This window comes from Gilliamella sp. W8136, from assembly GCF_016101285.1.
Lineage (GTDB): Bacteria > Pseudomonadota > Gammaproteobacteria > Enterobacterales > Orbaceae > Gilliamella > Gilliamella apicola_N.
On the sequence record NZ_JACFQU010000002.1, the window covers coordinates 115,344 to 173,014 of the forward strand.

Consider the following 57,671-nt stretch of genomic DNA (forward strand, 5'->3'; position numbering starts at 1 on the left):
ATTCTTATTCAAGGCGATAGTTTACAAATAACTAAATTCACTGAGTGGCTTAACCAAGGGGGACCTTCTTCTGCCCGCATCAGCAATCTTAATATTTGTGAATTAGCACCTAAAAACGATTTAACTTCTTTTAATATCCGATATTAGTTTATTTAAATAAGTTAATCTTAGATGATTTTTAATGGTAGTCACCCAGTTTCTCTAAATAATACTTAGATGGTTAATTAATATAAAATATTATTAAATTTGCTTTTAACGTTTACGTAAATAACCTAAAACACGAAAGGCATCTATTTTCCATAATCCATCTTTGTAAACTAGTGGAAACGTAGCTCGACTACTGGCAGTAGGGCCGGGATTTTGCTGAACGATCTCAATATCAGTGTCAGTAACTTTACTGATGATGGCTACATGACCATATCTAGACCAACCTAAAACAATAATATCGTCAACTTGAGGTTTAGTGGGGGAGCCATTATGGAATTGAAGTAAATTCCGTTTAGGATTGAGAGCTCCATCTGGTATCGAATCATCAAAAAAATCTTTAGCATGGCCATAACTGTCAGGCATTTTATGATTAAACCGTTCGTAATAGTAACGTTTAATAAACTCAACACACTGATACTTCAAGCCTAAATTATAACCATCTTTTGCTACATTTCTACCACTAACATGGTTTACTGCACCATTATAATAAACTTTAACACCATTGAATTCATCAACAACCATGCCAATTTTACTTTCATCAACATTTAAATCAGCATAAACAAAATGATAAAAACCAATACCCAATAACATTACTAAAACAATTTTTTTAAAGCTTAATAACATCTGGGGTTCCTTTTACATAGCTTTTTATCTTAAAAAAGAAGAATGTTCTAATCCTTGAATGTGTTATATATTATCATTAAAAGTTATCTGTTTTATAGTAAAAAGAAAATTTATAAGTAAATTATCAATATTTTCAATTATTATTTTGAGATTACTTAACTTCTTTTAATGTCAGATATTAATTTAATAAAAAATAAAGTAAAATAACCAAATTACAGAACTTAAAGATAACGATTTATCCTTGTTATTGATTAAACTTATTCGTGTGATAAAAATATGCTATGAATAAAAAAAATTTAATCTATATCTTACTTATCATTGTGGTGGTTGGTGTTTATTATAATTATCAGAAAGATGATGATTCAGATTCAATGTCAACAATCAGCTTATCGGATACGCCGATATATCAAAGTGATGATATGATAACAAATATTTATGACATATCAGGAGAGATCATCTACAAAATTGAATCAGTTAAAGTAAAACATTATGATGAATCAAATAATACTGAATTTGATTTACCCAATTTGACTATTTATGATCGGGAACATTCCGCTACATGGAATATTCACTCTCAAAAAGCAACGTTAACCAATGATAAATTGATTTATCTTAATCAAAATGTTCAATTAGATAATTTAACTACTGATGCTCAATTAAAGCATGTATTAACGGATAATGCCATTATTGATTTAACGACCCAAAATGTCACCTCTAAAGATCTTGTTACTATTAAAGGGGTTGGTTTTTTTTCAACGGGGCAAGGATTAATTGGAAATTTACGGACAAAAACTGCAAATATACTTGAAAATATAAAAACTTATTACAACACTGAGGCAAAATAAAAAAATGAGATTGCAAAAACGGTTTATTTATCCATTATTTTTTATGTTATCTATTTCATATGGGTGTTTTGCCGATGAGCCAAATACATCAACATCCGAAGAACAACATGATAAAAAGATGTTAGTTAATAATAAACCTATTACTATAGATGCGAATAATCAGCAGATTGATATTGAAAAAAATATCATAACATTTAGTGGTAATGTGCAAATAATTCAAGATGGTTTGACTATTTTAGCCGATAAAGTGATAGTGACTGATATGCAGGATTCCACAAAACAGAAAATTACAGCGTATGGTAATCCAGTCAATTTTAAACAAATTTTACCTCAAAATAATAAAGTTGTGACAGGGCATTCTGAGCAAATTATCTATGATGTTAAACAAAATATTGTCACCTTACGGAACAACGCAGAATTATTTCAGCAGGATAATCACGTGGTTAGTTCAATCATTTCTTATAATGTAAAACAACAGTTGATACTTGCCCAACCCAAAAATGGTCGAGTAAAAAGCACTATTATTCCTAGCCAAGTTAAAGAGATAAATAAATAAAATGTCAATTTTAAAAGCGGAAAATTTAGCCAAAATTTACAAGAAACGTCGTGTGGTTGAAGATGTCAGTTTAACTGTAAACTCAGGTGAAATTGTTGGTTTATTAGGACCTAATGGTGCTGGTAAAACCACCACTTTTTATATGGTTGTTGGTATAGTAACTTTAAATGCGGGTAAAATATTTCTTGATGATCATGATATAAGTATATTGCCTCTACATGAACGAGCCCAAAAGGGTATTGGATATTTACCGCAAGAAGCGTCAATTTTCAGAAAACTCTCGGTTATTGACAATATTATGGCTATTTTAGAAACACGCAATGATATTGATAAAAGGGAAAAAATTGACCGAGCAGAAGAACTTCTTGAAGAATTTCATATCACCCATATACGTGACAGTATCGGACAATCTTTATCAGGTGGTGAAAGACGTAGAGTTGAAATTGCCAGAGCGTTAGCGGCTAATCCTAAATTCATTTTACTTGATGAACCTTTCGCTGGGGTTGATCCTATATCGGTTATTGATATTAAAAATATCATTAAGCATTTACGTGATAGAGGACTTGGTGTATTAATCACGGACCATAATGTGCGCGAAACGTTAGATGTTTGTGAACGTGCTTATATTGTAAATAAAGGACATTTAATTGCTGAAGGTTCACCAAGTGATATCTTAAGTAACGAATATGTTAAACGCGTTTACTTAGGAAATGAATTTAGATTATGATAAGACCCAGTTTACAACTGAAAATTTCTCAACAGTTGTCAATGACACCTCAACTTCAACTAGCCATACGATTGTTGCAGTTGTCAACGTTAGAACTACAGCAAGAAATTCAAACGGCACTTGAAAATAATCCATTACTTGAGATTGCAGATCAATATGATGAAGTAAATATTGAGAAAATTGAGTTAAATGAAAATGTTGACACTCGTGAAGCCTTAGATAGCCGAGAAATTCCAGACGACATCCCACTTGATGCATCATTAGATGATATTTATACGGCAGGTACGCCTTCTGGAACTCATTCTGATTATCGTAATGATGAGTTACCGGTTTACCAAGGTGAAACCCATGAAACATTATATGACTATTTAAAATGGCAACTTGATTTAACCCCTTTTAGCGACATTGATCGTGCCATTGCTGTGTCAATTATTGATGCGATTAATGACAGAGGTTATTTGACTGTTTCATTAGATGAAATCTTGGAAGAACAAGGTAATGATGAGATTGAACTTGAAGAAGTTGAAACTGTTTTAAAACGAATTTGGCATTTTGACCCAATCGGTGTTGGTGCCAGAACGCTGCAAGAGTGTTTATCTATCCAAATCCAATATTTGACACCACCAACATTTGTTAAACAGATTATTGATAATTATCTTGATTTATTAGCGGTTCGCGATTATCGAACATTAAAAAAAATGTTGAATGCAACAGATGAACAACTTAAAGAATCTATCGATTTTATTCAGCATTTACAGCCTTATCCGGGTGATTCGGTTAATACCACTTCCCCAGATTATGTGATTCCAGATGTATTAGTCAGAAAAATGGATAGGCGATGGGTTGTTGATTTAAATAATGACACCATGCCGACTTTACGCATTAATCAGCAATATGCAGCAATGGAAAAAATTGCCAGTCAAAGCGATAGTCAATATATAAAATCACATTTGCAAGATGCCAATTGGTTTATTAAAAGTATTGAAAATCGTAACGAAACCTTGTTGAAAGTTAGCCAATTTATCGTTGAACACCAACAAGAATTTTTTGAGCATGGTGCAGAATATATGAAACCGATGATTTTGTCGGATGTGGCTACAGCGATTGATATGCATGAATCCACGATTTCTCGTGTGACCACTCAAAAATATTTACAGTGTCCAACAGGAATATTTGAACTAAAATTCTTTTTTTCAAGCCATGTTAATACTGAATCTGGGGGCGAAGCATCGTCTACTGCTATTCGTGCTTTAATTAAAAAATATATATCCACAGAAGACAGTAAAAAACCATTGAGCGACAGTAAATTAGTTTCAATGTTAGAAAAACAAGGGATTATTATTGCTCGAAGAACCGTGGCCAAATATCGCGAAAGTTTGTCAATTCCACCATCGAGTCAGCGAAAACAGCTTTGAGCGACAGACTAATTACAAAGCTGTTATCTAACCATTTGAATTGAGAAATCAAACAATTCTGCTGGTTTCAATAATCATCATATCTGTAGTAAATGAGCCGTCAGGTTGCAGTTCAAAATAGTTTTTTGTATCACTAGCAGCTGTTTCTTGATAAGCTCTAATTGCTTCCACTAATTGCGTTGGTGTACGCATGCGTTTAACCCATGTATCAAAAGAGAGTGTTAAACGATGACGAGCAATATTATCGATAGTAAAACCAGCTTCGGTCAAAAATGTTAACCATTCACCTGGCGTATAGTCACGAACATGTGATGTATCACGCAACGCTTCAATGGTTTGTAACCAGATATCTAATACTGGATGTCCGGGGGATACCACATCCATAATTATCAATTTGCCATTTGGTTTAGTGATCCTATGTAGTTCACGTAAACTTTTACCCACATCGTGCCAATGATGTGCGGAATAGCGACTTGCGACAATATCAAAATGACTATCAGCAAAAGGTTGCTGTTCGGCATGACCTTGTACTGTGGTTAGATTATTTAAACCTCGTTCCTTAGCTGTTTGAGAAACGACAGATAACATTTCATCGGATAGATCATAAGCGATAACATGTTTTACATGCTGTGCGGCAATAAAACTAACATGACCTGCACCGCAACCCATATCAAGTAATTGAGCTTCAGGATAGTTAGCAAGCAAGTTAGATAAATATTGTAGATCGGGACCTTGGGCGTGAACTTTACTGGTCAAATAGGCATTAGCTTGTTCACCAAATTGCTGTTTTACATGATCGTGATGTGTTGCCATAGCGATTTCCCATAATTTGGCGCCAAAAGGGCGCCTTAAATAATTAAGCTAAAAAGGTTGGAATTTTGTTTTCAAATGCGCTAATCGCATCTTCATGCTGTAAGGTTAATCCAATATTATCCAAACCATTTAATAAACAGTGACGTTTAAATGCATCAATTTTAAATGAATATTGTTTATCGCCAGCAATCACGACTTCGTTAACCAGATCGATAGTAAATTCGATCCCGTCGTTAGCTTCAACAATTTTAAATAATTCATCAACATCTTCTTCTGATAAATTAACTAATAGTAACTGATTATTAAACGAGTTATTGTAAAAAATATCAGCAAAACTTGAACCAATGATGGTTTTAAAACCATAATCCGCAAGTGCCCATGGCGCATGTTCACGTGATGAACCACAACCAAAATTTTCGCGTGCCAATAAAATACTCGCGCCTTTATAACGTGGTTTGTTCAGTACGAAATCGGGATTTGGTTGCTGACCGGCATCATCTAAAAAGCGCCATTCATGAAATGCATGTTTACCAAAGCCAGTACGGGTTACTTTTTGTAAAAACTGTTTAGGGATAATTGCATCAGTATCAACGTTAGCCGCATCTAAAGGTACGACTAGTCCGGTATGTTTTGTAAATTTAGCCATGACGAGCCTCCTTAAAATGCTTTGCGAATATCAGTAAAATGACCAGTAATAGCTGCCGCTGCTGCCATAGCAGGACTGACTAAATGCGTACGGGCATCACGACCTTGACGTCCTTCAAAATTACGATTACTGGTTGATGCACAGCGGTCGCCCGGTGCTAACTTATCATCATTCATCGCTAAACACATTGAACAGCCCGGTAAACGCCATTCAAAACCAGCTTCAATAAAAATTTTATCTAACCCTTCAGCTTCAGCTTGCTCTCGAACAGGCCCTGATCCAGGAACGACCAATGCTTGCACTCCATCGGCAACTTTACGACCTTTAGCAATTTGAGCCGCAGCACGTAAATCTTCAATACGTGAATTAGTACATGAACCGATGAAGACTTTATTAATTTTTATGTCCGACATTTTAGTTCCAGCTGTTAATCCCATGTAAGCTAAAGCACGTTCTGCTGAATGTTTCTCGATAGGATCAGTAAAATCATTAGGGTTTGGCACTTGAGCATCAATCGAAGTTACCTGACCAGGATTAGTACCCCATGTTACTTGTGGCGCAATATCTTTACCTTCTAACGTTACAATGGTATCAAAATGGGCACCTTCATCTGTTTTTAATGTTTTCCAATAAGCGACTGCTTTGTCAAAGTCTTCACCTTTTGGCGAAAATTGACGATCTTTCAAATATTCAAAGGTAACTTCATCGGGTGCGATAATGCCCGCTTTCGCGCCCATTTCAATTGCCATATTACATAATGTCATACGGCCTTCCATAGATAAGGCTTTTATTGCTTCACCACAAAACTCAACCACATGTCCAGTACCACCAGCACTCGTTGTTTTACCAATAATTGCTAAAATAATATCTTTTGCGGTAATACCATCGGCAACATGCCCTTTAACTTCAATTTTCATGGTTTTGGCACGACCCTGTTTTAGCGTTTGGGTTGCTAATACATGTTCAACTTCCGAAGTACCAATACCAAATGCCAATGCACCAAAAGCCCCGTGTGTAGCTGTATGGGAGTCACCGCATACAATGGTCATTCCTGGTAAAGTCATTCCTTGTTCTGGTCCTACCACATGAACAATACCGCGTAATGGGCTTTGTAAACCATATAATGAAACCCCAAATTCTTTGGCATTTTTATCCAGTTCGGTTAATTGAATTCGAGCCATTTCACTACAAGCACTAAGATCATTACTTTTAGTTGAAGTATTATGATCCATCGTCGCAAAAGTTTTATTAGGTTGACGTACTTTACGATTCATGGCTCGTAAACCATCAAATGCTTGCGGGGAGGTAACTTCATGAACTAAATGACGATCGATATATAAGATAGGCGTCTCATTAGGCGCTTCGTAAACGACATGTGCATCATACAATTTTTGATACAGTGTTTTTGACATTGCTGTTTTCCTTGTTATTTCTTATAACGGGTACTAAAAAATTAACTAACATATATCATTCTCTAACAGTTAAATAATCATCAAAACCTGAAAAGGGATATTAAAGAGTGACAAGCCACCGATACTCGAATATCCCTTAATCGGATTGATCAAAAACTATTAAATAAGTTTACAAATAATATCACCCATTTCATCGGTTGAAATCGATTGCTGTTTTTGGGCAAGATCAATTGTACGATAGCCTTTTTCTAATGCTTGATTAACGGCCGTTTCAATCGCTGTAGCAATATCATCGCGTTTTAAACTGTAACGAACTAACAACGCTAATGACAAAATTTGTGCAGCAGGATTAGCTATATTTTTACCAGCAATATCTGGTGCACTACCGCCAGCAGGTTCGTATAATCCAAAACCTTGCTCATTAAGACTTGCAGATGGTAACATTCCCATAGAACCAGTAATCATTGCGCATTCATCCGATAAAATATCACCAAATAAATTAGAACACAAAATTACATCAAATTGTGAAGGATCTTTTACTAATTGCATGGTGGCGTTGTCAATATACATGTGTTCAAGAGCAACATCAGGATAATTTTTTGCAACTTCTGTCACAACTTCACGCCATAAAATTGAGGTTTGTAGTACATTGGCTTTATCAACAGAAGTCACTTTTTTACGACGTAAACGCGCAGCTTCAAAGCCCATTTTAGCAATACGCTCAATTTCAAAGCGGTGATATACTTCGGTATCATAAGCTTTTTCTTGAGCACCACTGCCTTCACGGCCTTTAGGTAAACCAAAATAGATACCACCTGTTAATTCACGCATACATAAAATATCAAATCCGCGTTCTGCAATATCCGCTCGTAATGGACAAAGATCCTCTAAACCTTGGTATAAACGGGCAGGGCGCATATTAGCAAATAATTTAAAGTGTTTACGTAATGGCAATAAAGCACCACGTTCTGGTTGTTGATCTGGCGGTAGATTAGTCCATTTAGGCCCACCTACAGAACCGAATAAAATTGCATCGGCTTTTTCACAGCCTTCTAACGTATCTTTGGGTAATGGGCAACCATGAATATCAATTGCAGCGCCACCAACATCATATTCACTGGTTGTTATAGCTAAATTATATTTTTTGCGGATGACTTCAAGTACTTTATAGGCTTGTTTCATTACTTCTGGACCAATACCGTCGCCGGGTAGTACTGCAATATGGTAACTTTGTGTCATTTTCTTATTCCTTAACAATTTAATGAATTGATTAACTTTGCTTCTTAAATCACAAGATAATATTAAACAAGATGTAATTTTTGTTTTTCTTGTGCTACCTGATTTGCTCGATAAACATTATTTAAAACATTAATTAATGCTAATGCCGATGCGTGAACAATATCGGTAGCTAATCCTACACCATGGAAATTGCGCCCTTTATATTCTGCAACAATATCAACTTGACCTAAAGCATTTTCGCCTTGCCCTTTGGAAGCGAGTTGATATTTAACAATTGCTATAGGCTCATTAGTGATTCGATTTATTGCTTGATATACCGCATCAACAGGACCATTACCCGTCGCTGCATCGGAAAATTTTTTATCCCCAACGATTAAGCTAACCGAAGCTGTTGAGACAACTGTTGAGCCGGATTGGACATTAAAATAATCCAAAACATAATGCTCTTTGTCATCTTTTAGTTGATTAATAAAGATAAGTGCTTCAAGGTCGTAGTCAAAGACTTGCCCTTTTTTATCGGCAAGTTCTAGAAATGCTGCATAGACTTGATTTAAGTTATAGTCTTTATCATGATAACCAAGTTCTTCTAAACGGTGTTTCACAGCAGCTCTTCCTGAGCGTGAAGTTAGATTCAATTGAATTTGGTTTAATCCAATTGATTCAGGTGTCATGATTTCATAAGTTTCGCGGTTTTTTAATACCCCATCTTGATGAATTCCTGATGAGTGCGCAAAGGCATTACTACCAATAACCGCCTTATTAGACGGTATTGGTGTATTAGTAATTTGGCTTACGATTTGGCTGGTACGATATATTTCTTGATGATTGATATTAGTGTGAACGTTTAAAATATTTTGACGAACTTTAATCGCCATAATCACTTCTTCTAAGGCTGTATTGCCCGCTCGTTCACCTAAACCATTCATCGCGCCTTCAATCTGCCTAGCGCCTTCTTGAATCGCGCTAATCGAGTTAGCCACCGACATGCCCAAGTCATCATGACAATGAACAGAGATAATCGCTTTATCAATGTTCGGGACACGTTCAAATAAGGTACGAATAATGCCACCAAATTGATAAGGGACAGTATAACCGACAGTATCCGGAATATTGATCGTTGTTGCCCCTGCTTGAATTGCTGCTTCAACAATCCGACATAAGTTATCAATTGGGGTACGGCCTGCATCTTCACAAGAAAACTCCACATCATTAGTATAATTACGTGCACGTTTAATACAGTGCACAGCCCTATCAATGACATCTTCAAATGTCATTTTTAATTTGTCTTGCACATGTAAGGTTGAAGTAGCCATAAAAGTATGAATTCGAAATTGATCAGCAACTTTTAAGGCTTCTGCTGCAACGTCAATATCTTTGTCAATACAACGAGATAGTGCACAAACACGACTATCTTTTATTGTTTTTGCGATAGTTTGCACCGATTCAAAATCACCAGGAGATGAAATAGGAAAACCAACTTCCATAATATCAACATGCATTCTTTCTAATGCAAGCGCTATTTGTAATTTTTCTTTAACACTTAAACTGGCCTGTAATGCTTGTTCGCCATCGCGTAATGTTGTATCAAAAATAATGACTTGATCGCTCATTGTTTTATCCTTTGTATATTCTAGCGCTATTGCGATATTTCAAGTTAAGAAAACAAAAAACCCGCACTTTAGCGCGGGTTCTTGTTAATTAGTCGAGTTATTTAATAAATTATCTTTACTCCACACACAAGGTATCCGCGCAATAAGATGCGAGGAGGAGAGTGAGTAAAAGGTAATTTGTTCTAATCATTAAAACTCTCTAACTGGTTAATTTAAATTGGTCAAAATACTATCACTAGTTTTATCAAATAATAGTTTAAATGTCAAGATTAATATTTATAGAGTATTACTTTTAACGTACTAATTATTGGGTAAAAATTTTGTATGCGTTAATAACAGTTGTTCATTATTATTAGCCATGCTAGTTTACCTATTTAATGGATTTTTTATGTAATCCTATACAGAGATATCATTTAAGCAACAATTACACTATAATTGAACAAAATGTGTTCACAATATTAATCAATGTTTATTAAAAATATACTCATTATTTGAGTTAGTTTAATTGTTATCCAATTCATAAATTTGACAAGCGTATCTAATTAATCTAATTTTAAAAATCTTTAAGTTACCTTTCATTAACAATCATTAAGATGGAGTTATGATATGAATATTGTCGAGATTTCCCAAAACCGTTACACAACTAAACATTATGATAAGACTAAAAAAATCCCTAAAGAGAAAATTGAACAATTATTAACGGTTTTACGAAACAGTCCATCATCAGTCAATTCTCAGCCATGGCATTTTTTTGTGATTGATAATGATCCCGTTAAAAATAAAATTTTACCGGCAATTGCTGAGTTTAATCAACCTCGAGTTACAGACTCATCGCACACTATTGTTTTTTGTATTAAATCGCCATTTGATGAAGCGCACTTAGTTAATTTATTAAAACAAGAAGAAAAAGATGGACGTATACCAACCGCAGAATTAAAAGATGCTCAGGACCAAGGTAGACGTTATTTTGTTAATTTAAATAGCTCAACACCTCAATCTCTGCAATGTTGGGAGGGTAAACAAACTTATCTTGCTTTAGGGCAATTGCTTTTTGCAGCAGCTGCTATTGGTATTGATTCAACAGCCGTTGAAGGATTTGATTCTGAAAAAATGGATGAGATTTTAGATTTAAAAGCAAAAGGATTAAAAAGTTTAGTGATTGCGACTCTAGGTTATCGATCTGAAAATGATGGTAATGCGCATCGTCCTAAATCACGTCTACCAAAAGAACAGATTTTTACTTTTTTATAAATAATAAAATAGCGTAATATTTATGATTATCCCGCCCAACAACGGGTGGGATAATTTAAAAAAACGGTACTATTTATTGAAAATAATTGTCAGATTTTAAGAAGATATCTTCAGTCATTTGTTGTTGTTCTGATATAAATTTATCATTATAAAAAAATAACCCTAGACCATACAGATAGAATCATTACAATATACGCCATCAATCATTTAGCAATACAATAGGTTGCTAGTTTTAATTAATTAAACGGATGATGTTTTATGGCACAATATGTCTATACCATGAATCGCGTAGGGAAGATTGTTCCCCCTAAACGCTATATTTTAAAAGATATCTCTTTAAGTTTTTTTCCGGGGGCCAAAATTGGGGTACTCGGTTTAAATGGTGCAGGTAAATCTACATTATTACGCATTATGGCGGGTGTGGATACTGAGATTGAAGGCGAAGCTCGCCCACAACCCGATATTAAAATCGGTTATTTACCTCAAGAACCTAAACTCGATCCTAAGCAAACTGTACGTGAGGCGATTGAACAGGCTGTTGGTGATGCCAAAAAAGCACTCGCTCGACTAGATGAAGTTTATGCTGCTTATGCTGATCCTGATGCCGATTTTGATAAATTAGCCAAAGAACAAGCAGAGCTTGAAGCAATTATTCAATCGCAAGATGCCCACAATTTAGATAACCAATTAGAGCGTGCAGCCGATGCTTTACGTTTACCTGATTGGGATGCAAAAATTGAAAATTTATCAGGTGGTGAGCGTCGTCGTGTCGCTATCTGTCAGTTATTGCTTGAAAAACCAGACATGTTATTAATTGATGAACCAACTAACCATCTGGATGCTGAATCTGTAGCTTGGCTTGAACGTTTTCTACATGATTATGAAGGAACCGTTGTTGCTGTAACTCATGACCGTTACTTCTTAGATAATGTTGCGGGATGGATTTTAGAGCTTGACCGTGGTGAGGGTATTCCTTGGGAAGGTAACTATTCATCTTGGCTTGAACAAAAAGATCAGCGCTTAGCGCAAGAAGCGGCAACCGAATCAGCACGTCGTAAATCGATTGAAAAAGAACTTGAATGGGTAAGACAAAATCCAAAAGGTCGACAAGCGAAGAGTAAAGCCCGTTTAGCTAGATTTGAAGAGTTAAACAGCAACGATTACCAAAAACGTAACGAAACAAACGAACTTTTTATTCCACCTGGGCAACGTTTAGGTGACAAAGTTATCGAAGTAAGCAATTTAAGTAAATCTTATGGTGATCGCGTACTGATTGATAATCTTTCATTCACTATTCCAAAAGGGGCAATTGTGGGGATCATTGGTCCAAATGGTGCCGGTAAATCAACGCTATTTAGAATGTTGTCAGGTAAAGAGCAGCCAGATTCAGGTACTATTACCTTAGGTGATACAGTACAATTAGCGTCGGTTGATCAGTTCCGCGATAGTATGGATGATAAAAAAACCGTTTGGGATGAAATATCCAACGGACAAGATATTATGCGTATCGGTAATTTCGAAATTCCAAGCCGTGCTTATGTTGGTCGCTTTAATTTTAAAGGCGTTGATCAGCAAAAACGTGTTGGAGAACTTTCCGGTGGTGAACGTGGACGAGTACATTTAGCCAAATTATTACAAGTTGGTGGTAATGTGTTATTGCTCGATGAACCGACCAATGACCTAGATGTTGAAACATTACGTGCGCTTGAAAATGCGTTATTAGAGTTTCCGGGCTGTGCCTTAGTGATTTCGCATGACCGTTGGTTCCTTGACCGTATTGCAACGCATATTTTGGATTACCAAGATGAAGGGCATGTTGAGTTCTTTGAAGGTAACTTTACTGAATATGAAGAGTGGAAAAAACGTACTTTAGGTGCAGAAGCTGTCGAACCAAAACGTGCTAAATACAAACGTATTACGAAATAGTTGATATTGTTAATTAAGCTTATCCGCCGATAATGATTCGGCGGAATACTAATAAACAAGAAATAACTAGACACAATCGCTATATCTACAACTGACATTTAAAATAATCATTCTATCCATCCCATTAATTAACAAATCTTTTTAACAATACGGATGCAACAAGTGTTTAAGCAAAATTTTTGGATGCTTTAACAATTTTAGCAAATGTATCAGTTAACAAATGTGGTATAGCACTTACGCCACGGGATTTTGCAGCATCACAAACAGCAATAGCTAAATCGGGTTTAGAACTGCGATGAATCGCTTTTTGAATAATTTTAGGTACGGGCATATCAATATGTTGCACAGTATTATACGCTGCCAATTTATAAACATCACTAAAACCATGTTTAAACAAGAAGTTTTCAATATCGCGCGCAGGCAATATGGTTAAATAATCACTTGGATTTTTGCCTTCAGGACATAGTGATTTTACTGTATCAGCGTATTTTTTACCTGCCATATCTCCATCAGTTATTACATACCAATGAATGCCCATTCGATTAGCGTATTTTATCAACGGTTTTAAACCGCATTGAGCAAATTCAATTAACTGTACTCCTTCCGAACTTAAATGATAACCACTCTGTTCAGCGAGTTCTCGCAGTAACCAAACTTCGGTTTCGCCTTCCACTAATAACCAACAACGGGCAAATATGGCGCTGGCACGTCGATAGAAAATATGAAACAAAATTCGACGACTATCATCAGTTCCAAAAGAACGCGACGTAATGTATTTTGCAATGATTTTATCCGGTAGACGAATCAAGCGATAAATGGTATCTAATGGAAAGAGTGATACTAAATCACTTGAATTAGAGGTGATAATTTTTTGCGTTGGTAGATGTTTGAGTAACCGAAATCCAACCGATAAGATGATAGGGTGGATTTGGCTTTCAGGCTCTTCTAAAATTAAAATGGGTACTGAACTTTGTGAAAGTGCAGTATTACCTTTAGCATTAATAAGCGACCCAAATACTCCTAACAAGGTGGCACGTAAGTAATCATCATCTAAATCATCCAAAATATTATTAATGCGTTCAAGTGAATCCCAATCTTCACTGCGTGGGCTGGTTTTTTTTGCCACTTGTTTATAATGATAGCGATGCTGCTGATCCACAAAGTAATATTCTAAAAGTGCACGAGCAGCTTGCAAACCGCGTTGTAATTCATTTTGGCTTAATTGTGAAGAATGTGTCTTTAACTGATTTGACAGTTGCTCAACAAAATATTGTGACAAGGGTTGATTGGTAATGGGTAAATCATCACTGTTAATTGTATTTTTTAACGCCATTATTGGATTGAGTTCAATTAAATGTGCAATCAACAATTTATGATTTTCAATATTAAAGGGCTCACCGTTTGCATCAACCAACACATGCTCACTAATAATATTATCACCTTGTTTATCGGCGCTAATATGGTAAGTAATGCGGCGCAACTTATCTTGTTCTGAATTAAAGCTAACCGGAATGAGTGAGTGATAAGCTTGCTTATCTAGCTCGTTTAAGGACGATTCACAATAAGTAATTTTGATGCTAATGTGATCTCCATAAACATGATTTTGGTCATGATAAAAGTCAGTATCAACAAATTGATAAAACTTATTGTTGAGGGATAACAATGTCAACGCACTAATTAAACTTGAGCGTCCCCAACGGTTCTCGCCAATTAGTACGCTGGAACTTGCGTTAAATTTCAAAGATAATTGGCTAATACCCCGAAATCCTGTAATATCAATTTGCTCAATAAACATAGTATTTCCTTATGTTAAAGTTGATACTTCTGTGTCCGTTTACTAATTCGTTCTGCTTTTTGTTGTGCGCTGGTGATTAATTTATGCTCATCACGTAAAATTGTTTTAATGGGTTTATTAAAATAAACTTTCAAAAATCGCCAAATATCCCGATTTGTTAAGCCAATTTTAGTTGATGAAAAATAAAGTCCAATCAGATCTTTATCACGCCAACGAGTAGGTACTTTATCGCGAATTTGGGCTCGGTGTAAATCGATTACTGATAATTTAATTTGCTGATGATTTTCAAATAGCGGTATATCAAGCAAAAAATGACACAAATAGCAGTCACGATGATTTACTCCAGCTGCATGCATTTTAGCGGTCATATTGGCTAAATAAATAATCAATGAACGCTTTAAATGATAACTAGGAGGTTGGTTTGGCCATGGCTTAGTAAAATCTTCTAAACTTATGGTAGGGTTAAGATCTTTGGTAATAATAAACGAGTGACGTGTCAGTGGATTTAATCCCTTTCGTCCAAATGCGCGCCCATCCATAGTATTTACGCCAGCTTGCTCTAAACGATGAATCGCATCCCACTCTTGTTTGGCATCTAAAACAGGTAAACGTAGTGAAATTAGATTCTTTACAATCTCTTTAACGGTGGTGCCGCGGTGGATTTTAATAAAATATGATTCATCTTCTAATTGAAAGTTTAACGTTTTACGCTGTTTGACTGCGCGATAGACTTTACCTGAAATTAATTCAACTTCAGTAAACGGATCTTTTTGTTGCCATAACTGCTCAAAAGGTGATTTAAGTATAATTTCATTCATGATGACATCCTAAAATAATGTCTGCTGCACGCTGCGCTAAATGATATAAATCTTCACTATTACCATAGGCAATGGCATTTTTATGCCAACTTAGCCATTGCTCTTTATCGTTAATTAATTTTGCCAATGCTTGATCTAAAGCACTTTGATGATAAGGTTCACTTAACACAATGCCCGCATTCGCTTGGTTAATATGATAAGCATATCCAGAAATACCTGAAACAATAACAGGTACACCCGCCGCTAATGCTTCAATCAGTACCATACCAGCGGCTTCTTGTCTGGCTGGATGAAGTAATAGATCGGCTGAAAATAAAAAATCAGGAATATCATCACGACCCGAAAAAAATCGCACTTGTTTTGTAATATTTAATTCTTCAGCCATTTTTTGATAGGGTTCAGGTTTATCTTGCCCAACAACCAAATAGATGACTTTTTGTTTTGATTCATTAGGTAAAGCAGCAATGGCTTTCAATGACCGATCCACCCCTTTACGTTTAAAATCTGAGCCAATTTGAACTATCACAAAATCATCTTGATTAATTTGATTTTTTTGACGAAATTGTTCACGCTTTATTGGGGAGCAAACACTGTATTTACGATCTAACGCAATTCCCGGTGGTAATAAAAAGAATCGTTCATCTTGAGTATAATAATAATTTTTAAAATCTTGAGTTTGTTGTTTAGTCAACACCATGATTTTAGTCTTTGAACTTTTGTCAAAAACGGCTTGTTCAAAGGCTAAATAGTGTTTGCAACGTTTAGAGTGTTTATAAAAAAAGCCCTTGTGTGCTGCTTTTTCAGCAAAACAAGTATCACCTGCAAAATAGACATCTAATCCCGGCATTTTGTTAAATCCTACAACACAATCAGCTGGATTGGCTTGTAAATGCGCTTGTACCCAATGGTAATAAGCTTGATTACGACTATGGTTAGTTAACCCTTTTTTAGGAACAATAATAATATCAAATCCCGCCGGTTTATCTCCCTGCCAGTCTAATACATAAACACGAATTTGATGCCCACGAGCTTGGCAAGCAGTAGCAACTTGCAAAAAATCACGTTGCAAACCACCAAAAGGGAAAAATTTATAAATACAAAAAGCCAGTTGCATGCAGATTATCTCAAATGATAAAACGTCATTATATACTTGTTGTTAATAAAGGTACAAAAATACGCTGATTCAATAAATATTTTTCACTAAATTCGTATAAATAGTATGTAAAAATCTAAAAATGCCTTAAGTTATCACTTTATGGTTTTATATTTAATCGATAATCGATATAGATAATTAAATTTACTTAAAAAATGAATGTGATACTATGTTCAACTTATTAGTGAAATATGAATGTTTATCACAATAAATTAAAAATTATTAATATGTTGAAATGGATTCGGTAGTAAATGTTGTTTATAAATTTAAGCAATCCTTATTACTCACTTGGATAAAATTTAATTATACAATGATTAGGGAATAACCATCGCATCTGCACGGTTTTTGAACTAAACGTTGAATAAAATGAATCACGAATTAAATCATCGCTTAATTCAATATATTAATAAAACAGATTTGAATCAATTTTTTGATAAAAATATTAAAGTAGTTTTCAATAAAACAATTCCTAATAGTAATAAATTAAATTTTACAGTTGGACTTGTTTTATAAGTCGGTCTTGCTGATAGTGGATTATTTTTTACTTTAGGAAATTATATTTTTTGATGTTTGATTTTTTTCTGAAATAGAAATGTCCAATATCAGCATTTTTTTATGCTCATACCATGAACTAATAAGTAGGATTAAACAAAAGGTAAGTATTTTATTTTTTGTTATCATGTAATTGACGTGTTAATTGTGGGCAGGAGATAACCTTTTTATTTTGCTTTTTAAATAAACCAAACACCTCAAATTCACTAACTTTATTATCTGTTTTTATTACTTTCATAAACTGGTGTGTATAAACTTGATTTTATAATTCAGCAATTGCATCAATATTAACTTCAAATTTTTTGACAGCTTACGCGAAGTAAACCCATATGTACATCAATTCATTGTATCTTAATAGTTTACATCGACATTTGGTTGCTAATTAATGTCAAAATATTCATTAATAAATTAATTAGCGCTTATTTAACTATATCAATGTTATTTCTTTATCGTTTAAATTGGTAAGTATCACCAATCGCACTACCTTGAACACCAAATTGGCGTAAGTTGTTATCGACAGCATTCATGGATTGCCAATGATTTTCGCACCAATCAGGGGCGAGTAAAGTTGGTTTTCTGGCATTGGCTGAAATTCGATGATATAAAATATTAGCGGGAGTTTGTCGAATAATATCACCAGCAATATCCACATACTCCTCTAATGACAATACCGTTAAGCGACCCGCTCGCCATGCTTTTGCCATAATACTGCCTTCAACAATATGCAAAGGATGCAGTTTTAGCCCATCAACACCACTGGTTAACACGCGATCAAGCGTAATTAAACTATCTCGCTTGTTCTCATTTGGTAAACCAATAATTAAATGAGTACATACTTTTATACCAAGTTTACGGGCTTTTTGTACCGTTTGGTGATAATCGTCAAATGTATGCCCACGATTAATATGATGTAATGTTTTATCATTAGCAGTTTGCAAACCAAGTTCTAACCAAACTTCGTAACCTTGATCTTGATAATGAGCAAGTAAATCTAATGCTTCTTTAGGTACACAATCTGGGCGAGTACCAACACAAAGCCCGACAATATCGGCACTGTTGAGCGCTTCTTGATACATCTTTTTAAGAATTTCAACTTCGGCATAAGTGCTGGTATAAGCTTGAAAATAGGCAAGATAACGCTTTGATTTTTTCATTTGATGCGCTTGGGTTGCAAGCTGGTCAGAAATAGATTTGACTTGGATAGATTCATCGATAATTGACGCAACATTACAAAAAGTGCAACCGCCAACACCAAGAGTACCATCACGATTTGGACAACTAAATCCACCATGTAACGTTAATTTATAGATCTTTTCTCCATAACGACGCTGCAAATCGGATCCAAACGTATTAACCACTAAATGTAATTGCATAACAAACCAAAATAAAAATTTTTTTTATTGTACGAAGATAACCAATGAACATCAAGAACTAACAAAACGTTACTTTAACTGTTCACTTTGCTGAAGTATGGTTTTAATACATTAGTTATTATGTCTCTTGATAACGTATTGCTATCCATCAAATAATTGATCAGTTAACTAGATTAATTTTTTATATTTTTATACTGAAACGTAGGCATAACCTGAAACTTTTTAACAAAAATTAGCAAAATCTTGCATAAAAGAAAAATCCCTGTGTGTACAGGGAACATGTCAAGACTCATAATACAAACTATATTGTCATTATGAATCAAAAGGAATCACACTATGAACTTAATTAAACCTTTCCCGACTAGATTAGATAATGTTTAATTGATGAGTTGGATATGAAGATCAATGATCTCATTATGTCCGAAAAATATAAAAAACTTTACAATGACGATAATAATAAATTGAAACAGTATGGATCAACGGTGGGTTCAGCATAAGGTTTAGCTAAATGGATAACGAAAACTCATTAGAATGAAAACTGAAAAAGCTTTAAATTTTATATCAGAAAGGCTTGACACCTTAAAAAATATACTTATGGAAAATAAACAAGCCAACAAGGGGAGGGGAAAACAATGAATAAATTATTTCTAGGTACATTAGCTTTACTATCAAGCAATTTTGCGTTTGCTGAGGATGGACTAGGTGGTACGACAAGCGTTGGTGATGCTTTATGGGATATATTTATGAAAGCACCTACTGGGTTTGTTTTATTTCTTATCATTGCTTATTTCTACAGTAAAATCTCCTCAAAATAATTTACGAGCGATGTGCAAAAATAAACATAGGTTAAATTAATAAGAAAAACCCTCGTTAGAGGGTTTGATTATAAGTGTGTAGCTATTTCTCTAGCCACATCTAACGCTATCTGATCCCACGCATACTCAATAACCGAAGTAACTTTTGCATCTTTTACACCACTATCATTCTGCTTAGTAGAAAATTCTTTAGTCCACCTATTGCCTGATAATTCAAATGTTACAATTAAATATACGCTAGCACTATCAATATTCGTTGCTCCATAAGTGAATTTTGTTTTAGCATCATTGACTATTATTGTTAACTTTCTACCGTCAGAATTTAAATCTGCATACGTGCTAATTGCTTCTTCAATTCTTGATGAAAGACCAATGCCGATCGGAATTCTAGTACGAGTTCCAGCACCAACAAACCCTGATGCCCCTTGTATATCAATTCGTGACGTAAAATCACCAGGAATCCATGTAATATCTAAGCTTTGTTTTTGAGTTAAATGTATCTCTGATTTTATTTGTTTTAATGATTGATAAGACAACCTGTCACTAAATTGATGATGAACACTACAACCAGAGAAAATAAAACCTAAACATGTTAATAATAATAATTTTTTCACACCATCTCCTTGATCTTTATATTTTTTTGCAATGGTATGTTATTTAAAGGATTTTGGCAATAAAAAACCGCCACTAGGGCGGTTTGTAATATTTTTATTTTATCCCTGTGTATACAGGGAACATTATCTCAGCCATTTGCTCAAGCATGCTTTGCGCGGTTTATCCCTGTGTATACAGGGAACATGTTCCGTCGTCGTTCTCCCGAATAGAGGTGGCCGGTTTATCCCTGTGTATACAGGGAACATATACGAGCACTCAGGCTATTATGAAGATTACACGGTTTATCCCTGTGTATACAGGGAACATCGCTTTAGGTACATACATTTTCATAGCAACAACGGTTTATCCCTGTGTATACAGGGAACATTGTGTTAAAAACAGATTTCGCGAACTCTTTAACGGTTTATCCCTGTGTATACAGGGAACATATATAATTACTATATTCATCAATAGTAAAGAACGGTTTATCCCTGTGTATACAGGGAACATACCATGTTCCCTGACCAACGGCCGCCAACAGCCGGTTTATCCCTGTGTATACAGGGAACATATCAAAAACTATATTTATTCTATTTCGTGCCGCGGTTTATCCCTGTGTGTACAGGGAACATATTGCGGATAGAGCACAATACGAATATGACGTCGGTTTATCCCTGTGTGTACAGGGAACATACCAATTATAACATATTGTTTTATAATTAAAATATTGTCTGTCAAATTTCTACCGATTTTTTGGGATATTTTTCATTAAAATCCGAATATATAACACTATGTTTTTATTTGATTAATTAAAACTAATGGAAATTAAAATTAGGTTCTACGGGATTCTACCGATAAATTTATATTTTTCATGCAGTTAAAAAATGGTTAACAATAAAATATAGAATTGCGATTTTTGAATAGCAAAAAATGCTATGTAATATTAACGCCCGCCGATTTATCCCTGTGCATACAGGGAACATGTTTGTCAAAACGGTGAACATATTACGTGGTGCGGTTTATCCCTGTATATACAGGGAATACTCTAATTATAACTTTTTGTTTTATAATTAAAAGTAAGTACATTAAAATTTTTACCAACTTTTTTGGTTTGTTTTTTGAGCAAATTGTTTTGATTTAACGAGTATTTTTATTATTGGCATAATTAATGCTATAAAGTTGATGTTAGCGCATCGACCGTTAACGATAACCTTATTGATTATTATAATAATTTTAATTTAGCTTAAAAATGATAATTATTATTATTTGGTATTGATAATTGTGATCATTAGCAATAAGATATCACCACATTATTACCAAAAGGTTAGAGGTATGCTATGCCTTGGGGTTTACGCAAGACCGTTGCTGTTCTATTTTTATCATTGTTTTCTTTATCATTTTGTTATGCCGATATTACCTTACCGACACCGCAAACGAAAGATGGAATGAGTCTGTTTGAAAGTCTAAAAAAACGCGCATCAACGCCAGGTGGTGGTTTCCCTGCTGGGCAAGTAACGGATGATGAATTATCAACAGTACTTTGGGCTGCTAGTGGATTAAACCGTGGTAAGACAGGGTGGACAGTTCCAATGGTTAAAGGTAAAGCTCCTTATGTGCGCATTTACGTTGCAAGTGAAAAGGGGACTTTTTTATATGAGTGGGATGACCATTATCTGCGTGAAATCAATAAGCAAGATATCCGAGGTGATGTTGGACAGCAAAGCTTTACCAAACGTGCCGCTTATTCATTAATTTTTGTCTCAGATGCGAAAGCATTGACAGATATTAAACCAGACGAAGTCACAAACTTCAGTTATACCGCAGTTGGTGCTATGAGCCAAAACGTATATTTAGCAGCGGCTGCTTTAAAATTAAGTACTCGTTATATCCATTCCATTAAGTCAGAAGCAATAAGCCAAGAATTACAATTGCCAAAAGACGATATACCGTTAGGTATAATTTTGTTAGGAAAGTAAAAGGTAAAGGACGTTATGAAAAAGTTTTTTACGTTAGCTTTATTGCTAATTGCTAGCTTGGTTGCTTTTGCACCCTCATCTTATGCTAATGAAAAACAGTACAAAAGCTGGAACGAAATTATTGATGAAATGGATGTTATCTTAAATGATGCTTATGATATCTATTTCATGAAAGACGCCGAACGAGCCAAAGCCCGAGTCAATAATGCTTATTTCGGTTTTTATGAAAAGCATGGCGTTGAACGTGCAGTAATGTCCTATATTTCTGGAAAGCGCGGAACGGATACCGAGTATCAATTTGCTAAAATTAAGCGATTAATGACCAATGGCGCACCAAATAAAACCGTTCGTGCTGAAATTGATGTGATTTTAAAAATGTTACATGAAGATGCAAACGAATTGGATGGTAAAAAAGAGAGTGGTTTAAGTGTCTTTTTTGCTTCATTCATTATTATTTTCCGTGAAGGTTTGGAAGCTATATTAGTAATTGCCGCTATTTCTGCCTATTTAGTGCGTACCAATAACAAACCAATGTTAAAAGTGGTATATCTCAGCTCAATGGTAGCCATTTTGGCAAGCATTCTTGCAGCTATTGCCTTGCATACTATTGTAGGTTTAAGTGGTGCTAATCAAGAAATTATGGAAGGTAGCGCGATGTTATTGGCGACTGTTGTCCTGTTGTTTGTCAGTAACTGGATGGTTTCCAAAGCTGAAGCCGAAGCTTGGAAAAACTATGTGGAAGGTAAAGTCCAAACCGCAGTCACAACAGGTAGCAGTTTTGCTTTAGGGTTTGCTGCATTTTTAGCTGTATTTAGAGAAGGGGCTGAAACCATTATCTTTTATCAAGCTATGTTAGCGGATGCCAAAGAACATATGGATATGGTGTGGTATGGTCTGGGGGTTGGAACGATCATTTTAACATTTATCTTTCTTGTCATTCGTTTTGGTGCAGTTAGGTTACCACTTAAACCATTCTTTATTTGCACAAGCATGCTCATGTATGTAATGGCGATAGCTTTTGCTGGTGGCGGTGTAAAAGAGTTACAAGAAGCGGATATTATTCCGGTCACACCAGTTGATTTTATACACTCGGTTGAAATTTTAGGCATTTACCCAACCGTCGAAACATTGATACCGCAAGTTATTATGGTTCTTGTTGTAGTACTGTCTGTGATGTACTACAAAAAAGGTAAAAATAATAAAAAAGAGCAATAAATCAAAATCCACCTTGTTAAGCTTTAATGTTTGAATGGCAAAAATGGTGGAAAAGTAACTGGCTATTTTTAATAAATTACATTTTGACAACATAAAAGATGTACTAAAAAACAATAGTGCTGTTACTAACAGGTAATAACAGGTAGTTAATCAAAAGTAGTTTAAAAGAGATCAATAAGATCGTTAAACCACTATTTAAATTGTAAAGGAGTTTTCAATGAAAAAATTAGTTATAGCTGTCGGTGTCTCATCAATACTTGCATTATCTTCATTTGCTCATGCAGCAGCACCAGCCCCAGGCGAACAAAAAGGTTTTGAAGAGTTTCCGATCGGTGACGAAGTGACAGTTGGTCCATTACATATTGGTGCGGTATATTTCCAACCTGTTGATATGGAGCCAGCTGGTATTGGTGGTTTACCAGCATCAAAATCGGATATGCATATTGAAGCGGATATTTCAGCTGCGGAAGGTAATAAATTAGGTTATGGTGTGGGCAGTTTTGTTCCTTATCTAACGGTAAAATATAAAATCCAAAAAGAGGGTAGCAATAAAGCTATCGAAGGTAACTTTATGCCTATGAGTGCCTCTGATGGCCCACATTATGGTAATAACATCAAACTTGAAGGTGCTGGTAAATATAAAGTAACCTTTATTATTGAAAACCCAGAAAAACAAGGTTATTTATTACATGTAGATAAAGAGACGGGTGTTGAAGGTCGTTTCTGGAGTAAACCTATTGAAGTTTCTTGGGATTTTGATTATATCCCTCGTGCATGGTAATTTTTTGCAAAAAAAGCAGTATAATGCTTTTTATAATTAGGATGATTTATGGCGAGTGTTAGGCTCGCCAATCTATATTGTAATAACCAGGCAAAGATTATGCTTCAATATCTTATCAAAATTACCGACAATACTTTTATTCCTGTAATCATGATTGCACTACTGAGTGCAGTAATTGCCAAATCAAATAGCTTCCATCATAAAAAAATTATTTCCGTTGGTTTTCTATTAGGATTTATTGCAGCTTTAATTTATGCCATTTTAAAACGTAACACTGGATTTGCAGTGCGTGAATTTTATGATCTTGGAGTCATTATACCTTGGGTCATTATTGCGTTACCTTTATTAGTTTGCATTTGGATGCAAAAATCTTGGCATAAAACCTTGATTAAGGTTTTATCTATAATGTTATTTGTGCTGGCTAGTGGTTTAATTACGGCACAATGTTTACCGAATTTAATGCTCTATCCGTTCGAATTTGCTGTCGGAATGGAGTCTATTTTTAATAATGAATATTTGTTCAAGTGGGTAGGGTATGGTTTTGCTCTATTAGTTTGCGTCTTAATTGGTTTATTCACGTATCGACTGTGTGGCAGGTTATCCAATAGGTTAGTTACGATAGTCACAACGCTTTCAATCATTATTTTTACCATTCAAAATGGTATTAATATCATGCAAATTTTAATCGTTAGACGGTTCATTGCTTCACAGAAATGGATGATGGAATTGGTGATTTTTATTTTAGGTCATGTCAATTTTTTCACATTTATTTTTATGGCAATCCTACTGCTGTTGACGATAGTGCTCTATATCAAATCAAAAACAACCTCGCTAGTGGGTAGCAATCCAGCTCAAATCCGCAAACTTAAATCGCAATTACTTCGAGACAGAAGAACTTCACTATTTTTGATGGCTGGCGTTGCTATTACGGCTTATACAGTGACACGAGCACGTTATATTTTTGAAAAAGGGGTAGAACTTACGCCAGCCGAGCCGATTGCAGCCAACGCAGACAATCTAATTGTTATCCCTCTTGATAATATCAATGATGGTAATTTGCATCGTTACGGCTACCAAGCAATCGATGGTACTTTAGTTCGTTTTATTGTGATTAAAAAAAGTGAAAATGCCTATGGTGTAGGCTTCGATGCTTGTGATATTTGCGGCGCAAGTGGGTATTACCAACGTGGTAATCAAGTCGTCTGTATTTTGTGTGATGTAGTAATGAACATTGCCACCATTGGTTTTGCTGGAGGTTGTAATCCAGTACCACTTAAATATGAAATTATTGACGGCAATATGGTGATCCGTCCTGCGCATCTTGAAGCCGAAAAAGGTCGTTTTAAATAAAGAGTATCCAAGGAATAGAGTATGTTTCGTCGAATGTTACTAAGCGTCTTAGTACGCCAAAAAAAGAAGCTATTTTTAATCGCGCTTACTGTTGCCTTAGGTGTCTCATTAGCCACTGCCATGTTAAATGTCATGTTTGATGTTGGTGATAAAGTTAATCAAGAATTAAAAGCGTATGGAGCTAATCTAAATATTGTGCCGAAAAGTACTGCGTTAGTAAGTGAAATGTATCAGTTGGATAATAATGATAATCAACAAGCGGTGCAATACATCAAACAAGATGATCTTGTTAAAATTAAGATGATCTTCTGGGCATATAATATTGTCGATTTTGCGCCTTATCTCAATGCCCCAGCCATGTTAAACGATAAACCCATTACAATTGTCGGAACTTGGTTTAATAAACACCTTAAAATTCCGACTGGCGATGAGGTTGATACAGGTATGTTAGCCATGAAATCATGGTGGACAATCGAAGGCGATAAGATGACTGATGATAATCTGCAAGGCGTAATGGTCGGTGAATCAGTTGCGAAACAGTGGAATTTAAAATTAGGTGACCGTATTGAGGTTACTTCTGTTCTAACGAAGCAAAAAATCACGTTAACCGTGCACAATATTTTCCACAGTGGTGGCGCTGAAGATTCACAATTATTTGTATCCCTCCCAATTGCGCAGCAGTTAGCTGATAAAAATGGACTGGTTGAACGTGTTGAAGTAAGTGCATTAACCACCCCTGAAAACGAATTGGCTCGTAAGGCCGCGCAAGATCCTAACAGCTTATCACGCACCGAGTGGGATACATGGTATTGCACTGCTTATATTAGTTCAATCGCTTATCAACTAGAAGAGTTAATGCCAGATGTCCGCGTTAAAGCCATTATGCAAGTGGCGGATTCAGAAGGTTCTATTTTACAAAAAACGCAGTTATTGATGTTATTGTTAACCATTTTATCCTTAATTTGTTCCGCATTAGCTATTTCAAATTTAGTGACCGCAAATGTGATAGAACGCAGTACCGAAATTGGTTTACTTAAAGCACTCGGCGCAACCAATAGTGCTGTTGCCTTGCTCATTTTAACCGAAATCTTAATTATTGCCTTAATGGGCGGTGTTTTGGGTTACTTTATTGGTCTTGGCTTTGCGCAGATTATTGGTCATACCGTATTTGGTTCGTTTGTCGAACCTAAAATGATTATTGTTCCTTTAGTATTAATAATGGTTACCTTAATTACATTTTTAGGTAGCTTACCTGCACTGCGTATTATGATGTTTTTACGCCCTACTGATGTACTGCATGGACGATAAGGGTAAAGGTAAATCTGATGATTAATAAAAATCGACGCTTTATTATTAAAACCATATTGAGTTCACTCATTCGTCGACGTTCTCGCATTATTATTGCACTTTTAGGCGTGGCGATTGGCGCAACGGTATTATTAGGCATGGTTACGCTCTGTTTTGACATTCCAAGACAGATGGGGCAGGAGTTTCGTTCTTATGGAGCGAATTTATTATTAATGCCCGCGAATAATCAGCCAACTATGTCAATGACTGATGTACAAAAAGCAGTAAGTTTACTACCACAAGATAAACTACTTGGTGTCACGCCGTTTCGCTACGGCGCAGTGCGCGTTAATCAGCATCCTTATACCATTGTCGGTACTAACTTTAACCAAGTTACCAAAACCAGTCCTTATTGGCATATTGAAGGCAGTTTGCCACAAAAATCTCATGAAGTGATGATTGGGACCGATATAGCTAACTTTGCCAATTTAAACGTTGGCAGTGAAATATCCATTTCGGGTAAATCTAAACAAGATTCTCGTTTTGATGAAGAGTTAACTATTACCGGTATAGTTAAAACAGGTAGAGCTGAAGATAATTTTATTTTTGTCGATCTGCATGATTTAGAACAATTCTTTGAAGAGAGTGATCAAGCTGAAGTTGTTGAAGTCAGCATCACAGCATCACAAAATGAGTTAAAGGACTATATAGATACCATTAAAAGTCAATCAACCACAATCGAACCCCATTTAATTAAATGGGTGACACAATCGGAAACCTCAGTATTAGGTAAACTGTCATCACTCCTTTATTTAGTGACCCTTGTGGTTTTAGTTCTCACTATGATTTGCGTGGCAACTACCATGATGACGGTTGTAATGGAGCGCCGTAAAGAAATCGGTCTTAAAAAAGCCATTGGAGCCAATAATAAAAGTATTGCTAAAGAGTTTTTAGCCGAGGGATTAGTTCTTGGTATTACTGGAGGGATTATTGGGGTAATTTGTGGACTTATTTTTGCGCAGGTGATCAGTTCTAACGTTTTTGGGCGTTCAATTATTATTGAATTTTATTTGATACCAAGTACCATTTTAATATCAGCAATTGTGACGGTAATTGCCTGTTTAATTCCGGTTAAACGTGCATTAGATGTAGAGCCAGCATTAGTATTGCGTGGCGAATAGGATGTAAAGTATGAATATACTCGAAGTTAATAATGTATCTAAGATTTATGGTTCTCTTCATGCCTTATCAGATGTGAATTTAGTTGTAGAAGAGAGCAAATGGTTATCCATTATGGGACCATCGGGCAGTGGCAAAACGACCTTGATGAATATTATTGGTTGTATGGATAAACCATCTTTAGGTTCAGTCATTTTAGATGGACAAGATATCACCCAATTATCTCTACCCGAATTAACCGAAATCCGCCGTGATAAAATCGGTCTTATCTTTCAACAATTCCATTTAGTGTCTTATCTAACCGCACTCGAAAACGTAATGGTTGCACAATATTATCACAGCATGGTCGATGAAAAAGAAGCCATGCAAGCGCTGGAAAGGGTTGGACTTGCTGCCCGCGCTAAGCACTTGCCAAATCAGTTATCAGGCGGGGAACAGCAACGTGTATGCATTGCCCGCGCCTTAATCAATTATCCAAAATTAATCTTAGCCGATGAACCTACTGGTAATTTAGATGAAAATAATGAAGCAATGGTTATGAATTTACTGCATCAACTGCACGAAGAAGGGAGTACTATTATTGTTGTGACTCATTCACTTGAAGTATCAAAACATGCTCAAACAACCGTTGTACTTGAACATGGCAAGGTTGCCCGAGTAATTAATAATTAATATTTAAGGTTTTAAATTATGCAAAATCGTGTTGTTTCATCACTCATCTATATCATTATTGGCATATTATTTATTTTATTTCCTCTGTATATTTTACCCGTCTGCCCACATGAAACCGTTAACCTATCAACTGCAACAATGCAAGGTCAAGTAGAACATGTGCATACCGGTGTTGGTAAAATTATGAAATGCTTTTGGACAGGCCGAGCTGAAGTTGGCGTGGGCAGTTTGATTATTGCAATTGGCACCTTAATGCTATTTTGTCGTAAAATTTTTCTGCGAATGGGATTAAGTATGGCGATTGCTTGCATTTCATTATTTGCTTTGGCTATTCCGACCATTTTAATTGGCGTATGTGATAATCAAATGATGCGCTGCAATATGGGTGCTAAACCAGCGCTCGTCTTATTGTCATTGTTATTATTTATTATTGCGCTGGTGAATACTTTCTATCTTAATAAAGCGGCCAGAAGAAGCATATTTTAAAGATATACAATCTTTAATAAAAAATAGGATCTAAACATGCAAGAACAACCCATCACCATGGCTAATTTGGCTTGGCAAAACATTCAACGGCGACCATTTCGGAGTTGTTGTTTGATTATCATTGTTATGTTGTTTTCTGCCACACTTTTTGGCGGTAGCGTGATTATGAAAAATCTCAGTTTGGGAATTTCTGGCATGGCTGATCGCCTTGGCGCGGATATTTTAGTTGTCCCATATGGTTACGAAAAAAATCTAGAAGTGGCCTTATTACGGGGTGAACCAAGTAGCTTTTATTTAAAAGTTGATTTGATTGATAAAATCAAAAATATAAAAGGAATACAAGCAATATCACCCCAGCTTTTTATCGCTTCGCTCAGTGCAGGTTGCTGTACTTCAAAACTGCAACTAATTGGTTTTGATCAACAAAGCGATTTTGTGATCAAACCTTGGTTGCAATCGCAACTTACTGAGCCACTTACTGATAACCAAGTTGTAGTTGGATCGAAAATTAGTTCAAATATTGGCGATGAGGTCATGTTTTTCAATCATCCTTTCAAAATAGCAGCCAAAATGGATAGTACGGGGATGGGTTTTGACACTTCGGTATTTATGACTATGCAAGCAGCACACACTTTAATGAAAGAAGCTGAATTAGTGCAAGGCGATGTCGATCATTTTGCGGATTATGCCTCTTCCATTTTTATCAAAGTCGATCCTGATTATCAGCCTAAAGATATTGTTAATCAAATCATGCCCAAATACGCTATCGACTATAAACTGGATTTTGTTATGACTAAAGGTATGTTAAGTAATATTTCCAAATGGTTAAATGGCTTTTCGACCATTGTATATAGTTTATCGGCAATTTTTTGGGTATTAGCAATAGTGATTATTTTTGTCATCTTCTCGTCAAATTTAAATGAGCGTAAGCGCGAAATCAGTTTATTGCGTATCTTAGGGGCTTCACGTCGAGATTTAGTAAAAATGCTGCTGCGTGAATCTTTAATTATTAGTGCATTAGGTGGCTTAATGGGCATTGTATTAGCAGGTGTATTGCTCTATGCGTTTAGCTTATTAATCTGCCAAACCATTGGTTTGCCATGCATTAATCTTTCAGTGATTGATGCGTTATGCTATGCAGTAGTGGTATTGGCATTAACCATAATTATTGGACCATTATCAAGTATCTATTCAGCTTTATCTATGAATAAGTTTGATACTTACAGCACGCTCAGAGAGGGTGAATAATGTTACTGAATGTTCGAAATTTGCGTAAAGATTATCAACGTGGTCAACAAACTTTTGCAGCAGTAAATAATGTCAGTTTCAGTATGCAATCAGGTGATTTTAACTGCATTATGGGTAAATCAGGTAGTGGTAAAACGACGCTTTTGAATATGATTGCGGGTTTATTAACACCAACACAGGGGAAAGTAACCTTTAATGATGTCAATCTATTTGAATTAGATGATCAGCAAGTATCGGCTTTTCGTAATCAGCATATTGGTTATATTCCTCAAGGCAGCAGTTTACTCCCTAATCTTACCGCGATTGATAATATTCGCTTACCTTATTACTTAACTAAGCGCCCAAATAAAAGTAGCTTGGGTTATGCGAAGAGTTTGTTGGAAAAGGCTAAAGTCAGTTATTTGCAAGATGTTTATCCAGCCAATATGTCAGGCGGTGAAATGCGTCGTATTGCCATATTACGTGCATTAATTTGCCAGCCACAAATCATCATTGCAGATGAACCCACCAGTGATCTCGATGAGGAAAGTTCTACTGATATTATGCAACTGCTAAAAGAAATTAACCAACAAGGTACTGCGTTATTGATTGTCACCCATGATAATGATGTAGCAAGTTATAGCCAAAATATCATGAAAATGTCGGCAGGGCGGTTTATTGATTAAATAAGTCAATGCTCACTTACATAATATTAAGTGAATACTGACTTATCCATTTTGCTTCACTGGTTAAAGCAATAAGGGATTACAGCCCATTTCAATCATTATTTTATTAAGCTTTAACAGAGGTAATCCGACTAATGAATTAATATCATCTCCCTCTAACTTATCAAACAACGTTATGCCGAGTTCATCACATTTAAAACTGCCAGCACATTGTAGCGGCATCTCTTTAGCAATATAGGCATCGATTTCAAAACTACTGAGTTGCCGAAAGGTGACTTTGAACGGCTCACAAAGAGTAGTGGATTGACCGGAACGGGTATTAATAACCGTCATCCCTGTGTAAAAATAGAATGTTTTGCCACTACTATTGGCAAGTTGTTTGCGAGCATTTTCAACAGTATGCGGTTTGCAAACGATTTTTCCCTCTAGAACCCCTACCTGATCTGAGCCAATAATTAAACTGTCTGGGTATTTATCGACTAATGATTGCGCTTTCAGATTCGCTAAACGTACCACTAACTGCTCAGCAGACTCACCCGCAAGCGGTGTTTCGTCACAAATAGGCGGAACACATTCAAAAGGGATAGCGAATTTTTCAAGTACTTTTTTACGTGATAGCGATGTTGACGCTAAAATGATTCTCATATTGATTTATCTCTTAAAATCCAAGCGGAAGGATGAGCATTAAATCCGATATGTCCATAATAATCAACCGCACTTGGTGCAGCCAGTAAGGTTATCGAGCAATTTTCATGAGTATTCTTTTTTACTTCTTTAATTAATTGTTTACCAATACCTTGTTTTTGATAATCCTCATCTACAGCGAGATCGGCCAAATAAGTTATATATACAAAATCCGTTAAACAACGCGCTATACCAATTAATTTATCATTATGCCAAGCGGTTATAACTAAGTTAGCATTATCTAACATAGCTTTAAATCGTGTTGAATCGGTAAGGGGTCGGCGTTCACCTAGTGAACAGTGACGATAAAGTGCAATAGCTTGTTCAAGTTCTGGTTTGATATCAGAACGGTAAATAATACTACTCATGGTGATCTCCGTCATGAAATGAGTAAAAAAAGGTTTCATTTTTCTAAATTGGTTTTAGGATATTATAGTAAGCATCAACTAACTTAACTATTAAAAATAAAAAAATAAATCCAAAATGAGTATCATAATAATCAAATGTCATGATTCTTAAACCATATGACTGTTACACCGTATTGTCAAAGATCATTTATCAGGTTTTATTTAGCGAGGGGGTAGTTTTATGTACAACAAAATTTTAGTACCGATTGATGTGCTTGAAGATGAGTTAACCCAAAAAGTCATCCCACATGTCGAATGTTTGGCAAAATTATCAAATGCCGAGGTGATCTTCTTCCATACCTTGCCAGTAGCGTCAGCAATTGTGAATGCTTACTCATTTGGTTTTGATGAATTTAAAGATAAAGCAACTGTACAAACTGAACAGTGGTTACATAAATTAATGGCTTCTATTAATTTACCTCAAGAAAAATTGTCGTTTTCTATTGCGTTTGGTAATCCAAGAGATGAAATTCTTCATATTGCGGAAGAATTAAAACCCGACTTAATTATATTAGGATCACGTCGCCCTAATATTACTACTCACTTACTGGGATCGAATGCGGCAGGTGTAGTCCGTAGCGCGCAAACGTCAGTTCTAGTGGTTCGATAGTTGCGAAATTTATTCTTTAAACTATAACGAGGAGCGAATAACTCCTCGTAAGTAATTTATAATCTGATGCTCTTAGTAAATAACCCAAAAATTCACATCAATAACACCTATTATGAGTTGTATAGGTTATTAATATCAATTTTATTATTAAACTTCGTTCTAGGTTTTTTATATGTCATTAAAATTATAATTCATTGATTTATGACTATTAATATTTGTAACGATAAAATGCAAAGTGGCATTAATTACTCGGTTTGAGTATTAATTAAAAAAAGAGTGATTTTAATAATTATTCCCATGCTTATTTTATTGATTTGAAAGAGTATGACAAAGAAGTGATTCTAAAATTGAAGATTATTTTAATGATAACTCCTGTGTTATTTTAAACGTTCATTTTGTTTTTCATGCAAGTAATAAATCAATAATAATTCCATAAAATTATGTATAAACTTAACTAAATGTCAGTGAGAACAATTGATAAACTAAATATTCGTGTTTATTTTTTTCATATTCAATATTCGTATTCATATAAAACGGTGAGGAGAAAAAATGAAAGTCAAAAGTATAGACCATTTTGTTATCACTACTCAAAATATTGATAAAAGTATTGCATTCTATCAAGATCTCCTTGGTATGAAGCATGTCGAGAAAGATGGACGACATGCTTTTATTTTTGGTCATCAAAAAATTAATATTCACGCTAAAAAAGGCGAATTTCAACCCGCAGCATTACATCCAGAATATGGTAGCCAAGATTTTTGTTTAATTGTTGAAGAAGATGTTGAATCCATTAAAAAGGAAATCGAAAAAAAAGGTTATCCTATTGTAGAGGGTGTGGTAAAACGGCATGGCGCACAGGGAGATATCAATAGTTTATATCTTAGAGACCCAGATGGAAATTTGGTTGAGCTGGCCAATTATCGGAATAATTAAAAAATAAAGATCGGCAAAATAAGTACTAACTGAGTTAGTATAAATTAGTTAAAGTTTAATTATTTTGCCAAATTATAATTGGCTAAACATAAAAAATTGCTTCCGTTGTCGCTCAATAAATTACTTATCATTTATCAGCATCTATTACTCAAAGTAAAATATACTGGCACTAGTTCGTTTATTTTTACGATTAATATTAATTTTTTAATCTTCCGAAAATATTTTAAATTAAAAAAATTCTCCTTAAAAATTCATATATATTTTTTAAGGAGAATTCAGTCAAAATTTTACTTTTGGTTGTGAAATTTTATTTTTGGTGTTGGACAATAAAACAGCAGTGAATTTGCTTATTACGTTTAAAGTCCAAAGATAACGTTTTATTGGTGATATCTTGATAAGTCAATCCAAGGTTTTGCATACCCGTGTTATCCATTTTAAAACCCCGTTTATTATTCGAAAACACAATGATGCCATTTGGTTTTAATAACCGTTTTAAATTTGTCATTATTTTTAAATGATCACGTTGAACATCAAAAGTATCACTCATTCTTTTAGAATTTGAAAATGTAGGTGGATCAATAAAGATTAGATCGAACTGATCATCACTATGTTCTAAATACAATAAACAATCAGCTTGAATTAAGCGATGCTGTCGACCTGTTAATCCATTTTGTTTTAGATTACGATCGGCCCATTGTAAATAAGTGCGTGACATATCAACCGTCGTAGTTGACTTAGCACCACCTAGACCCGCGTAAACCGTTGCACTACCGGTATAAGCAAACAGATTTAGAAAATCCTTACCTGCACTCATTTCACCAATCATCTTGCGCGCTAAACGATGATCTAAAAACAGCCCTGTATCTAAATAATCGGTCACATTTACCCAAAACTGAGTTTTGCGTTTATTAATGGCATACTCATGCACCAAAAAATAATCCTGTTTTTGGCTCAATTTTTGATATTGCTGTTTGCCTTTCTGCTTTTCACGCGTTTTTAAAACTAATTGATCGGCAGTGAGTTCTAGCACTGACATAGTGGCGTTAATAATATCAAATAGCCGTTGACGAGTTTTTTGTGGATCGATATTTTTAGGCGCCGCATATTCCTGTACGACTACTTTATCTTTATAACGATCGATAGCAACATTGTATTCAGGTAAATCGGCGTCATAAAGGCGATAACACTCTAGCTGTTCTTGTGCAGCCCACTTTTCAAGTTTCTGCTTATTTTTTCGTAAGCGATTAGCAAAATCAGCCGCTGGCAATATTGGTGTGCTGACTTGTTCGCTGGATCGTTGCGCAATAGTATAATTTTTTTGTACACAATCTAACGGACCATTCTTCGCTTTAAATTGTCTTTCTGCACGCATTTGTAAACAGTCTAACAATTGAGGTGCACCACTAAATAACGAAAGTCGCCAGCCACCAAAATATTGCTTAATTTGACGACCAAGCGCTGTGTGCAAGGCAACAAGAGCTGGCTCACTTTCTAATCTTTCGCCATAAGGTGGATTACTAATTATTGTACCTGTTACATCATTAGGCAGTGGATTGGTTAACTGTGTTACATCCTGTAATGCAAATGTAATCAAATCGCCTACACCCGCCTGAATGGCATTTTGTTTTGCTCGCTCTAAAACCACGGTATTATTGTCGTAACCGATAAATGGTATATTCGGTTTGCTAATATTGTGTTTAGCGGCAAATAATAGTTCATTCCAAAGTATTGGATTAAAACCTTTCCAAGCAAAGAATCCCCAATGTTTACGTAATAAACCCGGTGGAATTTTAGCGGCAATCATCGCTGCTTCGATTAGCAGTGTTCCCGAACCACACATAGGATCGATTAATGGCGTGTCTATCTGCCAGCCTGAGCGCATAATAATTGCAGCAGCTAAGTTTTCTTTCAATGGCGCTTGCCCAGTTTGCTGACGATAACCACGTTGATGCAAACTATTACCACTTAAATCTAACGAAAGTGTTACACGGTTCTTATTTAAATAAGCATGAATACGAACATCAGGATCTTGCTTAGCCACATTAGGGCGCTCGTTAGTATGACGAGAGAAGTGATCAACAATCGCATCTTTAATTTTGAGAGCGCCATATTGGCTATTACGGATAAAATCGTTTACACCAACAAAATTAATCACAAAGGAGTTATCTACTGCAAAAATATCTGGCCATTTAATATTAAAAACGCACGAATAGAGATCTAAATCACTATAAATATCAAACTCAGCAATTGGCAACAATATACGTGATGCCAGACGCGACCATAATAATGATTGATATAATGTCTTTTCATCCGCATCAAAAAAGACGCCCCCTTGAGCAATTTTACAATCGACCGAACCTAACTCTTCTAACTCTTTTTTCAATAACTCTTCAAGCCCGCGTGACGTGCTGGCAAATAGTGTTTTCATGCATAATCCACTTAACAATAAAATTGAATGCATTATAGCGAGTTATTTTTATTGTGGGAAATAAAGGATAATCCTTTTTAGGTCTTAAGGATTTTTGAGTATAAAAACAATAAATTTTGTAAAAAATATTCAGGAGTCTATACCGTTTGCCGATTGTGTTTTGCTGTAATTTATTTTTAATTCTTATTGTTAACCGCTAATCACTCCTCATGAGTAATTTACAGTTTGATGATCTTGGTAAATAACTCAAATCCATATCAATACGATCTATTTTAAATTGTATTTATTATATAAATTGTATTTATTATCAACATTAATTTCAGAGCATTTATAAATCAGTGTACAAGTCTAATTAACTGATTAATATATTTTAATATGACCATCTAAAAAATAAAAAGCCGAATTAATTACTCAGTTTAATCATTATCTACAATAAATAAAAATTAATAAAAGTTAATAAAAGTTAATAAAAAAATAATTGACTCGTTTAAAAAAAATACTTAATTTATATAACTCAGATTATCGTTAATAAATATCTGTGTTTTTGAAAAAGATCAATTTTGCTGTTACAAATTAAGGATTGAAGTATGAGCACAATGGAGCAGCTCGGCGATAGCTTAACTTCGCTTTCTGGACACTTATCACACAATAACTATTCGTTGTCAGTTGATGGATCCGACGCATTATCAAACATTTCTGTTGTATCAATTAAAGGTCAAGAGCGGTTAAATGAACCTTGGCAATATCAGATAGATTTCACTAGCGAAGATAAGCAAATTTCAATTGCATCCATGCTCAGCCAAGCCGCCTCCTTGACTTTTCATCCTAACCAATCACCGCTACAAGTGACACAAATCAGCTCATTTGATCATGTAGCCAAAACAAGAAAGCTTTACGGGATAATCACAGAATTTAGTTTAGTCTCAATCAGCGAAGATGAAGCACGTTATCGGGTGAAACTTGAACCTAGAATGGCATTACTTGCAAATCACCACCAAAGTGCCATTTTTCAGAATAAGAGTGTCATCGATGTGGTCGATGAAGTGTTGCGAAATCACAATTTTATCGGTATTGATTTTCGTTTTGAGTTAAAAGAAACCTATCCTGTACGAGAATTTATTACGCAATGGCAAGAGAGTGATTTAAATTTTATACAGCGTTTGTTGGCAGATGTGGGTCTTTACTTTTACTTTGAAACGCATCCGGAGCACCATTGTGATGTGATAGTGATAAGTGATTATGAAAAAGGGTATGCTGATGGTGGTAAAGTGACCATAAAGCAACCGAGTGGTCTCAATGACCGTCTTCGCTACAGTGTTTGGGATTTACAATTCAGCAGTAAAACTAAACCAAGTCAGGTCAGTGTTAACGATTATAACTATCGGATGTCCGACAGCAATCTTTACAGCAGTGACAACAGTCAGCCCAAAGATATGACAATGCGAGGCGAAGACTATCGGTATGAAGAGCACCACAAAACCCAAGGTGATATACAGACAGTCGAAAGCGGCAATTGGTATGCGCGTATTCGGCATCAACATTATGTAAGCGAACAATTTATTCTAACGGGACAATGTAATGCTTATGAGCTTATACCGGGACAGTTAGTGATTATAGAGGGTTGCCCGATAGCTGAGATTAAAGACGGTGTGGTGATTGTTGCAACCGAATGTTATGGTGACCGAACCGAATCTTACCAAACTCGCTTTACTGCTATCCCTTATGATGCTCTTAAACCGTATCGACCGGCACCCTTACCTTGGCCACAAGTGAGTGGTACCTTACCAGCCCGAGTGACCAGTAAAGATGATGATACGTACGGTTATATTGATACGCAGGGTCGTTACCGAATTAAATTCAATTTTGATTTAAAAAATTGGCAAAAAGGTGAGGAAAGTTTATGGGTCAGACTGGCAAAACCATATGCCGGTGATACGTATGGTTTTCACTTCCCTTTGATAGATTCAACAGAAGTTGCAATTGCGTTCACCAATGGTAATCCAGACCGCCCGTATATAGCTCATGCCATGCACGACAGCAGTCATCCTGACCATGTTACGACAATCAATAAACACCGTAATGTGATACGCACGCCAGCGAATAATAAATTGCGAATGGACGATAAACGTGGTCAGGAGCATATAAAACTGGCAACAGAATATGGCAAAACCCAACTCAATTTGGGGCATTTGGTGGACAGTGAAAAAACGAAACGAGGAGAAGGTTTCGAACTACGTACCGATGAGTGGGGCGCAATATCAGCAGAAAAAGGAATTTATATTACCACCGAAACTGAATCAAAAGCAAAAGGTAAACAACTGGATATGGAAGGCGCAAAGATCCAGCTTAGTAATGCGCTTTCTATTGTTCAATCATTGCAAAAAGTTGTAGAAAATTCAAATGGTCATTCAGCCGATATCGAAAGTCAAACAGAACTTAAAAATACTCTTACAGAACTTAACGAAAGTGGAATAGTGGGTTATGCTCAACAAGGTATTGGTTTAACAAGTCCGAAAAATATTCAATTATCGACTGGCAAAAATATTTCAATCATTGCCGAGAATAACACAGAGATTAGTGTAATTAAAAAGATTACATTGGCGGCTGGTGAAACATTAAGCTTTTTTGCTCACAAGATGGGAATAAAACTTTTTGCATCTAAAGGAAAAGTTGAAATACAAGCTCAAAACGATGAACTTTCGCTTATGGCTAAAGATGAAATACAAATTAATAGTATCGATAATTCAGTAACTTTGACCGCTCCTCGTGATATTACGTTAATCAGTGGTGGCTCTTATATTAAAATAAATGGCCAAGGAATAGAACTCGGTACGCCAGGAAATGTAGTCATAAAATCTGCTGCGTTACAAAAAATGGGACCAGCAAGTATGAATGTAAGTACTCAGGAAGTTCATTTTATGGATATGCCTCCAATATCTTTGTGCGTAGAGTGTTTAAAACGTGCTGCTCGTAATGCCAATACCATGTTGGAGATAAATTGATGACAACACCTAAAACATCACTACCACAGTTTTCAATAACTGAAAATATACTTGAACCAATAAATGAAGAATTTTCACATCAATATGAGGATGAACCTGTTTATTGCTATGCCATCGTTGATTGCGCGCATTTTGATGCGTGCTTTTACAAAATGTTTATTAAAAATCCTAATATAACGTGTTATTCATTACTTGCTGATACACCTTATTCTAAATCATCCGAGGCAGGACCACTATTAGTAAAAATAGAACCGGATAGAGAAGAGAATCAAGATATTATTAATGAGATTTTATTTGCTCAAGAAGAGAAACCGTCAGTGCTTTGGTTTTGGAGTAAAATCCCTTTTTTCTTTTTGAAAAAATATTTGAAAGAACTACTCTTTGCTGAAAATCAAGATGGGAAAAAATATTTTTTAAGATTCTATGATCCACGATGTTTTATCGATATGTTGGAAATATTCAAAGCTGATAATAACATTGACAGATATCTCAAAAAAATAGAGTGTTGGGCATATTATTTAGATGGTCAATATTATTATATTAATAAGGATAGTTGATATGGTTTTGAAAATTGACGATAAAATAGACAATATTTTAAAAAAACAAGCAATAGATCTCTATTTGGATAAATTAGTTAAACATTGCCATAGTCATTATCCGTACTTAAAAGAAAAAATAGATTATCATCAACTAAAAAAAATATTAAGTTCATGTTTAACTATCACAAAAGAGATCGGATTTAATCAAGAGGATACCACTCGATTTTACATCGATTTGATCATACTGTTTGGTATTGAGTTTATCCATGATCCCCAATATCGTTGGGCAAAAAAAATTTTAGATGATTATCAAGATTTTACTGAAGTTACACAAGCAGAAGAACTTTACTTTAAAGCTATACCTTTTTTAGAAAGAGCTTATGGTAAAGACTTATCTAAAAAGAATGAAGTATTTAAAAAACTAGACAATTATTTAAAATCACAATCCACAAATTATGTCTTTTCAAAAGAGAAGAGTTTATTAGATAAATCCGACATAAAACAACAAGTAATTACTGCTTTGAATGAAATTGTTCAGTCAAAATTTCAGATTACTGAATCTGAAGATTTTGATCATCTATTTTCATTTGGTTTTGATCGAGCCCAAAATCATCTTCTTATGAATCATCCTACAGAAATTGCAACAGCAATCATCTTGATGTTTATATTTGGAAGTCATTTTGATCAAGATCCATTTTTATCAGGCGAACTAATGGACAATACTCAATTAGTACCAAAAACAATATACGATGAAAGCATTAACTTTAATTCAATTTACCATCGTTTTTGCCATCAGTTCTCTTGGTTACCTAGTTTGATTGAAATGAATATAAATAAACAGGAATTAATATAATTTTAAAGGAAATAATATATTACTATTTTAGTGTATAAAAGGATTTTAACTCATTTTTACATGATATTTGATTTTATAATAATTAAAAAGGAATTGAGATATGGCAGTATGTAATTTTCCCCAAACTAGCTCACCAATAGGTCAGGCCTCCACCTCTTGCTTGCAACGTTTTACCATTCATTTTAGGAGACCAGCGAAACTTAAGCAAAATAAGAATGCTCCTTATAAAGGGGAGTATGGTTTTGATTGGTTACGTGATGAGTATATTTATCCAATTCAAAAGGTAGCGTATGACGAAGTTATACTAAAACAAACTATAGATAAATTTGTTGAATTATGCATAGATCATAAAGATCTTAAACTAGAGTATATGAATGAAGATATAACCAATCCTATTAAACCACATTGTCAAGATTATTATCCTGCCTGGCTCTCTATTTTTGCTTCTAAAGTTAAAGGCGAAAATGCTGACGCAGGTTCAGAAATGCATAAAGATGGTGTTTATTTAGATTTGCAACTTGATGAAATTGATACCATCATTCCAGATGGTACAAAGATTATTTTTAAACCAAGTGATCCATGTCTAAAAATTACCCCCAAAAAGATTTCTATTAAAAAATTTCTAAAAACCTCAATAAAGAAACGACCAATTAATAGTGATACTAATAACAAACAAGAAATTAGTTATTATCTGCTAGAGAATGCTGTTAAAATTATGTGTCAAGGGGGCACGTTAAAAAAACCCGGAAAAATAAATGTAATTGCAAAGCTTGGACAGTGTAAATCTGAAGTTGGTCAACTGATGGTGTATGAAAATGACAAAATAGGTAAAGCTAATATAGTCGTGGTGAATGTCATTACAAAAGATACAAATAACCAAAAAGTTATTCCTCAAACACACCCATCATTGAATGACTTATATAACAATCAATCATTTAATCAAGCTATGATAAAGGTCAATATTAAAGTAACCGAAAATTTTGATTTAGTTGCATTATATAATAAAACTAAAGATAAGGATATTATTGATTTTTTAAATGATATTCTAGATACTAATTATACAGATAGTAAAAGAACTGATCCTAACAATCCACTAGAAACGATATATGCTAGTGGTGATATAAAAAGACGCCTTATTGATTTATATGAAAAATATGGAAAAAACACTCCTAAAGACAACAAAAAGATTCATGATGAGGGGCATTATAATACTTATCTGTTATTTATAGATGTAAAACCAACATCTAAAGGAGCGTCAACAACACTTGGAAGTGCTGATTTAAGAAAAGATAATACTAAGTATGAATGGGGGAATATTTTTGTTATTTATAAAAAAGGCCTTACAGATGAGCATACTATTGTTCACGAAGCTGCACATACCTTTACATTACCTCACACATTCGAAAGCTTTTTAGATTATAAAAAGAATCCAACGCTGAATAATAAGTATCGCTTTCATCGTGGTTATACAGAAAACTATATGGATTATGCTCAACATGTAGACCTTAGTCAAAATAATAAAGTTGGTAAAAATAAATATTATCGTCAAATGTATTCTTTCTTCAAATGGCAATGGAAGTTGATGAGAGATGATAAAAAAAGTATTGAATTATAAAAGGAAAATGTAATGAATATTAAGAATATTTTTTGTTTCATCTTTACCTTATTTTTATTAAGTTTTACGGCAAAAGCAGACGTATTTAGGCGTCAGGATGTTTCGACGATTACTATTCATTATATTTGGGGGAATGATATTGAAAGTTCTTTAGTTATTAAAATAACAGCTGATTCAATTACTATTCCTCAAGGATTTTGTAACGATAAAGAATGTTCTAGAGATGGTCCGGAAATAGAGTACCTAGGGCATCATGATATTTTTAAATTCGTTCCAGAGCAATATTTATCAGGATCAAACTATATTAGTCCTATTACATATGATGATTTGAGTACCACTAAATTAGAAATTTGCATTGTAGATGGTCGTTGTCATTCATGGAATTATGAAGGCTCTGATGATAAAGAAATGATACTTTTTCATAATAAATTAAACGAAATAATATCTGGTAAAAGTGAATATCAATTTCATCCGAAAAATATTCCTCGAATACCGAAAGTGATTTTTGATAAAAAAAATCTAACATCAATTAATCTATATCAATTAATTGGTTACCCTTTTACTGAAGTACTGTTATATACAATCACTGCTGATTCAATAACTCAATATCCTTCAAAAAGATGTTATTTAATCAATGGTGAACTTGAATGTGAGGAAAAAAGTGAAAGTATTCAGTACCAAGATAAATATAATATTTTTAAAGCTTTTCCAACATTATTTTTATCAGGCTCTAATTTTATTGATCTCAGGGAATATGGTGGAGGAAATAATAATTACTTTGCATTGTTCAAAATAGAAGGTTGTTTTACTGATGGTCATTGCAATATATGGGATTTTGATGTCGTTAATCGCTATCATTTTGATGTTGCTAATCGATATCATGATAATGAAGCAAAGGAATTTCTAAATAAAATAAAACAACTTTATCATGATACACCTACACCGAAAAAAGATATAAAAGTTAATTAAAATTATTAAAATAAATAGATAAAAGGAACAATGATGAAAACAAAGATATTTTGGATTTGGTTATTGATTTTTTTAAGTTTTATTGTTAATGCAAAAATATTTGATACTTATAATGCAAAAATTATTATCTATGATTCAACACCGGAAGTACCTGTTGGTAGAATGCGCTTTGAAATCGCTGAAGACTATATTGTTAAATACGCAACATTAACTTGTATCCGAAAAGATAATGTTAGTCGTTGTACAGCTAATGAGCCTGACAGTAAATACATAGGTCATCATAATCTTTTTCAATTAATCCCTGAAAGATATTTAACAGAAGGTGACCGCTATAATATGCAAGAGTATGACGGGCCAGGCTATAAAGTTTCTTTTTATGCTAGTAGTATTAATATAAACAACTTATTTAGTTCTAACACGCCAGATCGTAAAGATAAAGATGTAGCAGAATTTTTGGATAAAATCGATCAACTTTTAGCTGGTAAAAGTGAATATCAATTTGAACCTATCGTGATGGATAAATAAAGAGAATAAAAAATTTAAGTATCTATACAAAATAAGCAAGTTATTTGGGATAAACAAAAAAGATAAATTAATGATTAAAAAAAATTAAAAAGGAATTTAGATATGCCAGTATTTAATCCCCCTAGAGCTAGCTCACTAATAGGTCAAGCATCAACCTCTTGTATGCGAAAATTTACCATTCATTTTAGAAGACCAAAGAACCTTAAGCAAAAAAAAGATGCTCCTCCTTATAAAGGGGAGTATGGTTTTGATTGGTTACGTGATGAGTATATTTATCCAATGGAATGGGTTTTTTATGACGAAGTTCATGACATTGATAATCCGCTACCTATCAATAAATATAAAGAATTAAGTTTAAACCCTGAGAATCTAAAAACGGAGTATCTGAAAGATATAATCGATCCTATTAAGCCACATGGTCAAGATTATTATCCAGCTTGGCTCTCTATCTTTGCTTGTGATGTGGAAGGTAATAATACAGACGCAGGTTCAGACATGCACAAAGATGGCGTTTATTTAGATCTGCAACTAGATGAAATTGATACGATTATTGATGATGAAACAGAGATTTTTTTCGAACCAAGTGATCCATGTCTAAAAATAACACCCGAAAAAATTTCTATTTCAGAATTTCTAAATACTTTAAAAAAGGACCGAAAACTTAATGAAGATCTTGGCGGACCAGTAATTGATTATTATCTGCTAGAGAATGCTGTTAGAATTATGTGTCAAGGAGACACTTTAAAAAAACCTGGAAAAATAAATGTAATTGCAAAGCTTGGACAGTGTAAATCTGAAGTTGGTCAACTGATGGTGTATGAAAATGACAAAATAGGTAAAGCTAATATAGTCGTGGTGAATGTCATTACAAAAGATACAAATAACCAAAAAGTTATTCCTCAAACACACCCATCATTGAATGACTTATATAACAATCAATCATTTAATCAAGCTATGATAAAGGTCAATATTAAAGTAACCGAAAATTTTGATTTAGTTGCATTATATAATAAAACTAAAGATAAGGATATTATTGATTTTTTAAATGATATTCTAGATACTAATTATATAACTAGTCAAAAACCTGATCCTAACAATCCACTAGAAACGATATATGCTAGTGATGATATAAAAAGACGCCTTATTGATTTATATCAAAAATATGGAAAAAACACTCCTAAAGACAACAAAAAGATTCATGATGAGGGGCATTATAATACTTATATGTTATTTATAGATGTAAAACCAACATTTAACGGAGAGTCAACATTTGGAAGTGCTGATTTAAGAAAAGATAATACTAAGTATGAATGGGGGAATATTTTTGTTATTTATCAGGAAGGTCTTAAAGATGATTATACTATTGTTCACGAAGCAGCACATACCTTTACATTACCCCATACATTCGAAAACACAGATTATGAAGTGAATCCTACACTGAATAATAAGCATATTTTTTATTACGGTTATACAGAAAACTACATGGATTATAAGGATCATCTAATTTCTGATTCTCCATTTCAAACTGATCAAAATAAATATGATCGTAATATGTATTCTTTCTTTAAATGGCAATGGGATTTGATGCGAAAAGATGAAAAAAGTATTAAACTTCCGAAGAAACAGGAGGAATAGGTAATGAGTATTAAAAATATTTTTTATTTTATTTTTAACTTACTTTTATTAAGTTTTACGGTAAAAGCGGACGTATTCAATCGCCAAGATGTTTCGACGATTACTATTAATAGAATTCATCGTTTTAATTATGAAAAATCTTTAATTATTAAAATAACTACTGATTCAATTATTATTCCCCATGGATTTTGTAATGATAAAGAATGTTCTAGAGATGGTTCGGAAATAGAGTACCTAGGACATCATGATATTTTTAAATTTGTTCCCAAACAATATTTAACAAGTTCACACTATATTAATCCAATGACCTATGATGGTATGGGTACGACTAAATTAGAAATTTGTATTTTAGATGGTCGTTGTCATTCATGGAATTATGGAGAGTCTGATGATAAAGAAATGATACTTTTTTATGATAAATTAAACGAAATAATATCTGGTAAAAGTGAATATCAATTTCATCCGAAAAATATTCCTCCAATGCCAAAAGTGATTTTTGATAAAAAAAATCTAACATCAATTAATCTATATCAATTAATTGCTTACCCTTTTCATGAAGTGTTGTTATATACCATTACTGCTGATTCAATAACTGAGTATCCTTCCAAAATATGCCATTTAAACATTGGTAAACTTCAATGTCGGGTATTAAGTAAAAGTATTCAGTATCAAGATAAATATAATATTTTCAAGTCTTTTCCAAATTTATTTTTATCAGGTTCTAATTTTATTGATCTCAGGAAATATGGTGGAGGATATATTAATGACGATCGATTATTCAAAATAGAAGGTTGTTTTACTGATGGTCATTGCAATATATGGGATTTGTATATTGGGGATCGCGAGATTGATAGCTTTTTTAATCGCTATCATGATGATATTACTAATCGTTATAATGATGATGACACAAAAGAATTTCAAAGCAAAATAACACAACTTTATTACGATACAGTGAGAAGTAATCTTAAATTTAATAGTAAGAAAACAAAAGAATAATAGGAATAATGATGAAAAAAAAGATATTTTTGGGGTGGTTATTCTTTATTTTAAGTTCTGTTGTTAATGCAACAACATTTGATACTTATAATTTAAAAATAATTATTTATGATTCAACACCAGAAGCACCGGTTGGAAGAATGCGCTATGAAATCGCTGAAAACTATATTGTTAAATACGCAACATTAACTTGTGTTCAAAACGAGAATGTTAGCAGCTGCACAGCTAATGAACCTGACAGTAAATACACAGGTCATCATAATCTTTTTCAATTAATCCCTGAAAGATATTTAAGAAGTGATGAAGATTATAATATGCAAGAATATGATGGGCCTGGCTATAAGATTTATATTACTAATTATAGAATAAACAACTTATTTAGTTCTAACACGCCAGATCGTAAAGATAAAGATGTCGCAGAATTTTTGGATAAAATCGATCAACTTTTAGCAGGTAAAAGTGAATATCAATTTGAGCCTATCGTGGTGGATAAATAAAGAGAATAAAAAATTTAAGTATCTATACAAAATAAGCAAGTTATTTTTAAAACAATAATAAAAATAACTTAATGATTAATTATAAATTTAGTTAAAAAGGGATGCCGATATGGGTGTAAATGAAAGTGTAGATGTATGTATATTTCCTAAAGCTAGTCAACCAATAGGTCAGGCCTCCACCTCTTGCTTGCAAAAATTTACCATTCATTTTAGGAGACCAGAGATACTTAAGCAAAATAAGAATGCTCCTTATAAAGGGGAGTATGGTTTTGATTGGTTACGTGATGAGTATATTTATCCGATTAAAGAGATTAAATATGATAAGCATCCAACAAATTTTCTAAAAAAAATAAAAAATAAAAAATTACCATTATGTTTAAAACCCAAGAAACTAAAAGAAGAATATAAAAAAGATGTAGAGAGTCCCATTAAACCATATGAACAAGATTATTATCCAGCTTGGTTATCTATTTTTGCTTGTAATGTGCAAGGCGATAATGCCGATGCAGGTTCAGAAATGCACAAAGATGGCATTTATTTAGATCTACAACTTGATGAGATAGATAAGATTATTGATGATGGTACAGAAATTTTCTTCAAATCAAGTGATCCATGTCTAAAAATCACACCCGAAAAAATTTCTATTTCAGAATTTCTAAAAACTTCAATACAAGACCGAAAACTTAATGAAGTTACTGGCGGACCAGTAATTGATTATTATCTGCTAAAGAATGCCGTTAAAATTATATGTCAAGGAGACACGTTAAAGAAACATGGGCAGATAAAAGTCTTTGCCAAACTTGGTTCGATCGAAAATGAAGTCGGCCAACTGATGGTATATCAAAATGACATAATAGGCAAAGCCAATATTTTCGTGATTAATGTCATTACAGAATATGATGCTAATAATAATAAAATTATTCCTCAATCACATCCCTCATTGGAATATTTATACAACAATCAATCCTTTAACCAAGCTATGATAAAGGTCGAAATTAAAGTAATTGAAGATTTTGATTTGGTTGCTTTAAAAGGAAATAAAGATGTCAATAAATTTTTAAATGATATTAATAATTCAATATATGTGAATCAGAATAAACTAACGAACCCAATCGTTGTAAGAAATACCCTTTGTGATTTATATAAGAAATATGGAAAACATAACCCTAAAAATAATATAGGTATTAATGATAAAGGTCATTATGACACTTATTTATTTTTTACTAATAAAGAAATGAATGAGAGAAAAGGTGGTTACACCCTAGGAGTGGCGTATGCTAGTGGTATACCGAAATGGAGTTTTAAATGGGGGAATATGTTTGTTGTTTTTGGTAATGCTCTTACGGATGATCATACTATTGTTCATGAAGCAGGACATAGTTTTTCATTACCTCACACATTTGAAAGGGGATTATCTCCTCATGTTTTTTATCATGGGTATACTGAAAATTATATGGATTATATTGAGCATCAATATTTAGATCCAAACAATAAACCTGCTACTGAGTATAATCAATATAACGGTAATATGTATTCTTTTTTTAAATGGCAGTGGGATCTAATGCGTAAAGATCAAAGTATTGAAATATTGCAAAAGGAATGAGTAAATGAACTTTAAGTGTTTTTTCTATAGCTTTTTTATAATATTTTTCAGTTTATCAGCAAAAGCTAACATACCTAGTCATCAGGATATTTCAACCATTACTATTGATAATATTCGTGGTTTTGAAAGCTCATTAGTTATCAAAATTACAACTAATTCAATCATTCTTCCACATGGGTTTTGTAATGATAAAAAATGTCCTACAGACGGTCAGGAAATACAATATCTAGGACATCATGATATTTTTAAATTTGTTCCTGAGATATATTTAACAGGATCAAATTATATTTCTCCAATCACATATGATGGTTGGGCTGCAACTAAATTAGAAATTTGCTTTGTAGATGGTCGCTGTCATTTGTTGAATTATGAAAAGTCTGATAATAAAGAGATAATACTTTTTGATAATAAATTAAACGAGATACTATCTGGTAAAAGTAAATATCAATTCCATTCGAAGATAATCCCTCCAATGCCCAAAGTGATTTTTGATAAAAAAAATCTAATATCGATTAATCTATATCAATTAATTGGTTACCCTTTTACTGAAGTATTATTATTTACAATCACTGCTGATTCAATAACTCAATATCCCTCAAAAAAGTGTTATTTAATCTATGGGGAACTTGAATGTGAGGAAAAAAGAGAAAGTATTCGCTACCAAGATGAAAATAATATTTTTAAAGCTTTTCCATCTTTATTTTTATCTGGCTCTAATTTTATTGATCCTAGGGAATATGGTGGAGGGGAAAGTAATGACTTTGAATTGTTCAAAATTGAAGGTTGTTTTACTGATGGTCATTGTAATATATGGGATTTTGATGTTGTTAATCGCTATCACGATGATGAAGCAAAAGAATTTATAAATAAAATAAGGCAATTTTATTATGATACAGTGCAAAGCAATACTACAAATTAATTAAAAGTAAAAATTAAATACATAAAAGGAATAATGATGAAAACAAAGATATTTTGGGGTTGGTTATTCGTTTTTTTCAGTTTTATTGCTAATGCAAAAATAGTCGATATTGATGATGTTGAAATTATTATCTATGATTCAAAGCCAGAAGCCCCAGTAGGAAGAATGCGCCTTGAGATCACAGAAGACTATATTCTTAAATACGCAACATTAACTTGTGTTCAAAACGAGAATGTTCGAAGTTGTACAGTTAATGAGCCTGATAGTAAATATACAGGCCATCATAATCTGTTTCAATTAATCCCAGAAAGATTTTTAACAGAAGATAGTTATTATAATATGCAAGAGTATGATGGTTCTGGCTATAAGATTTCCATTTGTGCTAATTCATTTTACGGTTGTAGTTTATTTAGCTCTAACACACCAGATCGTAAAGATAAAGATGTCGCAGAATTTTTGGATAAAATCGATCAACTTTTAGCAGGTAAAAGTGAATATCAATTTGAACCTATCGTGATGGATAAATAAAGAGAATAAAAAATTTAAGTATCTATACAAAATAAGCAAGTTATTTGGGATAAACAAAAAAAATAAATTAATGATTAAAAATAATTAAAAAGGAATTTAGATATGGCAGTATGTAATTTTCCCCAAACTACCCCGCCAATAGGTCAGTCCTCTACCTCTTGCTTACAACGATTTACCATCCATTTTAGGAGACCAAAGAAACCTTTCTTCAAATGGCAATGGGATTTGATGCGAAAAGACAAAAAAAGTATTAAATATTAAAAGGAATAGGTAATGAAAGTTAAAAATATTTTTTGCTCAATCTTTATATTATTTTTATTAAGTTTTACGGTAAAAGCGGACGAATTTAATCGTCAGGATATTTCGACATTGACTATTGAGCATATTGGTCGTTTTGAACATTTTGTATTTATGAAAATTACAACTAATTCAATTATTATTCCTCATGGATTTTGTAATGATAAAGAATGTTCTAGAGATGGTTCGGAAATAGAGTACCTAGGACATCATGATATTTTTAAATTTGTTCCTGAGATATATTTATCAGGATCAAACTTTGTTCATCCAGAGTTATATGATGGTAGGAGTGCGATTAAGGTAGACATTTGTATTACAGATGGTCGTTGTCATTCAGGGGCTTATGAAAATCTTGATGATGATGAGATGAAACTTTTTGATAGTAAATTGGACGAAATACTATTTGGTAAAAGTGAATATCAATTTCATCCGAAAATGACTTCTCCAATGCCGAAGGTTATTTTTGATAAAAAAAATCTGAAATCAATTAATCTATATCAATTAATTGCTTACCCTTTTCATGAAGTGTTGTTATATACCATTACTGCTGATTCAATAACTGAATATCCTTCCAAAATATGCCATTTAAACATTGGTAAACTTCAATGTGAGGTATTAAGTAAAAGTATTCAGTACCAAGATAAATATAATATTTTTAAGGCTTTTCCAACTTTGTTTTTATCAGGCTCTAATTTTATTGATCTCAGGAAATATGGTGGAGGATATATTAATGACCATCGATTATTCAAAATAGAAGGTTGTTTTACTGATGGTCATTGCAATATATGGGATTTGTATATTGGGAATCGCGAGATTGATAACTTTTTTAATCGCTATCATTATGATATTACTAATCGTTATAATGATGATGAAGCAAAAGAATTTCAAAGCAAAATAACACAACTTTATTACGATACAGTGAGAAGTAATCTTAAATTTAATCGTAAGAAAACAAAAGAATAATAGGAATAATGATGAAAAAAAAGATATTTTTGGGGTGGTTATTCTTTATTTTAAGTTCTGTTGTTAATGCAACAACATTTGATACTTATAATTTAAAAATAATTATTTATGATTCAACACTAGAAGCACCGGTTGGAAGAATGCGTTATGAAATCGCTGAAAACTATATTGTTAAATATGCAACATTAACTTGTGTTCAAAACGAGAATGTTAGCAGCTGCACAGCTAATGAACCTGACAGTAAATACACAGGTCATCATGATTTTTTTCAATTAATCCCTGAAAGATATTTAAGAAGTGATGAAGATTATAATATGCAAGAATATGATGGACCTGGCTATAAGATTTATATTACTAATTATAGAATAAACAATTTATTTAGCTCTAACACGCCAGATCGTAAAGATAAAGATGTCGCAGGATTTTTGGATAAAATCGATCAACTTTTAGCAGGTAAAAGTGAATATCAATTTGAGCCTATCATGATGGATAAATAATAGAGAATAAAAAATTTAAGTATTTATACAAAATAAGCCAGCTATTTGGGATAAACAAAAAAGATAAATTAATGATTAAAAATAATAAAAAAGGAATTTAGATATGGCAGTATGTGATTTTCCTAAAACTAGTCCACCAATAGGTCAAACTTCAACTTCTTGTTTGCGAAAATTTACTATTCATTTTAGACGACCTGATACACTTAAAGAAAAAAGTAATTACAGTTATCGAGGTGAATATGGTTTTGATTGGTTACGTGATGAATATATTTATCCAATAGAAAAGGTAGATGTTGATTTTAAGTCGAATAGGAATTTTGTTTACTTAAATAAAGCGGTACCCTTATGCAGAAATCCTGACGATTTGCGAAAAGAATATAGGTATTATAACGATAAGAAAAATAAAAAAAATCCATTTACACCTTATGGAATAGATTACTATCCAGCATGGTTGTCAATTTTTGCTTGTAACGTTACAGGGAATGCTGGATCGACAATGCATCAAGATGGGATTAATCTAACCCTGCAACTTGATGAAATTGATGAGATTATTGATGATGGTACAGAGATTATTTTCGAACCTAGTAAACCATGTTTAAAAATTACTCCTAATAAAATTTCTATTTCACGTTTTCTACAAACACCAAAGAAACCTCGCTCACTTGATAAAAATACTGGTACACCAACAATTAATTATTATCAACTCGATAGCACCGTAAATATTAAATGTTTTGGCGATACTCTTAAGAAGCATGAAGAGATCAGAGTTTTTGCAAAACAAGGGCCAACGAAAGTTGAAGTCGGTAAGCTAATGGTATATCAAAATGATAATATCGGTAAAGCCAAAATTGTAGTGGTAAATGTGATAACTGAATATGATAAAAAAGGTAATAAAATATATCCTCAGGCGCATAAATCATTGGATGATCTTTATAACTGTCAATCTTTTAATCAAGCTATGATTAGAACGGAAGTTATTTTAGGTGAAGAGTTAGATCTGGTTAAATTATCTAATGTTGAGAGTAATTATGATGTTAGAAATTTTTTAGATGATATAAAAAAGAAAACCTATATAGAAAATAGCGATTCTGCTGTAGATGTAACTATACGCTTACGCGATTTATATGACAATTATGGAAAAAATCGACCAGAAGGAGGATTAGTCGATGGGGATGGACATTTTTATACTTATCTCTTATTTACTACATTATCACCTGGGGATTATTATGGTATGTCTACAGGTGATACGAAAAAAGGAATATCTAGTTCAAAATTTGAGTATGGAAATATTTTAATTATATTTGCACAAGGTCTTAATAATGATCATACGCTTGTTCACGAAGCTGCACATACGTTTTCTTTAGAGCATACATACTCACTTGTTAAAGAAAATAAGTATGTCTTTTATTATGGTTACACTGAAAATTATATGGATTACCATTTCCATCATACATTTAATAATTTAGTCGATAAAAAACTTATTTATACTAATAGTGATGGTAAAACACTCATACACCAAAAAGATAATCGTTACAGAGGTAAAATGTATTCATTTTATAAATGGCAATGGGATCAGATGCGCGAAGATCGAAGTATTGAAAAAAAATAAGGAATACCTTATGAAGTTAACAAGCCTTTTTTATAAAATATTATTGATGTTTTTTCTAATTAGCTTTATTGCTGAAGCAGATATGCATAAGCGTAAAAATATTATATCCGTCACTATGTATAATTTCATTTTTGAACCACGAGAATATTGGTCGACTGAAATCATAATTTTTCCAAGGGTTAAATTCACTGTTAACTTCTTATTAATAGAAGATAAGGTAAATTGTAATTCATTTTATTGTCCTAAAGAACGCTTATATTTAGTGCATAATAATATTAATGATTTTGTGCCAGATGTTTTTTTAACGAAATCTTATTATGTCACTCCCGAGAATGCTGATAATAATGAGTCGGAATTGGAAATCTGTTTTACGGATGGAAGCTGTAATAGATGGAATAGTGAATCTTATCCACAGGAATTTAATACTTTATATGATGACATGCAAGTGATTTTAATGAATAAGGATTATTTACCTTATCATCGATTTCGTCAACTATATACTAAGGCGATTTTTGATAAAAAGGATTTAACTGAAGTTAATATCTATAAATTGAGCGCTTATCCTTTTAATGAAACGTTATTATACAAAATTACCAATAATGCAATAATTAAATACGCAAACGAAATATGCCAGCTAATTAATGGCGAAATTCAATGTTTAACACAAAATAACGAAACCAAATACAAAGGTAAACATGATTATTTCAAATTATTTCCAACTTTGTTTTTAAAAGGCTCCCATTTTTCAGATCCGAGAGAAAATGGCAAAGATGGATATAAAATAGAAAGCTGTTTTAAACTAAATGATTGCGTTATCTGGAATGACCATTCTCCCTATTATAAGGATAATGAAATTAAACTATTTTTAGATAAACTTGATGAATTGGTAACTGAAAAAACGCAGTATAAATTCGAGCCCGTCGTAATGAATAAATAAAAAAAATTCAATATTTGTTATAGCGAGTTATTTTATTATGGAAAATAAAGGAAACTTCTTTTAACTTTTGATGATTTTTAATATAGATTTATGTAGCAGTAGTAGTTTAATTTTATTGTGAAATTATTTTGAAACGGTATAGACTCCTGAATATTTTTTACAAGAAATTACAATTTTCTATCGATAACTATCTGTTTTATTTGTCACTATAGTGTGTAAATTAAGATTTAAATTAACTTTTTTAACTTTAAGTAAACATGGTAGATGTTGGAAATTAAAAAAATTAATTTTGGGTTAATAGTTTGATAGACATTATCGCATTGTTGTCTAAGTGATATCTAATCCAAAATAAACATGTCATGATTAAATTGTGAATTGAAGATGTAGGTAAATTTTTTTAACGTGAATACGGTTGGTAAGAATACATTATTCACGATACTGCTACTTTTTCATTCTTTGTTAAGAATAGCACTCAGTTAATCAATCAGCCTTTAATCTGTTTTTTTCATAAATAAATATCTTTTTAGCATTAATCCCTTAAGGAAAATAGTTAATATTCTGTTTATTAATAATTCTGACTGTCAGATCCGTAATGGCAATAATCAATGCAGAGCGTATCATTTGTTGATAACGATTTTGATACATTGATGATTTTAATGTGTCGACAATACCTGACTCTTTGGCTTTTTGATGGTGTGAATCCCAATTAGACGGTAATACCATATCATGTAATAGACTAATCGGACCTAATATTTCATCGTCGAGGTAGGAGTATTTTTTATCGTCATGGTCAAGTTCATCTAATATGGCAATTAATAGCTCGATATCTTCATACTCCTCGCGCGTTATGATGCCTAGCGCATAAAGTAATTTTAAGCACACAGATGTATCATTGAGTGGGCCATTTTTACCAATTAGTGATGGTATGACAAATTTTATAGCGTGTGGTTCTTTACGAAATACTTTTATAATTAATTGATTAACACTGTGATTAATCATTTTTATAGCTTCAGCCAACAAGCTGTGTATATCAGCTTGCTGGTTAAGTTTTTCAAGTATTGTATCTTCTGCTAATATCGATTCTAGCATCGGCTAATTAATATTGATGATTTTGCATTGCAGTATAAAGTTGTTCAATCTGACTAACAATAGGATTATTGCTTTCAATACCAGAAATATCACAAAATGTTTGAACTACCCCTTTGTTGCTAATTTGTTGGGTTAGGTCGGTGGCTTGATCGTCGTCATCATTGCGATAATTTAGGGCTGCAGCAATGCCGATAAGCAAATTACTATTCTTTAGTTCATACTCAAATGTGCCAAGTAACGGTTTCACTAATCGATCGCCAGATCCTAATTTGCGAATGGGTTGACGACCCACACGAGCCGTATCATCATGGAGATATGGATTTTCAAAGCGTGTGAGGATCTTCTCAATATAAGCTTGATGTTTAGCTGGGTCAAAATTGTAACGTTTTATCAGTACTTGACCGCTTTCCTGCATGGCTCCTTGTACAACAGCGCGAATGCTATCAACTAAAATAGCATCACGGATGGTCGCAATGTTATTGTAAAATCCTAAATAAGCGGTAATGGCATGACCTGTGTTTAAGGTAAATAATTTACGTTCGACAAATGCCATTAAGTTATCAACTGGCTCCATACCTTTGATTTGTGGAATATCACCAATAAATTGATTTTTATCGACAATCCATTCGGAAAATGTTTCAACTGTGACTTCTAATATATCCCCTGTTTTAGAGGTTGCCGGTGGTACGATGCGGTCAACGGCTGAATCAACAAAGCCTATATGATTGTTCATCCATTGGTGGAGTTCATGAGGTATATATTTAAATATTTCTTGTTTAAATTGGCTGGTTCCTCGTACCATGTTTTCACAAGCGATGATGTTAAGAGGGGCAGTGTTGGCTTGCTGATGCCTTGCAATTAATCCCTTTGCCATATTTTCAGCAATGCGAGCTAAAATCTGTGGACCTACTGCGGTAGTCACTAAATCGACTTTCGCAATATAGTCACTTACTTCGTTTGATGAGCTATTAATAGCGTCAACATTGTGGACTATTTCGGTGGTTGATTGTTCGCCTACTACATTAACCGGGTACTGGTAACGTTTAGCGATTTCGTTAATCACTTGCTCGTTAACATCAGCAAACGTTACATGAACACCTGCATCTGATAATAGTTTACCGATAAATCCGCGCCCAATGTTGCCAGCGCCAAAATGTAATGCTTGCATTTTTTTACCTTTAATTTTTATTGAATGTAATTAATTAAACAACTTTCCCGCAGTAGAGCGGGGAAGTCATTGTGATGTAATATTTAACTTAATATTGCTAACACTTCATCAAAGTGGGTTGTGCTTGATAGTTTGGCAATAATGTTTGGATCATCTAACGCGTTAGTTAATTTGGCTATCACATCTAAATGTTCGTTATTGCGAGCAGCAATTCCGATAACGATTTTGGCTTTGTCATCCGCTTCTTCACCAAATTTTACCCCAGCAGGATATTGGCAAAAAACAATACCCGTATTGATTACACTGTCTTTGGCTTCAATTGTGCCATGAGGTACAGCAATGGATTCACCAAGATAGGTTGATGTTAGCCTTTCACGTTCGAGCATTGCTTCAATATACACGGGTTTAACATAGCCGTTATCCACTAATTTTTGTCCAGCAAAACGGATTGCTTCTTCTTTGTTTTGAGCCGTTAATCCTAAAAAGATGTCCTTTTCTGTTAATTTAAATAACGGCTGGTTACGATCTGTTGATGTTGCAATATTACTATTATTCGTATTGCTAACGTCTTGTGCTGCAACCAATTCGTTCACAAGTTGGCTATATAAATCACTATCTAAGAAATTAGTTAATGAGATGTGATGGGCATTTGGTGCATATTGTTTGGCTCGTTGAGTTAAATCTTTATGAGTAATAACAATATCGGCATCGGAAGTTAGATTGTTGATTGCAAGGTTGATAACATTAATATCTAGGTTGGCATCTTGTACTTTTTTACGCAATACACCCGCCCCCATTGCACTTGATCCCATTCCTGCATCGCACGCGACAACAATTTTTGTTACGTTACTAAGATTAAACGTTTCTGTTTTTAATCCTTTGGATTCGTCTTTCATTGCTATAACATCTGATTGCGCATCTTCAAAACTTTTATCTGCATTTTTAGTTGTTTTTAATAATACTACTGAGACAAGGAATGATACCGTTGCTGCGGCAATAACTGAGATACTTACACCAAGCATTGAAGCTTTAGGAGTCACCGCTAATATGGCAATAATTGAACCAGGTGAAGCGGGTGAACTTAGGCCAGAACCAAAAAGGGTAAGTGTAAATACTCCCGTCATCCCACCTAAAATCA

54 protein-coding genes and 1 CRISPR repeat array (2 of these 55 cut by a window edge) are annotated in these 57,671 nt (G+C 33.7%); of the genes, 37 read left to right on the top strand and 17 right to left on the bottom strand.

The window, feature by feature from the left end:
* Positions 1 to 147 carry the 3' portion of an acylphosphatase gene (gene yccX, locus H3T96_RS01745; RefSeq protein WP_086327708.1) on the top strand. 132 nt of this gene lie to the left of the window's left edge, so only the last 147 of its 279 coding nucleotides appear in the window; the start codon falls outside the window, past its left edge; the stop codon is at positions 145 to 147.
* A gap of 105 nt (positions 148 to 252) precedes the next feature.
* Here yccX and H3T96_RS01750 read toward each other — a convergent pair whose 3' ends face one another.
* A complete protein-coding gene (locus H3T96_RS01750) occupies positions 253 to 831 on the bottom strand; it encodes a CHAP domain-containing protein (RefSeq protein ID WP_144091844.1) in 579 nt (192 codons plus the stop codon).
* A gap of 281 nt (positions 832 to 1,112) precedes the next feature.
* Between H3T96_RS01750 and lptC the strand changes: the two genes are divergently transcribed.
* The 4 genes from lptC to H3T96_RS01770 are packed head-to-tail and all read left to right on the top strand — an operon-like array spanning position 1,113 to position 4,374.
* A complete protein-coding gene (lptC, locus tag H3T96_RS01755; protein ID WP_039128650.1) occupies positions 1,113 to 1,676 on the top strand; it encodes an LPS export ABC transporter periplasmic protein LptC in 564 nt (187 codons plus the stop codon).
* Positions 1,677 to 1,680: 4 nt separating this feature from the next.
* Positions 1,681 to 2,232 carry a lipopolysaccharide transport periplasmic protein LptA gene (lptA, locus tag H3T96_RS01760; protein WP_086351460.1) on the top strand — a complete coding sequence of 184 codons (552 nt, stop codon included), beginning with the start codon at positions 1,681 to 1,683 and terminating at the stop codon, positions 2,230 to 2,232.
* Position 2,233: 1 nt separating this feature from the next.
* Positions 2,234 to 2,959 carry an LPS export ABC transporter ATP-binding protein gene (gene lptB, locus H3T96_RS01765; RefSeq protein ID WP_086326368.1) on the top strand — a complete coding sequence of 242 codons (726 nt, stop codon included), beginning with the start codon at positions 2,234 to 2,236 and terminating at the stop codon, positions 2,957 to 2,959.
* A complete protein-coding gene (locus tag H3T96_RS01770) occupies positions 2,959 to 4,374 on the top strand; it encodes an RNA polymerase factor sigma-54 (protein ID WP_144091870.1) in 1,416 nt (471 codons plus the stop codon). Before lptB ends, H3T96_RS01770 begins: the two co-directional genes overlap by 1 nt.
* A gap of 48 nt (positions 4,375 to 4,422) precedes the next feature.
* Here the strand turns inward: H3T96_RS01770 and H3T96_RS01775 are convergent, their stop codons facing one another.
* From H3T96_RS01775 to leuA, 5 genes are all read right to left on the bottom strand, one after another.
* Complete coding sequence (locus H3T96_RS01775) at positions 4,423 to 5,193, bottom strand: class I SAM-dependent methyltransferase (RefSeq protein ID WP_144091845.1); 771 nt, start codon at positions 5,191 to 5,193, stop codon at positions 4,423 to 4,425.
* Positions 5,194 to 5,230: 37 nt separating this feature from the next.
* Positions 5,231 to 5,833, bottom strand: a complete 603-nt coding sequence (leuD, locus tag H3T96_RS01780; RefSeq protein ID WP_144091846.1) for a 3-isopropylmalate dehydratase small subunit — start codon at positions 5,831 to 5,833, stop codon at positions 5,231 to 5,233.
* A gap of 11 nt (positions 5,834 to 5,844) precedes the next feature.
* Positions 5,845 to 7,245 (bottom strand): 3-isopropylmalate dehydratase large subunit, encoded by a 1,401-nt coding sequence (gene leuC / locus H3T96_RS01785; protein WP_144091847.1) that lies wholly within the window; start codon positions 7,243 to 7,245, stop codon positions 5,845 to 5,847.
* Between the two features lie 159 nt (positions 7,246 to 7,404).
* Positions 7,405 to 8,484: a 3-isopropylmalate dehydrogenase gene (leuB, locus tag H3T96_RS01790; protein WP_065737645.1), complete on the bottom strand. Its 1,080-nt coding sequence runs from the start codon at positions 8,482 to 8,484 to the stop codon at positions 7,405 to 7,407.
* A gap of 62 nt (positions 8,485 to 8,546) precedes the next feature.
* Positions 8,547 to 10,094 (bottom strand): 2-isopropylmalate synthase, encoded by a 1,548-nt coding sequence (gene leuA, locus H3T96_RS01795; RefSeq protein WP_086326366.1) that lies wholly within the window; start codon positions 10,092 to 10,094, stop codon positions 8,547 to 8,549.
* A gap of 606 nt (positions 10,095 to 10,700) precedes the next feature.
* Between leuA and nfsB the strand changes: the two genes are divergently transcribed.
* Both nfsB and ettA read left to right on the top strand, forming a co-directional pair.
* Positions 10,701 to 11,345, top strand: coding sequence for an oxygen-insensitive NAD(P)H nitroreductase (gene nfsB, locus H3T96_RS01800; protein ID WP_144091848.1), 645 nt, complete (start codon positions 10,701 to 10,703; stop codon positions 11,343 to 11,345).
* Between the two features lie 258 nt (positions 11,346 to 11,603).
* Positions 11,604 to 13,271, top strand: coding sequence for an energy-dependent translational throttle protein EttA (gene ettA / locus H3T96_RS01805; protein ID WP_065737642.1), 1,668 nt, complete (start codon positions 11,604 to 11,606; stop codon positions 13,269 to 13,271).
* Between the two features lie 166 nt (positions 13,272 to 13,437).
* Here the strand turns inward: ettA and H3T96_RS01810 are convergent, their stop codons facing one another.
* From H3T96_RS01810 to H3T96_RS01825, 4 genes are all read right to left on the bottom strand, one after another.
* Positions 13,438 to 15,066 carry a DUF2813 domain-containing protein gene (locus tag H3T96_RS01810; protein ID WP_144091849.1) on the bottom strand — a complete coding sequence of 543 codons (1,629 nt, stop codon included), beginning with the start codon at positions 15,064 to 15,066 and terminating at the stop codon, positions 13,438 to 13,440.
* 14 nt (positions 15,067 to 15,080) lie between these two features.
* Positions 15,081 to 15,884 (bottom strand): lipopolysaccharide core heptose(I) kinase RfaP, encoded by an 804-nt coding sequence (gene rfaP, locus H3T96_RS01815; RefSeq protein WP_144091850.1) that lies wholly within the window; start codon positions 15,882 to 15,884, stop codon positions 15,081 to 15,083.
* Positions 15,877 to 16,998 (bottom strand): glycosyltransferase family 4 protein, encoded by a 1,122-nt coding sequence (locus H3T96_RS01820; RefSeq protein ID WP_144091851.1) that lies wholly within the window; start codon positions 16,996 to 16,998, stop codon positions 15,877 to 15,879. Before H3T96_RS01820 ends, rfaP begins: the two co-directional genes overlap by 8 nt.
* A gap of 1,037 nt (positions 16,999 to 18,035) precedes the next feature.
* Positions 18,036 to 18,962, bottom strand: coding sequence for a TIGR01212 family radical SAM protein (locus tag H3T96_RS01825; RefSeq protein WP_144091852.1), 927 nt, complete (start codon positions 18,960 to 18,962; stop codon positions 18,036 to 18,038).
* A 632-nt stretch (positions 18,963 to 19,594) separates the two neighbouring features.
* On the opposite strand from H3T96_RS01825, the gene H3T96_RS01830 reads away from it, so the two are divergent.
* Positions 19,595 to 19,777, top strand: coding sequence for a hypothetical protein (locus H3T96_RS01830; protein WP_144091853.1), 183 nt, complete (start codon positions 19,595 to 19,597; stop codon positions 19,775 to 19,777).
* A 68-nt stretch (positions 19,778 to 19,845) separates the two neighbouring features.
* Here the strand turns inward: H3T96_RS01830 and H3T96_RS01835 are convergent, their stop codons facing one another.
* Positions 19,846 to 20,391, bottom strand: a complete 546-nt coding sequence (locus H3T96_RS01835; protein WP_144091854.1) for a hypothetical protein — start codon at positions 20,389 to 20,391, stop codon at positions 19,846 to 19,848.
* 95 nt (positions 20,392 to 20,486) lie between these two features.
* Positions 20,487 to 21,064: a CRISPR direct-repeat array (repeat unit 29 nt; unit sequence CGGTTTATCCCTGTGTATACAGGGAACAT).
* A gap of 644 nt (positions 21,065 to 21,708) precedes the next feature.
* On the opposite strand from H3T96_RS01835, the gene H3T96_RS01840 reads away from it, so the two are divergent.
* From H3T96_RS01840 to H3T96_RS01885, 10 genes are all read left to right on the top strand, one after another.
* On the top strand, positions 21,709 to 22,347 hold the full coding sequence (locus H3T96_RS01840) for a nitroreductase family protein (RefSeq protein ID WP_144091855.1): 639 nt from the start codon (positions 21,709 to 21,711) through the stop codon (positions 22,345 to 22,347).
* Positions 22,348 to 22,362: 15 nt separating this feature from the next.
* The gene (locus H3T96_RS01845) at positions 22,363 to 23,562 is read left to right on the top strand and encodes an FTR1 family protein (RefSeq protein WP_144091856.1); all 1,200 of its coding nucleotides are present in this window, start codon (positions 22,363 to 22,365) and stop codon (positions 23,560 to 23,562) included.
* Between the two features lie 217 nt (positions 23,563 to 23,779).
* The gene (locus H3T96_RS01850) at positions 23,780 to 24,343 is read left to right on the top strand and encodes an iron transporter (RefSeq protein ID WP_039129983.1); all 564 of its coding nucleotides are present in this window, start codon (positions 23,780 to 23,782) and stop codon (positions 24,341 to 24,343) included.
* A gap of 99 nt (positions 24,344 to 24,442) precedes the next feature.
* Entirely contained in the window at positions 24,443 to 25,693 is a 1,251-nt protein-coding gene (locus H3T96_RS01855; RefSeq protein ID WP_186279241.1) for a Fe-S-containing protein, read from the top strand.
* Positions 25,694 to 25,714: 21 nt separating this feature from the next.
* Positions 25,715 to 27,001, top strand: coding sequence for an ABC transporter permease (locus H3T96_RS01860; RefSeq protein WP_144091858.1), 1,287 nt, complete (start codon positions 25,715 to 25,717; stop codon positions 26,999 to 27,001).
* Between the two features lie 17 nt (positions 27,002 to 27,018).
* Positions 27,019 to 28,161, top strand: coding sequence for an ABC transporter permease (locus H3T96_RS01865; protein WP_144091859.1), 1,143 nt, complete (start codon positions 27,019 to 27,021; stop codon positions 28,159 to 28,161).
* 10 nt (positions 28,162 to 28,171) lie between these two features.
* A complete protein-coding gene (locus tag H3T96_RS01870; protein ID WP_039130581.1) occupies positions 28,172 to 28,831 on the top strand; it encodes an ABC transporter ATP-binding protein in 660 nt (219 codons plus the stop codon).
* Positions 28,832 to 28,849: 18 nt separating this feature from the next.
* On the top strand, positions 28,850 to 29,317 hold the full coding sequence (locus tag H3T96_RS01875) for a DUF4418 family protein (RefSeq protein ID WP_065737631.1): 468 nt from the start codon (positions 28,850 to 28,852) through the stop codon (positions 29,315 to 29,317).
* A gap of 36 nt (positions 29,318 to 29,353) precedes the next feature.
* A complete protein-coding gene (locus H3T96_RS01880) occupies positions 29,354 to 30,565 on the top strand; it encodes an ABC transporter permease (protein ID WP_144091860.1) in 1,212 nt (403 codons plus the stop codon).
* Positions 30,565 to 31,230 (top strand): ABC transporter ATP-binding protein, encoded by a 666-nt coding sequence (locus tag H3T96_RS01885; RefSeq protein WP_144091861.1) that lies wholly within the window; start codon positions 30,565 to 30,567, stop codon positions 31,228 to 31,230. The genes H3T96_RS01880 and H3T96_RS01885 overlap by 1 nt, the downstream gene beginning before the upstream one ends.
* A gap of 63 nt (positions 31,231 to 31,293) precedes the next feature.
* Here the strand turns inward: H3T96_RS01885 and H3T96_RS01890 are convergent, their stop codons facing one another.
* Together H3T96_RS01890 and H3T96_RS01895 are read right to left on the bottom strand one after the other, a co-directional pair.
* The gene (locus H3T96_RS01890) at positions 31,294 to 31,875 is read right to left on the bottom strand and encodes a nucleoside triphosphate pyrophosphatase (protein ID WP_144091862.1); all 582 of its coding nucleotides are present in this window, start codon (positions 31,873 to 31,875) and stop codon (positions 31,294 to 31,296) included.
* Positions 31,872 to 32,282 carry a GNAT family N-acetyltransferase gene (locus H3T96_RS01895; protein WP_065737628.1) on the bottom strand — a complete coding sequence of 137 codons (411 nt, stop codon included), beginning with the start codon at positions 32,280 to 32,282 and terminating at the stop codon, positions 31,872 to 31,874. The genes H3T96_RS01890 and H3T96_RS01895 overlap by 4 nt, the downstream gene beginning before the upstream one ends.
* Positions 32,283 to 32,502: 220 nt before the next feature.
* Between H3T96_RS01895 and H3T96_RS01900 the strand changes: the two genes are divergently transcribed.
* Entirely contained in the window at positions 32,503 to 32,931 is a 429-nt protein-coding gene (locus tag H3T96_RS01900) for a universal stress protein (protein WP_144091863.1), read from the top strand.
* A 549-nt stretch (positions 32,932 to 33,480) separates the two neighbouring features.
* A complete protein-coding gene (locus H3T96_RS01905; RefSeq protein WP_144091864.1) occupies positions 33,481 to 33,864 on the top strand; it encodes a VOC family protein in 384 nt (127 codons plus the stop codon).
* Between the two features lie 307 nt (positions 33,865 to 34,171).
* Here H3T96_RS01905 and rlmKL read toward each other — a convergent pair whose 3' ends face one another.
* Positions 34,172 to 36,292, bottom strand: coding sequence for a bifunctional 23S rRNA (guanine(2069)-N(7))-methyltransferase RlmK/23S rRNA (guanine(2445)-N(2))-methyltransferase RlmL (gene rlmKL / locus H3T96_RS01910; RefSeq protein ID WP_144091865.1), 2,121 nt, complete (start codon positions 36,290 to 36,292; stop codon positions 34,172 to 34,174).
* Between the two features lie 587 nt (positions 36,293 to 36,879).
* Here rlmKL and H3T96_RS01915 point away from each other — a divergent pair.
* The 17 genes from H3T96_RS01915 (at position 36,880) to H3T96_RS01995 (ending at position 54,276) form a co-directional block, all read left to right on the top strand.
* Entirely contained in the window at positions 36,880 to 39,294 is a 2,415-nt protein-coding gene (locus tag H3T96_RS01915; RefSeq protein WP_198248571.1) for a type VI secretion system Vgr family protein, read from the top strand.
* On the top strand, positions 39,294 to 39,851 hold the full coding sequence (locus H3T96_RS01920) for a DUF4123 domain-containing protein (protein ID WP_144093123.1): 558 nt from the start codon (positions 39,294 to 39,296) through the stop codon (positions 39,849 to 39,851). Before H3T96_RS01915 ends, H3T96_RS01920 begins: the two co-directional genes overlap by 1 nt.
* Position 39,852: 1 nt before the next feature.
* Positions 39,853 to 40,686, top strand: coding sequence for a hypothetical protein (locus H3T96_RS01925; RefSeq protein ID WP_144093121.1), 834 nt, complete (start codon positions 39,853 to 39,855; stop codon positions 40,684 to 40,686).
* A 100-nt stretch (positions 40,687 to 40,786) separates the two neighbouring features.
* Positions 40,787 to 42,301 (top strand): hypothetical protein, encoded by a 1,515-nt coding sequence (locus H3T96_RS01930; RefSeq protein WP_144093118.1) that lies wholly within the window; start codon positions 40,787 to 40,789, stop codon positions 42,299 to 42,301.
* A gap of 12 nt (positions 42,302 to 42,313) precedes the next feature.
* Positions 42,314 to 43,270 carry a hypothetical protein gene (locus H3T96_RS01935; RefSeq protein WP_144093116.1) on the top strand — a complete coding sequence of 319 codons (957 nt, stop codon included), beginning with the start codon at positions 42,314 to 42,316 and terminating at the stop codon, positions 43,268 to 43,270.
* Positions 43,271 to 43,303: 33 nt separating this feature from the next.
* Complete coding sequence (locus H3T96_RS01940) at positions 43,304 to 43,795, top strand: hypothetical protein (RefSeq protein WP_039130385.1); 492 nt, start codon at positions 43,304 to 43,306, stop codon at positions 43,793 to 43,795.
* A 102-nt stretch (positions 43,796 to 43,897) separates the two neighbouring features.
* The gene (locus H3T96_RS01945) at positions 43,898 to 45,430 is read left to right on the top strand and encodes a hypothetical protein (RefSeq protein WP_144093114.1); all 1,533 of its coding nucleotides are present in this window, start codon (positions 43,898 to 43,900) and stop codon (positions 45,428 to 45,430) included.
* Between the two features lie 3 nt (positions 45,431 to 45,433).
* Positions 45,434 to 46,426, top strand: coding sequence for a hypothetical protein (locus H3T96_RS01950; RefSeq protein WP_144093112.1), 993 nt, complete (start codon positions 45,434 to 45,436; stop codon positions 46,424 to 46,426).
* Positions 46,427 to 46,437: 11 nt separating this feature from the next.
* A complete protein-coding gene (locus H3T96_RS01955; RefSeq protein WP_144093110.1) occupies positions 46,438 to 46,923 on the top strand; it encodes a hypothetical protein in 486 nt (161 codons plus the stop codon).
* Positions 46,924 to 47,032: 109 nt separating this feature from the next.
* Positions 47,033 to 48,526, top strand: a complete 1,494-nt coding sequence (locus tag H3T96_RS01960) for a zinc-dependent metalloprotease family protein (RefSeq protein ID WP_144093108.1) — start codon at positions 47,033 to 47,035, stop codon at positions 48,524 to 48,526.
* A 4-nt stretch (positions 48,527 to 48,530) separates the two neighbouring features.
* Entirely contained in the window at positions 48,531 to 49,445 is a 915-nt protein-coding gene (locus H3T96_RS01965) for a hypothetical protein (RefSeq protein WP_144093106.1), read from the top strand.
* A 36-nt stretch (positions 49,446 to 49,481) separates the two neighbouring features.
* On the top strand, positions 49,482 to 49,973 hold the full coding sequence (locus H3T96_RS01970; RefSeq protein WP_144093104.1) for a hypothetical protein: 492 nt from the start codon (positions 49,482 to 49,484) through the stop codon (positions 49,971 to 49,973).
* A gap of 102 nt (positions 49,974 to 50,075) precedes the next feature.
* On the top strand, positions 50,076 to 50,234 hold the full coding sequence (locus H3T96_RS01975) for a hypothetical protein (protein ID WP_186279286.1): 159 nt from the start codon (positions 50,076 to 50,078) through the stop codon (positions 50,232 to 50,234).
* Positions 50,235 to 50,246: 12 nt separating this feature from the next.
* Complete coding sequence (locus H3T96_RS01980; RefSeq protein ID WP_144093102.1) at positions 50,247 to 51,233, top strand: hypothetical protein; 987 nt, start codon at positions 50,247 to 50,249, stop codon at positions 51,231 to 51,233.
* An 11-nt stretch (positions 51,234 to 51,244) separates the two neighbouring features.
* The gene (locus H3T96_RS01985) at positions 51,245 to 51,730 is read left to right on the top strand and encodes a hypothetical protein (protein WP_144093100.1); all 486 of its coding nucleotides are present in this window, start codon (positions 51,245 to 51,247) and stop codon (positions 51,728 to 51,730) included.
* 103 nt (positions 51,731 to 51,833) lie between these two features.
* The gene (locus H3T96_RS01990; RefSeq protein WP_144093098.1) at positions 51,834 to 53,339 is read left to right on the top strand and encodes a hypothetical protein; all 1,506 of its coding nucleotides are present in this window, start codon (positions 51,834 to 51,836) and stop codon (positions 53,337 to 53,339) included.
* Between the two features lie 10 nt (positions 53,340 to 53,349).
* Positions 53,350 to 54,276: a hypothetical protein gene (locus tag H3T96_RS01995; RefSeq protein ID WP_144093096.1), complete on the top strand. Its 927-nt coding sequence runs from the start codon at positions 53,350 to 53,352 to the stop codon at positions 54,274 to 54,276.
* Between the two features lie 537 nt (positions 54,277 to 54,813).
* Here H3T96_RS01995 and H3T96_RS02000 read toward each other — a convergent pair.
* The 3 genes from H3T96_RS02000 to H3T96_RS02010 all read right to left on the bottom strand — a co-directional run.
* Entirely contained in the window at positions 54,814 to 55,365 is a 552-nt protein-coding gene (locus H3T96_RS02000) for an MltR family transcriptional regulator (RefSeq protein ID WP_144093094.1), read from the bottom strand.
* 7 nt (positions 55,366 to 55,372) lie between these two features.
* Positions 55,373 to 56,533, bottom strand: coding sequence for a mannitol-1-phosphate 5-dehydrogenase (locus tag H3T96_RS02005; protein ID WP_144093092.1), 1,161 nt, complete (start codon positions 56,531 to 56,533; stop codon positions 55,373 to 55,375).
* 83 nt (positions 56,534 to 56,616) lie between these two features.
* Positions 56,617 to 57,671 carry the 3' portion of a PTS mannitol transporter subunit IICBA gene (locus tag H3T96_RS02010; protein ID WP_144093090.1) on the bottom strand. The gene runs 820 nt beyond the window's last position, so 1,055 of the gene's 1,875 nt are visible here — the last part of the coding sequence; its start codon lies beyond the right edge, outside the window; its stop codon occupies positions 56,617 to 56,619.

Excerpts from the sequence above, each read along its gene's own strand:
- H3T96_RS01750 (WP_144091844.1), bottom strand. The coding sequence starts at position 831 with ATGTTATTAAGCTTTAAAAAAATTGTTTTAGTAATGTTATTGGGTATT.
- lptC (WP_039128650.1), top strand. The coding sequence starts at position 1,113 with ATGAATAAAAAAAATTTAATCTATATCTTACTTATCATTGTGGTGGTT.
- lptA (WP_086351460.1), top strand. The coding sequence starts at position 1,681 with ATGAGATTGCAAAAACGGTTTATTTATCCATTATTTTTTATGTTATCT.
- lptB (WP_086326368.1), top strand. The coding sequence starts at position 2,234 with ATGTCAATTTTAAAAGCGGAAAATTTAGCCAAAATTTACAAGAAACGT.
- leuD (WP_144091846.1), bottom strand. The coding sequence starts at position 5,833 with ATGGCTAAATTTACAAAACATACCGGACTAGTCGTACCTTTAGATGCG.
- leuC (WP_144091847.1), bottom strand. The coding sequence starts at position 7,245 with ATGTCAAAAACACTGTATCAAAAATTGTATGATGCACATGTCGTTTAC.
- leuB (WP_065737645.1), bottom strand. The coding sequence starts at position 8,484 with ATGACACAAAGTTACCATATTGCAGTACTACCCGGCGACGGTATTGGT.
- leuA (WP_086326366.1), bottom strand. The coding sequence starts at position 10,094 with ATGAGCGATCAAGTCATTATTTTTGATACAACATTACGCGATGGCGAA.
- nfsB (WP_144091848.1), top strand. The coding sequence starts at position 10,701 with ATGAATATTGTCGAGATTTCCCAAAACCGTTACACAACTAAACATTAT.
- ettA (WP_065737642.1), top strand. The coding sequence starts at position 11,604 with ATGGCACAATATGTCTATACCATGAATCGCGTAGGGAAGATTGTTCCC.
- H3T96_RS01810 (WP_144091849.1), bottom strand. The coding sequence starts at position 15,066 with ATGTTTATTGAGCAAATTGATATTACAGGATTTCGGGGTATTAGCCAA.
- rfaP (WP_144091850.1), bottom strand. The coding sequence starts at position 15,884 with ATGAATGAAATTATACTTAAATCACCTTTTGAGCAGTTATGGCAACAA.
- H3T96_RS01820 (WP_144091851.1), bottom strand. The coding sequence starts at position 16,998 with ATGCAACTGGCTTTTTGTATTTATAAATTTTTCCCTTTTGGTGGTTTG.
- H3T96_RS01825 (WP_144091852.1), bottom strand. The coding sequence starts at position 18,962 with ATGCAATTACATTTAGTGGTTAATACGTTTGGATCCGATTTGCAGCGT.
- H3T96_RS01830 (WP_144091853.1), top strand. The coding sequence starts at position 19,595 with ATGAATAAATTATTTCTAGGTACATTAGCTTTACTATCAAGCAATTTT.
- H3T96_RS01840 (WP_144091855.1), top strand. The coding sequence starts at position 21,709 with ATGCCTTGGGGTTTACGCAAGACCGTTGCTGTTCTATTTTTATCATTG.
- H3T96_RS01845 (WP_144091856.1), top strand. The coding sequence starts at position 22,363 with ATGAAAAAGTTTTTTACGTTAGCTTTATTGCTAATTGCTAGCTTGGTT.
- H3T96_RS01850 (WP_039129983.1), top strand. The coding sequence starts at position 23,780 with ATGAAAAAATTAGTTATAGCTGTCGGTGTCTCATCAATACTTGCATTA.
- H3T96_RS01855 (WP_186279241.1), top strand. The coding sequence starts at position 24,443 with ATGCTTCAATATCTTATCAAAATTACCGACAATACTTTTATTCCTGTA.
- H3T96_RS01860 (WP_144091858.1), top strand. The coding sequence starts at position 25,715 with ATGTTTCGTCGAATGTTACTAAGCGTCTTAGTACGCCAAAAAAAGAAG.
- H3T96_RS01865 (WP_144091859.1), top strand. The coding sequence starts at position 27,019 with ATGATTAATAAAAATCGACGCTTTATTATTAAAACCATATTGAGTTCA.
- H3T96_RS01870 (WP_039130581.1), top strand. The coding sequence starts at position 28,172 with ATGAATATACTCGAAGTTAATAATGTATCTAAGATTTATGGTTCTCTT.
- H3T96_RS01875 (WP_065737631.1), top strand. The coding sequence starts at position 28,850 with ATGCAAAATCGTGTTGTTTCATCACTCATCTATATCATTATTGGCATA.
- H3T96_RS01880 (WP_144091860.1), top strand. The coding sequence starts at position 29,354 with ATGCAAGAACAACCCATCACCATGGCTAATTTGGCTTGGCAAAACATT.
- H3T96_RS01885 (WP_144091861.1), top strand. The coding sequence starts at position 30,565 with ATGTTACTGAATGTTCGAAATTTGCGTAAAGATTATCAACGTGGTCAA.
- H3T96_RS01890 (WP_144091862.1), bottom strand. The coding sequence starts at position 31,875 with ATGAGAATCATTTTAGCGTCAACATCGCTATCACGTAAAAAAGTACTT.
- H3T96_RS01895 (WP_065737628.1), bottom strand. The coding sequence starts at position 32,282 with ATGAGTAGTATTATTTACCGTTCTGATATCAAACCAGAACTTGAACAA.
- H3T96_RS01900 (WP_144091863.1), top strand. The coding sequence starts at position 32,503 with ATGTACAACAAAATTTTAGTACCGATTGATGTGCTTGAAGATGAGTTA.
- H3T96_RS01905 (WP_144091864.1), top strand. The coding sequence starts at position 33,481 with ATGAAAGTCAAAAGTATAGACCATTTTGTTATCACTACTCAAAATATT.
- rlmKL (WP_144091865.1), bottom strand. The coding sequence starts at position 36,292 with ATGAAAACACTATTTGCCAGCACGTCACGCGGGCTTGAAGAGTTATTG.
- H3T96_RS01915 (WP_198248571.1), top strand. The coding sequence starts at position 36,880 with ATGAGCACAATGGAGCAGCTCGGCGATAGCTTAACTTCGCTTTCTGGA.
- H3T96_RS01920 (WP_144093123.1), top strand. The coding sequence starts at position 39,294 with ATGACAACACCTAAAACATCACTACCACAGTTTTCAATAACTGAAAAT.
- H3T96_RS01925 (WP_144093121.1), top strand. The coding sequence starts at position 39,853 with ATGGTTTTGAAAATTGACGATAAAATAGACAATATTTTAAAAAAACAA.
- H3T96_RS01930 (WP_144093118.1), top strand. The coding sequence starts at position 40,787 with ATGGCAGTATGTAATTTTCCCCAAACTAGCTCACCAATAGGTCAGGCC.
- H3T96_RS01935 (WP_144093116.1), top strand. The coding sequence starts at position 42,314 with ATGAATATTAAGAATATTTTTTGTTTCATCTTTACCTTATTTTTATTA.
- H3T96_RS01940 (WP_039130385.1), top strand. The coding sequence starts at position 43,304 with ATGAAAACAAAGATATTTTGGATTTGGTTATTGATTTTTTTAAGTTTT.
- H3T96_RS01945 (WP_144093114.1), top strand. The coding sequence starts at position 43,898 with ATGCCAGTATTTAATCCCCCTAGAGCTAGCTCACTAATAGGTCAAGCA.
- H3T96_RS01950 (WP_144093112.1), top strand. The coding sequence starts at position 45,434 with ATGAGTATTAAAAATATTTTTTATTTTATTTTTAACTTACTTTTATTA.
- H3T96_RS01955 (WP_144093110.1), top strand. The coding sequence starts at position 46,438 with ATGAAAAAAAAGATATTTTTGGGGTGGTTATTCTTTATTTTAAGTTCT.
- H3T96_RS01960 (WP_144093108.1), top strand. The coding sequence starts at position 47,033 with ATGGGTGTAAATGAAAGTGTAGATGTATGTATATTTCCTAAAGCTAGT.
- H3T96_RS01965 (WP_144093106.1), top strand. The coding sequence starts at position 48,531 with ATGAACTTTAAGTGTTTTTTCTATAGCTTTTTTATAATATTTTTCAGT.
- H3T96_RS01970 (WP_144093104.1), top strand. The coding sequence starts at position 49,482 with ATGAAAACAAAGATATTTTGGGGTTGGTTATTCGTTTTTTTCAGTTTT.
- H3T96_RS01975 (WP_186279286.1), top strand. The coding sequence starts at position 50,076 with ATGGCAGTATGTAATTTTCCCCAAACTACCCCGCCAATAGGTCAGTCC.
- H3T96_RS01980 (WP_144093102.1), top strand. The coding sequence starts at position 50,247 with ATGAAAGTTAAAAATATTTTTTGCTCAATCTTTATATTATTTTTATTA.
- H3T96_RS01985 (WP_144093100.1), top strand. The coding sequence starts at position 51,245 with ATGAAAAAAAAGATATTTTTGGGGTGGTTATTCTTTATTTTAAGTTCT.
- H3T96_RS01990 (WP_144093098.1), top strand. The coding sequence starts at position 51,834 with ATGGCAGTATGTGATTTTCCTAAAACTAGTCCACCAATAGGTCAAACT.
- H3T96_RS01995 (WP_144093096.1), top strand. The coding sequence starts at position 53,350 with ATGAAGTTAACAAGCCTTTTTTATAAAATATTATTGATGTTTTTTCTA.
- H3T96_RS02000 (WP_144093094.1), bottom strand. The coding sequence starts at position 55,365 with ATGCTAGAATCGATATTAGCAGAAGATACAATACTTGAAAAACTTAAC.
- H3T96_RS02005 (WP_144093092.1), bottom strand. The coding sequence starts at position 56,533 with ATGCAAGCATTACATTTTGGCGCTGGCAACATTGGGCGCGGATTTATC.